Annotated in this window: 56 protein-coding genes, 1 tRNA gene and 1 pseudogene (1 of these 58 running past the window's edge); 17 read left to right on the forward strand and 41 right to left on the reverse strand. The window is 43.5% G+C overall.

Annotated features, from left to right (window positions below; all coding sequences use genetic code 11):
* Positions 1-173: 173 nt before the first annotated feature.
* Positions 174-1031, forward strand: a pseudogene (locus tag M2444_RS28245) (IS3 family transposase); the annotation flags it as partial.
* 155 nt (positions 1032-1186) lie between these two features.
* Here M2444_RS28245 and M2444_RS28250 read toward each other — a convergent pair.
* The 9 genes from M2444_RS28250 to M2444_RS28290 form a co-directional block, all read right to left on the reverse strand.
* Positions 1187-2095, reverse strand: coding sequence for a PHP domain-containing protein (locus M2444_RS28250; protein ID WP_373455808.1), 909 nt, complete (start codon positions 2093-2095; stop codon positions 1187-1189).
* A gap of 53 nt (positions 2096-2148) precedes the next feature.
* The gene (locus M2444_RS28255) at positions 2149-3048 is read right to left on the reverse strand and encodes a selenium metabolism-associated LysR family transcriptional regulator (RefSeq protein WP_280788659.1); all 900 of its coding nucleotides are present in this window, start codon (positions 3046-3048) and stop codon (positions 2149-2151) included.
* A 128-nt stretch (positions 3049-3176) separates the two neighbouring features.
* A complete protein-coding gene (locus tag M2444_RS28260) occupies positions 3177-3614 on the reverse strand; it encodes a hypothetical protein (RefSeq protein WP_094868656.1) in 438 nt (145 codons plus the stop codon).
* Positions 3615-3778: 164 nt separating this feature from the next.
* Complete coding sequence (locus M2444_RS28265; RefSeq protein WP_042126853.1) at positions 3779-4042, reverse strand: YlbG family protein; 264 nt, start codon at positions 4040-4042, stop codon at positions 3779-3781.
* A gap of 40 nt (positions 4043-4082) precedes the next feature.
* A complete protein-coding gene (locus M2444_RS28270) occupies positions 4083-4520 on the reverse strand; it encodes a YlbF/YmcA family competence regulator (RefSeq protein WP_280788660.1) in 438 nt (145 codons plus the stop codon).
* A 15-nt stretch (positions 4521-4535) separates the two neighbouring features.
* Positions 4536-6467 (reverse strand): helicase-associated domain-containing protein, encoded by a 1932-nt coding sequence (locus tag M2444_RS28275; RefSeq protein WP_280788661.1) that lies wholly within the window; start codon positions 6465-6467, stop codon positions 4536-4538.
* Positions 6464-8176 carry a DNA repair helicase XPB gene (locus M2444_RS28280; protein ID WP_280788662.1) on the reverse strand — a complete coding sequence of 571 codons (1713 nt, stop codon included), beginning with the start codon at positions 8174-8176 and terminating at the stop codon, positions 6464-6466. The genes M2444_RS28275 and M2444_RS28280 overlap by 4 nt, the downstream gene beginning before the upstream one ends.
* A 217-nt stretch (positions 8177-8393) precedes the next feature.
* Positions 8394-8825 carry a CBS domain-containing protein gene (locus M2444_RS28285; protein ID WP_094868525.1) on the reverse strand — a complete coding sequence of 144 codons (432 nt, stop codon included), beginning with the start codon at positions 8823-8825 and terminating at the stop codon, positions 8394-8396.
* A 62-nt stretch (positions 8826-8887) separates the two neighbouring features.
* Complete coding sequence (locus tag M2444_RS28290; protein ID WP_481857543.1) at positions 8888-10111, reverse strand: M20 family metallopeptidase; 1224 nt, start codon at positions 10109-10111, stop codon at positions 8888-8890.
* A 197-nt stretch (positions 10112-10308) separates the two neighbouring features.
* Between M2444_RS28290 and M2444_RS28295 the strand changes: the two genes are divergently transcribed.
* Positions 10309-10656 carry a YugN family protein gene (locus M2444_RS28295; RefSeq protein ID WP_094868523.1) on the forward strand — a complete coding sequence of 116 codons (348 nt, stop codon included), beginning with the start codon at positions 10309-10311 and terminating at the stop codon, positions 10654-10656.
* Positions 10653-11897: a putative lipid II flippase FtsW gene (ftsW, locus tag M2444_RS28300; protein WP_094868522.1), complete on the forward strand. Its 1245-nt coding sequence runs from the start codon at positions 10653-10655 to the stop codon at positions 11895-11897. Before M2444_RS28295 ends, ftsW begins: the two co-directional genes overlap by 4 nt.
* 88 nt (positions 11898-11985) lie before the next feature.
* Here the strand turns inward: ftsW and M2444_RS28305 are convergent, their stop codons facing one another.
* Complete coding sequence (locus M2444_RS28305; RefSeq protein WP_042126837.1) at positions 11986-12351, reverse strand: Asp23/Gls24 family envelope stress response protein; 366 nt, start codon at positions 12349-12351, stop codon at positions 11986-11988.
* 154 nt (positions 12352-12505) lie between these two features.
* Here M2444_RS28305 and cax point away from each other — a divergent pair, with 154 nt between their 5' ends.
* A complete protein-coding gene (gene cax / locus M2444_RS28310; RefSeq protein WP_094868521.1) occupies positions 12506-13576 on the forward strand; it encodes a calcium/proton exchanger in 1071 nt (356 codons plus the stop codon).
* Between the two features lie 95 nt (positions 13577-13671).
* On the opposite strand, the gene M2444_RS28315 is transcribed toward cax, so the two are convergent.
* From M2444_RS28315 to M2444_RS28335, 5 genes are all read right to left on the reverse strand, one after another.
* Positions 13672-13968 carry an Fpa/YlaN family protein gene (locus M2444_RS28315; RefSeq protein WP_042126833.1) on the reverse strand — a complete coding sequence of 99 codons (297 nt, stop codon included), beginning with the start codon at positions 13966-13968 and terminating at the stop codon, positions 13672-13674.
* A gap of 212 nt (positions 13969-14180) precedes the next feature.
* On the reverse strand, positions 14181-14426 hold the full coding sequence (locus M2444_RS28320; RefSeq protein ID WP_042126831.1) for an HPr family phosphocarrier protein: 246 nt from the start codon (positions 14424-14426) through the stop codon (positions 14181-14183).
* 106 nt (positions 14427-14532) lie between these two features.
* Entirely contained in the window at positions 14533-15648 is a 1116-nt protein-coding gene (locus tag M2444_RS28325; protein ID WP_094868520.1) for an aminopeptidase, read from the reverse strand.
* A gap of 95 nt (positions 15649-15743) precedes the next feature.
* On the reverse strand, positions 15744-16496 hold the full coding sequence (locus tag M2444_RS28330) for a hypothetical protein (protein WP_280788663.1): 753 nt from the start codon (positions 16494-16496) through the stop codon (positions 15744-15746).
* 251 nt (positions 16497-16747) lie between these two features.
* Positions 16748-18742 (reverse strand): sensor domain-containing diguanylate cyclase, encoded by a 1995-nt coding sequence (locus tag M2444_RS28335; protein WP_094868518.1) that lies wholly within the window; start codon positions 18740-18742, stop codon positions 16748-16750.
* Positions 18743-19141: 399 nt separating this feature from the next.
* Here M2444_RS28335 and rpsD point away from each other — a divergent pair, with 399 nt between their 5' ends.
* Together rpsD and M2444_RS28345 are read left to right on the forward strand one after the other, a co-directional pair.
* Positions 19142-19741 carry a 30S ribosomal protein S4 gene (gene rpsD, locus M2444_RS28340; protein WP_042126823.1) on the forward strand — a complete coding sequence of 200 codons (600 nt, stop codon included), beginning with the start codon at positions 19142-19144 and terminating at the stop codon, positions 19739-19741.
* A gap of 145 nt (positions 19742-19886) precedes the next feature.
* Entirely contained in the window at positions 19887-22799 is a 2913-nt protein-coding gene (locus M2444_RS28345) for a transglycosylase domain-containing protein (protein ID WP_280788664.1), read from the forward strand.
* Positions 22800-22882: 83 nt separating this feature from the next.
* On the opposite strand, the gene acsA is transcribed toward M2444_RS28345, so the two are convergent.
* Positions 22883-24607, reverse strand: a complete 1725-nt coding sequence (gene acsA, locus M2444_RS28350) for an acetate--CoA ligase (protein ID WP_280788665.1) — start codon at positions 24605-24607, stop codon at positions 22883-22885.
* Between the two features lie 160 nt (positions 24608-24767).
* On the opposite strand from acsA, the gene M2444_RS28355 reads away from it, so the two are divergent.
* Positions 24768-25400 carry a GNAT family N-acetyltransferase gene (locus M2444_RS28355; RefSeq protein ID WP_094875632.1) on the forward strand — a complete coding sequence of 211 codons (633 nt, stop codon included), beginning with the start codon at positions 24768-24770 and terminating at the stop codon, positions 25398-25400.
* 7 nt (positions 25401-25407) lie between these two features.
* On the opposite strand, the gene M2444_RS28360 is transcribed toward M2444_RS28355, so the two are convergent.
* The 3 genes from M2444_RS28360 to M2444_RS28370 all read right to left on the reverse strand — a co-directional run bounded on the left by M2444_RS28360 (position 25408) and on the right by M2444_RS28370 (position 27920).
* Complete coding sequence (locus M2444_RS28360) at positions 25408-26103, reverse strand: 5'-methylthioadenosine/adenosylhomocysteine nucleosidase (RefSeq protein ID WP_094868514.1); 696 nt, start codon at positions 26101-26103, stop codon at positions 25408-25410.
* 89 nt (positions 26104-26192) lie between these two features.
* Positions 26193-27203 carry a catabolite control protein A gene (gene ccpA, locus M2444_RS28365; RefSeq protein ID WP_036686140.1) on the reverse strand — a complete coding sequence of 337 codons (1011 nt, stop codon included), beginning with the start codon at positions 27201-27203 and terminating at the stop codon, positions 26193-26195.
* Between the two features lie 264 nt (positions 27204-27467).
* Positions 27468-27920: a hypothetical protein gene (locus tag M2444_RS28370; RefSeq protein ID WP_280788666.1), complete on the reverse strand. Its 453-nt coding sequence runs from the start codon at positions 27918-27920 to the stop codon at positions 27468-27470.
* Positions 27921-28126: 206 nt separating this feature from the next.
* Between M2444_RS28370 and M2444_RS28375 the strand changes: the two genes are divergently transcribed.
* Complete coding sequence (locus tag M2444_RS28375; protein WP_280788667.1) at positions 28127-28651, forward strand: type 1 glutamine amidotransferase domain-containing protein; 525 nt, start codon at positions 28127-28129, stop codon at positions 28649-28651.
* Positions 28652-28750: 99 nt separating this feature from the next.
* Here M2444_RS28375 and M2444_RS28380 read toward each other — a convergent pair whose 3' ends face one another.
* The 7 genes from M2444_RS28380 to aroA all read right to left on the reverse strand — a co-directional run bounded on the left by M2444_RS28380 (position 28751) and on the right by aroA (position 37647).
* The gene (locus M2444_RS28380) at positions 28751-30151 is read right to left on the reverse strand and encodes a DUF4179 domain-containing protein (RefSeq protein ID WP_280788668.1); all 1401 of its coding nucleotides are present in this window, start codon (positions 30149-30151) and stop codon (positions 28751-28753) included.
* Entirely contained in the window at positions 30144-30674 is a 531-nt protein-coding gene (locus tag M2444_RS28385) for a sigma-70 family RNA polymerase sigma factor (protein ID WP_094868511.1), read from the reverse strand. Before M2444_RS28385 ends, M2444_RS28380 begins: the two co-directional genes overlap by 8 nt.
* Before the next feature lie 181 nt (positions 30675-30855).
* Positions 30856-32625 carry a phosphoenolpyruvate--protein phosphotransferase gene (gene ptsP, locus M2444_RS28390; protein WP_280788669.1) on the reverse strand — a complete coding sequence of 590 codons (1770 nt, stop codon included), beginning with the start codon at positions 32623-32625 and terminating at the stop codon, positions 30856-30858.
* Entirely contained in the window at positions 32622-34508 is a 1887-nt protein-coding gene (locus tag M2444_RS28395) for a glucose PTS transporter subunit IIA (RefSeq protein WP_094868509.1), read from the reverse strand. Before M2444_RS28395 ends, ptsP begins: the two co-directional genes overlap by 4 nt.
* Before the next feature lie 520 nt (positions 34509-35028).
* Positions 35029-35697 carry a hypothetical protein gene (locus tag M2444_RS28400; RefSeq protein WP_094879014.1) on the reverse strand — a complete coding sequence of 223 codons (669 nt, stop codon included), beginning with the start codon at positions 35695-35697 and terminating at the stop codon, positions 35029-35031.
* Between the two features lie 153 nt (positions 35698-35850).
* Positions 35851-36279 (reverse strand): CoA-binding protein, encoded by a 429-nt coding sequence (locus M2444_RS28405; protein ID WP_094868507.1) that lies wholly within the window; start codon positions 36277-36279, stop codon positions 35851-35853.
* 75 nt (positions 36280-36354) lie between these two features.
* Entirely contained in the window at positions 36355-37647 is a 1293-nt protein-coding gene (gene aroA, locus M2444_RS28410) for a 3-phosphoshikimate 1-carboxyvinyltransferase (protein ID WP_280788670.1), read from the reverse strand.
* Between the two features lie 109 nt (positions 37648-37756).
* Between aroA and M2444_RS28415 the strand changes: the two genes are divergently transcribed.
* On the forward strand, positions 37757-38062 hold the full coding sequence (locus M2444_RS28415; protein WP_094868505.1) for a rhodanese-like domain-containing protein: 306 nt from the start codon (positions 37757-37759) through the stop codon (positions 38060-38062).
* Positions 38063-38066: 4 nt separating this feature from the next.
* Here M2444_RS28415 and M2444_RS28420 read toward each other — a convergent pair whose 3' ends face one another.
* The 4 genes from M2444_RS28420 to M2444_RS28435 all read right to left on the reverse strand — a co-directional run bounded on the left by M2444_RS28420 (position 38067) and on the right by M2444_RS28435 (position 42752).
* Complete coding sequence (locus M2444_RS28420; RefSeq protein WP_280788671.1) at positions 38067-38615, reverse strand: shikimate kinase; 549 nt, start codon at positions 38613-38615, stop codon at positions 38067-38069.
* Positions 38616-38883: 268 nt separating this feature from the next.
* Entirely contained in the window at positions 38884-40299 is a 1416-nt protein-coding gene (gene gndA / locus M2444_RS28425) for an NADP-dependent phosphogluconate dehydrogenase (RefSeq protein ID WP_094871406.1), read from the reverse strand.
* A 266-nt stretch (positions 40300-40565) separates the two neighbouring features.
* Positions 40566-41162 (reverse strand): hypothetical protein, encoded by a 597-nt coding sequence (locus tag M2444_RS28430; protein ID WP_042187304.1) that lies wholly within the window; start codon positions 41160-41162, stop codon positions 40566-40568.
* A 300-nt stretch (positions 41163-41462) separates the two neighbouring features.
* On the reverse strand, positions 41463-42752 hold the full coding sequence (locus tag M2444_RS28435; RefSeq protein WP_280788672.1) for an MFS transporter: 1290 nt from the start codon (positions 42750-42752) through the stop codon (positions 41463-41465).
* 96 nt (positions 42753-42848) lie between these two features.
* On the opposite strand from M2444_RS28435, the gene M2444_RS28440 reads away from it, so the two are divergent.
* Positions 42849-44324: an aminotransferase class I/II-fold pyridoxal phosphate-dependent enzyme gene (locus tag M2444_RS28440; RefSeq protein WP_094871400.1), complete on the forward strand. Its 1476-nt coding sequence runs from the start codon at positions 42849-42851 to the stop codon at positions 44322-44324.
* A gap of 130 nt (positions 44325-44454) precedes the next feature.
* Here the strand turns inward: M2444_RS28440 and M2444_RS28445 are convergent, their stop codons facing one another.
* A complete protein-coding gene (locus M2444_RS28445; RefSeq protein WP_042187300.1) occupies positions 44455-44766 on the reverse strand; it encodes a DUF1292 domain-containing protein in 312 nt (103 codons plus the stop codon).
* 80 nt (positions 44767-44846) lie between these two features.
* On the reverse strand, positions 44847-45401 hold the full coding sequence (locus M2444_RS28450; protein WP_042187298.1) for a copper amine oxidase: 555 nt from the start codon (positions 45399-45401) through the stop codon (positions 44847-44849).
* 164 nt (positions 45402-45565) lie between these two features.
* Here M2444_RS28450 and M2444_RS28455 point away from each other — a divergent pair, with 164 nt between their 5' ends.
* Entirely contained in the window at positions 45566-46303 is a 738-nt protein-coding gene (locus tag M2444_RS28455; protein WP_280788673.1) for an MBL fold metallo-hydrolase, read from the forward strand.
* 65 nt (positions 46304-46368) lie between these two features.
* Here M2444_RS28455 and M2444_RS28460 read toward each other — a convergent pair whose 3' ends face one another.
* From M2444_RS28460 to M2444_RS28475, 4 genes are all read right to left on the reverse strand, one after another.
* Positions 46369-46608 carry a DUF3892 domain-containing protein gene (locus M2444_RS28460; RefSeq protein ID WP_042187294.1) on the reverse strand — a complete coding sequence of 80 codons (240 nt, stop codon included), beginning with the start codon at positions 46606-46608 and terminating at the stop codon, positions 46369-46371.
* A gap of 85 nt (positions 46609-46693) precedes the next feature.
* Positions 46694-47137, reverse strand: coding sequence for a GNAT family N-acetyltransferase (locus tag M2444_RS28465; RefSeq protein WP_094871397.1), 444 nt, complete (start codon positions 47135-47137; stop codon positions 46694-46696).
* Between the two features lie 109 nt (positions 47138-47246).
* Entirely contained in the window at positions 47247-47459 is a 213-nt protein-coding gene (locus M2444_RS28470) for a hypothetical protein (protein ID WP_280788674.1), read from the reverse strand.
* Between the two features lie 104 nt (positions 47460-47563).
* A complete protein-coding gene (locus M2444_RS28475; protein WP_280788675.1) occupies positions 47564-48640 on the reverse strand; it encodes a site-2 protease family protein in 1077 nt (358 codons plus the stop codon).
* Positions 48641-48947: 307 nt separating this feature from the next.
* On the opposite strand from M2444_RS28475, the gene M2444_RS28480 reads away from it, so the two are divergent.
* On the forward strand, positions 48948-49250 hold the full coding sequence (locus tag M2444_RS28480) for a phosphatidylinositol kinase (RefSeq protein ID WP_094871392.1): 303 nt from the start codon (positions 48948-48950) through the stop codon (positions 49248-49250).
* Between the two features lie 133 nt (positions 49251-49383).
* Positions 49384-49455, forward strand: a tRNA-Val gene (locus M2444_RS28485).
* Between the two features lie 105 nt (positions 49456-49560).
* On the opposite strand, the gene M2444_RS28490 is transcribed toward M2444_RS28485, so the two are convergent.
* Entirely contained in the window at positions 49561-49707 is a 147-nt protein-coding gene (locus M2444_RS28490) for a hypothetical protein (protein WP_179283755.1), read from the reverse strand.
* A gap of 740 nt (positions 49708-50447) precedes the next feature.
* On the opposite strand from M2444_RS28490, the gene M2444_RS28495 reads away from it, so the two are divergent.
* Both M2444_RS28495 and M2444_RS28500 read left to right on the forward strand, forming a co-directional pair.
* Positions 50448-50903: a GNAT family N-acetyltransferase gene (locus M2444_RS28495; RefSeq protein WP_094878153.1), complete on the forward strand. Its 456-nt coding sequence runs from the start codon at positions 50448-50450 to the stop codon at positions 50901-50903.
* 318 nt (positions 50904-51221) lie between these two features.
* Positions 51222-51887 carry a type 1 glutamine amidotransferase family protein gene (locus tag M2444_RS28500; protein WP_280788676.1) on the forward strand — a complete coding sequence of 222 codons (666 nt, stop codon included), beginning with the start codon at positions 51222-51224 and terminating at the stop codon, positions 51885-51887.
* 270 nt (positions 51888-52157) lie between these two features.
* Here M2444_RS28500 and M2444_RS28505 read toward each other — a convergent pair whose 3' ends face one another.
* From M2444_RS28505 to M2444_RS28515, 3 genes are read right to left on the reverse strand one after another with little or no spacing between them, the layout of a single operon-like run.
* On the reverse strand, positions 52158-53165 hold the full coding sequence (locus tag M2444_RS28505) for a FecCD family ABC transporter permease (protein ID WP_094878155.1): 1008 nt from the start codon (positions 53163-53165) through the stop codon (positions 52158-52160).
* Positions 53162-54211: a FecCD family ABC transporter permease gene (locus M2444_RS28510; protein WP_094878156.1), complete on the reverse strand. Its 1050-nt coding sequence runs from the start codon at positions 54209-54211 to the stop codon at positions 53162-53164. Before M2444_RS28510 ends, M2444_RS28505 begins: the two co-directional genes overlap by 4 nt.
* The gene (locus M2444_RS28515) at positions 54198-56183 is read right to left on the reverse strand and encodes an AraC family transcriptional regulator (protein WP_094871380.1); all 1986 of its coding nucleotides are present in this window, start codon (positions 56181-56183) and stop codon (positions 54198-54200) included. The genes M2444_RS28510 and M2444_RS28515 overlap by 14 nt, the downstream gene beginning before the upstream one ends.
* A gap of 310 nt (positions 56184-56493) precedes the next feature.
* Between M2444_RS28515 and M2444_RS28520 the strand changes: the two genes are divergently transcribed.
* Positions 56494-56634 carry a hypothetical protein gene (locus M2444_RS28520; RefSeq protein WP_156113100.1) on the forward strand — a complete coding sequence of 47 codons (141 nt, stop codon included), beginning with the start codon at positions 56494-56496 and terminating at the stop codon, positions 56632-56634.
* A 93-nt stretch (positions 56635-56727) separates the two neighbouring features.
* Here the strand turns inward: M2444_RS28520 and M2444_RS28525 are convergent, their stop codons facing one another.
* Positions 56728-56967 (reverse strand): hypothetical protein, encoded by a 240-nt coding sequence (locus tag M2444_RS28525; RefSeq protein ID WP_094871378.1) that lies wholly within the window; start codon positions 56965-56967, stop codon positions 56728-56730.
* 442 nt (positions 56968-57409) lie between these two features.
* Between M2444_RS28525 and M2444_RS28530 the strand changes: the two genes are divergently transcribed.
* A protein-coding gene (locus tag M2444_RS28530) for a hypothetical protein (RefSeq protein ID WP_094871376.1) crosses the window boundary here: on the forward strand, positions 57410-57671 show its 5' portion. Its footprint extends 182 nt past the window's final position; only the first 262 of its 444 coding nucleotides appear in the window; the start codon lies at positions 57410-57412; its stop codon lies off the right edge, out of view.

A 57671-nucleotide genomic window follows, 5' to 3' on the forward strand; every position in this document is an offset into this window, starting at 1 on the left:
GACAATCGCGGTCGCAAAAAGCCTGCAGAAGAACTAGATGAGCATGAACGTCTTAAGCTACGGATTAAAGAGCTAGAAGCGCGAAATGAATACCTGGAAATGGAGAATGACTTCGCAAAAAAGTTGGCGGAGATCAAGCGACGAAATACACGCTAACCCTCGTTCGACAAGCAAACTTGTATCAAGCGATTCAAGAGCTGAACAAAGAAAAAGGTCATGCAATTACCAAATTGTGTGGGTTAGCTGGGGTTGCTCGATCTGCCTATTACAAGTGGTTAAAATGGAAACCCTCTAGCATAGAACTTGAAACTCGTGCGTTAGCGAAAGAAGTAAAGCTACGATATGACAAGCGAAAAGGGATTCTTGGCTATCGTCAAATGCGCACGCAATTAAACCGAAAGCTCAAAAAGCAGTACAACAAAAAGCGTTATTACCGAATTATGTGTGCGCTTGGGCTTAAAGCGGTCATTCGTAGAAAACGAGCAAGTTATGTGAAGGCTACGGAGATTCATGTAGCTGAAAATGTAATGAACCGTAACTTTGATGCCAATTCTCCTAATTCAAAGTGGTGTACAGATGTGACAGAACTGAAGTACGGGAATGGGCGCAAAGCCTATTTGAGCGCCATTATTGATGTATATGATAATTCCATTGTCTCATGGGTATTAAGCCCCTCCAACAATAATAAACTCGTGATGGATACGTTGAAGAGGGCTTACGCGAAGAACCCTGGCGTAAGCCCTCTTTTACAAAGCGACAGAGGCTTCCAGTATACGTCTCATGAGTACAACCGACTTCATGTAAAATACGGATTTAAGAAAAGCATGTCTCGTGTGAGCCGATGTTTGGACAACCAACCTATTGAGCGTTTTTGGGGTACCTACAAGTCAGAAAGCTATTATCTTACAAAGTATGACACCTATGAAGATATCCTCATAGAGATTAGCAAATATATTCATTACTACAATAATTACCGCTACACAGAACGCTTGGGTGGCTTGTCACCTAACGAATACCGACGAGCTGCATAACGAAGATACCTCAGCTCTGATGATGCGAGCTGAGGTATCTAAACTAACTAGTTTTTGTTTTTTACACTGTACACTTGACAGGGAGCACTTCATGGTATGGATGACAACCGGTTTTCTTTTTTCAGTGTATTATGTGCAACTGAATGAACTTAGTTTTAACGTAACATGCCAGCAACCTTCTTCAACTGCTCCAACACTTCAACAGATACCGTAACACTACCGATATCTCCGTGAAAAACAACCCCTTGGCGGGCACCGTGAAAATCCGAACCACCAGTTATAATCAGGTCATACTGTTCAGCCATTGTTAGGTAACGCTCTGAATCAGCGGGTTCGTGATCCGAATGATAGACCTCAATCCCTTTAAAAGTCCCCCGCTCCACAATTTCTCGTACCAGCTGATCCTCACCGTATAAGCCTGGATGTGCCAATACTGGAGACCCACCCGCCTCTATAATCCAATCACAGGCTTCCTCGGGCGTGATTCGTGGAGGCGACACGTAAGCTGCTGCACCTTCGGCTAAATACTTATTGAACGCATCTCTCATATCCGTAGCTGCTCCAAGACGAACAAGCTCATCAGCAATATGTGGTCGACCAATACTCTCATCAGGCTTCAGTTCCCGTCCAATCCCAGCGACAACTGCCTCAAGCGTAATTTCAATCCCAAGTCCACGTAATTTAGAGATGATCGCCTCATTCCTTAGTGCCCGGGTTTCTCTTAGCCCTTCCAAACGGGAAAGAAACAACTCATTTGCTGGATCTATGTAGTATCCAAGGACGTGAATATCTTTTCCTCCAGCACGAGTGCTGATCTCTACACCCGGTACAACAGTGATTCCGTACTTCTCTCCTGCTTCGAGAGCTTCCTTCACACCAGCCACAGTATCATGATCCGTAATGGCAACTGCGATTAGTCCCTTCTCTTTAGCGAGACGTACATTTTCCTCCGGTGGCTGCATGCCATCAGAGGCTTGAGTATGCGTGTGAAGATCACATCGTGAGGCGTCAATATTCTCCATTCTGTCGCCCTTCAGTTCATCCACTCTAGTTTCATTCTCCATTTCTATCACCTCTACCGCTAGTTTCTAAGTTTCCTGCCTCTGGTCATATAACTTTAGTTATCATTCGAATGCTCGCGCAGAAAAGTCAAGAACGTCACCGCAGAAATTGGCAGCAGTGTCGATTTTAGATGAATGGCGTAGAATTGTCTTTTAAATGAGGCATCCAAGATATTCACGATTTTCAGTAGTCCAAGCGCAACCTCATGTTTAACAGAAGAAGTCGAGATAATAGTAACCCCAAGACCCGCCTCCACTGCCGACTTCACAGCCCCCGTACTACCAAGCTCCATCACTATTTTCATTGATCCCGGATCAAGCCCCTTCGAGAACAGCTGTTCTTCCATCACACGCCGCGTTCCCGAGCCCTGCTCACGCAGGACGAAAGGATGCTGAAGCACATCCTCCAAAGTGACCTCTTGCTGCTCTGCAAGCGGATGATCATGGGGCACAATCAACTTCAATTCATCCCCCATCACCGGCTCAATCACCATATCAGGATGTGTTACCGACGCTTCAATTAAACCAAAATTCAACTGATGTTTTAGGATTTCCTCCATAATCTGCGAGGTATTCATAACTTTCATCATGATTGAAATGTTCGGATATTGCTTTCCAAAAGGACCTAAGAGCCGTGGGAGCACATACTCCCCAATGGTAAGGCTTGCCCCAAGCTGCAAGCGCCCTTCCAACATATGCGTAAACGCCGACATCGCTTGATCTGTCTCACGCATCAATTGAATACTGCGCAGCGCGTATGGCATTAACGTATGACCTGCTTCGGAGAGCACGATTTTTTTGGTAGAACGATTGAAGAGTTTGGTTCCAAAATAATCCTCCAGCGCCTGTACTTGCATGGTCACTGCCGGTTGAGTCATATGTAATGTCTGTGCCGCTGCCGAGAAGCTCCCTCGCTCTAAGACAGTATAAAAAATATGTAATTGATGAAAGTTCATGCTCTGCAACTCCTTGTGCTATCTATAAAAGAATCTTAAGGATTCTGTACGATATGAAGCTTATAAAAGCTTATTTTCAAAAAGGACATGCAGCCAACGCCGCATGCCTCCTGTCTGTTCTTTATACACTATTTGCGTTTACGCTTCTTCTTCGTTAGCTTAGTGCGGCGGGAATTGCGCAGCAGCGAAAAGTAAGTTTTTAAATCTCTCAACTGAGGTGTCGCAGAGATTCTCCCAAGAAACGAAACGATGATCATAGAATATAATGGCTGACCTGAAATATCTTTTTCACCTATCAATTCCGTGAACTCAGCAATTACTACAGAGTCATCGTCAATTAAATACGCGTTAAAATCACTGTCTGAAAAGGGCTTGAGCCGATTCTGCATCAGGCATTGCCACATCCATGCGGCGACCTCTTCGTCATTGCTTACACCTTTACTGATCCGGTCCAAATAACGACTCTTCGCATGATTTGTTATAACGATGTCAGCGACCCTGTAGTCGTTCAGCATGATGTGGAAGGGCTCGTAAGAGCTGGGCCAATCCGTCCCTTTGTTGCGCATCATCATCACACTCCACCATAAGGGTCTTTGTATGTACTTAATGTTGTCATCTTACCTCATTGCTGAAAGTTGTACAAGTTCCATACCACGGTAGAAACCGTGTTCGCTCCAGATCAGAGCATAAAAAAACAGGTGCTACTTAAGCACCTGTTCATCTCCAAGAATTACATACCGTAATTACGGGACTTGTCCGGCCCATTACTAGTATACTCTGTCTTAATTTCGTTACGATAGGATCTTTCGATCTTACGAACGTAGGAGAGTCTGCGGACATTCTTCATAACTTCCTCGGCACGTTCTGCATTTACATACATCACTGCATAATGCATTTTCCGAGAAACATAATGTAATGTTCCGTATTTCTCAAGGTTACGTGCCGCTTTAACGTCACTTACCCAAATGATGTATCCTGTCCGTTCCGCAAACATAAGCTAAACCGCCTTTCTCTCTCTAAATCCTAAGGGAAGCTTATCCGCAGGAGCATTTTCCCCCGCTACCGCACCCACCTTTAGGGGAAGGATCATTGCTTGGTACTTTAATGCTATCCGATACTGAAAAAGCAATCGCTTCCGACATAGAATGCAGAATGTCATCAAGAGTCTTCTCTGCCAGCTTAAAACGAGCAACCTCTTCAAACTTCTCCAATTCCGCTTCTACTGCCGAAACCTCATCCTTCGCTGAATGATAATTCGGATGAAAATGTCCGAATCGCTGTGTTTCATCAAACAGCTCCTTCTTGGCTTGAAGTTGTTTGACCATGGCCTGAATTTCCGGGTTCGAATCAACCCGTCCTTTCCAGTATAAGTAATCCGACACTTCAGCGGATTGATTAATCATATCGCCTAATTCATAGGCGTATGTCAGCACTTCAGTCATATCGACCGTATTTAATTCCGCTACGCTCATGAACTCAGCTCTTTTCTACGTTAATGTTCTACCGATTTCAGTAGACTTTTCTATCATACCATAATCACTCGCTTCAGCAGAAGAGGAATTTCTTCGTCTTTTGGGAATTACTAACTTCATTTCCTTCCAATCTTCAGGAGTCAGCTCTATTTCCTCAACCGTTTCACCATCGTTATACAGCAGATACCCTTCCACTTTCCAAGGATTACCTTTTATTCTGGAGGGAATGAAATCTAACATTTGGTCCTTTAAGGAAAACCGCACCTTAATTCCCCATTTCAGCCCTTGCTCCATTACTTTCTGAGCGGTTGAGCTATGATAATGGCGCCATTCCTTGCTCCAGATCTGGGGCACATTTTCTCCACCTAATAAGATATCTTCCTCCTGCTCAGGAGAAATTACAGGTAGGTTTAAAAAGGGATTCCCTCTGTCGAGTAGCCTAAGTTCAACATTTAGTACTGGAAGTGAATACAGCTCTGGCTCGGTTTCGGTTGCTTGATGAAATGAAGACCAATCAGTGTCCACCTCTTCCTCACGTTCTCCAATCATCCTGGAAGGGGCCAATCCTGCTAAGAACAGCTCCTTACGCATCTGCTCAACAGATTCCGGAGCTACAAGGAAATGAAGCGGTCCAATACGTTTAAGGCTACCTTGCAGTCGCGGATGGGCGGCAATAGCCGCTCCGTCCTCCTCCGTCTGGCAAGTCAACAGAATCACTTCAGAGAGTGATGTTCTGCCAATGCTCTTTCCCCATTGCGCTAAAGACAGCTCCACCACAGATGGCAGACCACCCAGTGCATGTTCTTTAATCCAAGCTATCGCTTCTTCTGGAGGCATCCCTCGTTCTGATGCATGCACTAGCATCTCACGAGTCAGCCGGAAGCTCCACATCGTATCTGTTTGCAGAAGTTCAGCGCATTCAGCTAAAACCCAGCGCACAGTATAGAGAACATCAGGTGGAATCAGGACTTCAAAATCGGGCTGTACAATAAACTGGTCATTCAAATGCTCTGACACAGAATCAGGGAAGGACTCGCTACTGTACAACAGCTTCGGTTTTGAAGCAGTCCAGCGAAAACACTGGATACCCTCAGGCGTGCTCCCCAGTTCACACCATCCAAAGCCTGTTAGACAACGAAGCCAGTTCAAGCTTGATTGTTCCAGCTCTTTTCGGGTAACTGTTCCAGTTAAATTCATTTCTGCCATCCAGTCCAGAAGCTCAGGCAACGCTGTCCATTTCTCTGATATAAAAGCATTGCTGGATATTAAATAGCGAAAATGCTGATCGGCAGGCCCAATGCTTCCAAAACGATGAATACCAATCCCATACAGGATGTCAGTCATTCTTGTCTCAGGAAGTTGCAACCAACGTCTCAGCATATCCTTGTCAAGTCTATAGCCGGTTTTCAGTCTGGTAATAAGCCCAAGACACAACATAATATCTACTACAAGAGCCGCTGACAGAGCATCCATTTCATTCGATGGAGCGCCCATAGAGAGCCCCGCTAAATGCTTTTCCTGAAAAGAAAGCTGAGACGCTAAACGATTTAAATTCTTTTTATGAATAATTCCCTTAGCGGTTAAAGGTAAGCCTTCACGAGCGGTGAACAGCAAAGCCCGAAACAGATCTACTGCCAGTCCAGCACCCGCCTCCATGGATAGATTCACTGAATAACCCTCAATAAACTTAGGTTGGTATGGGAAGAATTCTTGCTCTAGAGCTGATAGTTGTTCAACAGGAATCTGATACAGCTTCTCCCCCAATATTTTATGCCTCGCAGTTAACAGTCCGGCGCGCCGCAGTTCATTCATTGCAAGCTTTTGCTCTGCCCGGCAGAGCGACGCAGGACGCAAACGCTCTTCTTTTCCCTCGTCAAACGGCTGGGACGCGTGAGCAGCACATAATCGCTTTAAGACCTCTACGGCTTCCGCTGATAGCTGGTTCAATGGATCGTTAGCCCCTTTCCGTTCGGCACCATTTTAACGACATATTCATACCCCTGTTCTGTCAAAAACATCCGGCGGCGCATAGCGAAATCCTGCTCCCGGCTATCTTCAGATACCAGCGAATAGAAGTACGCCTTGTTCTCACCCGCCTTCGGACGCAAGATTCGTCCCAAACGCTGGGCCTCCTCCTGCCTGGATCCAAAAGCTCCTGAAACCTCAATAGCAATCGTCGCGTCTGGCAAATTCACCGCAAAATTCGCTACTTTAGAGACAACAAGCACCTGTATTATTCCCTCGTTAAAAGCTGCATACAACTCATCTCTTTCCCGCTGCTTCGTTTTACCCGTAATCAAAGGTGCACCGATCTTCTCTGCCAGTTCAATTAATTGGTCGAGATACTGTCCAATAACCAGAACCGATGATCCCTGATGAGCTTTTAGAAGCTCGACTATAACCTCAGCTTTTGCAGGATTGCATGAGGCCATACGAAATTTCTCTTTCGCTTCAGCATACAAATACTTCTGTCTCAGCTCAGAGCTCATCGGTACGATCATCTCGACACATTCTACCTCTGCAATCCAGCCCTGCTGCTCCAGCTCCTTCCAAGGCATGTCGTAACGCTTGGGCCCGATCAATGAGAATACGTCCCCTTCCTTCCCGTCTTCTCTAACCAGAGTTGCAGTGAGACCTAGTCTTCTAGTTGCCTGAATATCTGCTGTAGCCCGGAAGACTGGAGCTGGAAGCAGATGAACTTCGTCATAAATAATCAAACCCCAGTTGCGTTCATTGAACAGCTTCATATGGAGAAAAGGACCGCCTTTGGATTGACGGTGCGTTAATATCTGATAGGTAGCTATAGTAACAGGCCGCACTTCTCTTTTTTCACCGGAGTATTCACCAATAGACTCATCATCCAAATCGGTTCGCTCAAGCAGCTCGTCTACCCATTGTCTTACCGAAGTTGTATTTGAAGTTAAGATCAGTGTTTCGCATTGTAGACTTTCAAGAACGGCCAATCCCACTACCGTCTTACCTGCTCCACAAGGCAACACAACTACCCCGCTGCCCCCCTGCCCTTCTATGCCTTGAAACATCTGAACAGCCTCCTGCTGATATTCACGCAGTCCAAAAGCTTCACCTTTTGCTCCATCCTTTACGTGATCTTTAGAATCCTTCCAGGCCAAACTTAGAGCTTGTCCGACATGATAACCAGCATAATCCAGTACAGGATAGCCTAGTCTTATCAGTTCTTGCTTTAAAAGCCCTCTGTTCTCCGCACGGCATGAGCTTTCTAGTGAATTTATTCTCTGCAAACCTAACGCCTTTAGACCTGATTCATTAACTAATCCATTCAGAATTTCAGCTGTCTCAGCCTTAAGCGTAATGATCTCATTCGTAGTCTCCTGACCGTGAAGGGTAAGCTTCCCATACCTAGAGAGAAGAGCTGCGATCTCATCCTCCAGCCCGGCAGGAACACCCCAGCGCGCGAGTTGATGCAGACTTGAAATAATCGTTTCAGCTGTATAATTAAGCGCTGCTGCATTCCATAATGATAATGGAGTGATTCTATAGGTGTGATAAGCCGGGGGACTCTTTACGAGCTCTGCAAAGGTCCCTAGTTCTTTTCTTGCCTTCTCAAAACCAGGATGTGCACATTCCAGTAAAATCGTCCGATCCCTTCGCACAATGCAAGCCCCTGTTTCATTCATAACGTTCCCTCCCCAATCATTCGTTTTATTCAAGCTTGCGCTATGTAATCTGCTTACATTCATACAAGCAAAAGCGCATTCGACGCCCCAAAAGGACGGAAAGCGTTTATGCGAGAAATATAAGGATAATGTATTGTGCGAAATCTATATTTTCTGATATGTGAACAGGAAAAAGCTCATCCCCGCATAACGGTCATGAGCTTCCCTATTAAACTATTTAATGTAAATGCTGCTGCGAAATATCATGAAGTGCTTCGCCAGCCTCGTCCGCAAAAATGTTGCGCACAGCCAAATCACCGATGGATACTACACCCATCAGCTTCTGGCCACTAGTCACAGCCAATCTGCGAATTTGCCAGCTCGACATCCGTTCTGCAGCCTCATCTACAGATGTATTCTCAGAGACGGACTGAATTTCTCTACTCATTACCTTTTCCACAGCTGTTGATCCAGGGTGTTTAGCCGCGTAACCTCTAATTACTAGATCACGATCTGTAATTACACCGAGTAATGTCTTATCGTCTTCATTATCAATGACCGGTATAAATCCAGTGTCATGATCTCTCATTTTAACAGCGACTTCATATACATTATCCATTAGTGTGACTGTTACAGGCTCCTTCGTCATAACCTCTTTCACTGTCTTCAAGAACGAACCCTCCTAAACATAATCTCCATGTTATGGAATAGGTTCTCCTCTATGAAACGAAATTATACGATTGTCTTCTCTTGCAAACAGGAATTCGCCATAGCGATCAATAATTTCATCCCATGCAACATAGCATCCTCGTCAAAATCAAATTTGCTATGATGATGCGGGTAAGCTGCATTTTTATCCGGATTCCCAGCCCCTACGAACATAAAACAGCCAGGAATTTCTTTTACATAGTAGGCAAAATCCTCAGCTGGCATCAGCTTTTCCATCCGAATCACTTGAACAGCTTCTCCTAGTGCTCCTGGTGCCACCTCGGAAAAACGCTGGTATTCCCCCTCGTGATTTACGAGTGGCGGATATCCCATAACATAGTCTATCTTAGCTTCTGCACCGTATGCGCCAGCTATTGAAACTGTCATTTCTTCGATTCTGCTGCGGATCAGATAACGGGTCTCCTCGTCGAACGCCCGTACGGTTCCAGTAATGCGACAATGCTCAGCAATGACATTCTGGGCGAATCCCCCTTGAATGGTTCCTACACTAAGAACAGCGGGCTCCAGCGGGTTCACAGAGCGGCTTACGATGCTCTGAAGCTGAGTCACAAGCGCCGCCCCGGCCACAATACTGTCTATCGTACGATTCGGCATACCACCATGTCCGCCCCGGCCGATAATATCAATGAAAAATTCATCAGCAGATGCCATAAGAGGTCCTGGCGCACTGCCCACGGTTCCCATTGGAAGCGGAGTCCACAAATGCAAACCATACACCGCATCCGCGCCTTCCAGCATACCCTCGGCAATCATCCCCTGTGCACCACCCGGGCATACCTCCTCCGCTGGCTGAAAAAGAAAACGCAGCTCCCCTTCTAACTCTTCAAGGCGGCTGCTATAGTATGAGGCTACACCCAGCAGTATTGAAGTGTGTCCATCATGCCCACAGGCATGCATAACCCCTTCATTTTGCGAAACGTAGTCATTCTTATTCTCCTCTTTAATAGGTAGTGCATCCATATCCGCGCGAAGGACTACCGTTTTCCCCGGCTGACGTCCCCGCAATATACCTGTTACACCATACCCAGACGTGCTTCTCCTAACTTCAATGCCGAATTCTGCTAACTTGTCTGCTATAAATGCTGACGTTTCCTTTTCATGAAAAGACAACTCCGGATGACGGTGTAAATGGCGTCTCCATTCCACGATCTCCGGCATGAGAGAATCAACCGCTAAGCTCTTCATACGTTCTCCATCCCCTTCTTCATAAACCCGCATCAACAGCATGCGACAGCAGTCCTGGACACTTTGTTCCAGCCGTACACGGCTATAATTATTTTATTGTAGCAGAAACGCAAAAAACTGGGTATCGTTAGGAGGTGGCTACTCTTGCACAACGTTTAGAAACATACTATCATGAGGTAGAACATCAGCAAACGGATCATGAATTCATCATTATACTTCATAAGGGGGATGTGCGTGCTATGATTTTTGAGAACACGGGCCTCGTAGGATTGAAGAGTGATCTTCTCTATCTGGACGAGAGTGCGACAAAGGCTGGCTTCATTCGCTGGCAATGGGAATACTATCGTGCCACTTACGACTGCAAAATTGAAGACCCACAGGATGGCGGCGAATACTTTCTACGCATCAACACTCGCGCTGTCGAGGGGAAGCTGGAGAAAGCTGATGCCGTACTTGCAATTGAAGCCGTATACTTAGGGAAAGCAACATTCCCCCATGGCCTCGATTATGACTCCCCGGTACCTAAACCAGTATTGGACACTGCTGCTACTCGGATTCTCGAATTAAAGCAGCTGTTGGAGGCTTGAGTAACAGAAAGGGAAAGACGAAACAAAATGTCAGCCTGCCCAAAAGAGGAACACCCGATTTCCAACTACTTATCTTAACACTACTACTTGTGGGTTTCGGTCTAGTCATGGTCTTCAGTGCTAGCTCCAGTTTGACTTTAGCAAGCTCGAAGTTCAGTAATGACCCTCTATATTTCATGAAACGCCAAATGATCTGGATCGTACTTGGAATCGTTGTTATGTTTACAGCCATGAACATTCACTACAGTAAATTCAAGAAGTGGTATGTACCTATCTTTATCATCACCGTGATCCTTCTGCTATTTGTAGCCTTCTCCGAAAGAATCAATGGCGCCAAAAGCTGGTTAAGTATCGGAAAGCTAGGAATCCAACCTACCGAGCTCGCCAAAATATCGATTATCCTGTATCTCTCCGCACTGATTACCAAAAAAGGTGAAAGGTTTAGAGATTTCCGTACTGGATATATCCCTGTAATGGTTATCGTAGGTATAGTTGCCGGGCTTATTATGATGCAGCCAGATTTGGGGTCTTGCCTTATTCTCGTGGCTACCAGCGGACTTGTCATTTATGCAGGCGGTGCCAGTATGAAGCATATCCTAGGTTCTATCGCTCTCTTGGTGTTAGGTGTAGGAATAGTTATGGGGGCTAAAGCGGCGATTGATTCTCTTGCCCCTGCCTCCGAAAAAGTAGTCGCTAATCAAGACTATAAAAAAGGTCGAATTCAAGCTTTCATAGACCCCTATCAGGATCCTGAAGGTGAAGGGTATAATATTATTCAGTCTTTGACCGCTCTCGGACAAGGTGGAGTCAGTGGCTCTGGCTTTGGCAAAAGCATTCAAAAGCTGGATTATCTTAAATACCCGTATACGGACTTTATTTTTCCTGTGATTGGTGAGGAATTTGGATTTATAGGAACGGCATTATTTCTGATGATATACCTGTATTTTATCTGGCGAGGTATTCTAATCGCACTAAGGTGTAAGGATCCCTTTGGCACGCTTGTTGGCATTGGTATTATGGGGCTTATTGCTATTCAAGCCTTTGTCAATATTGGTGGTGTAACGAAGACCATTCCGCTTACCGGTGTAACTTTGCCATTTATCAGCTATGGCGGCTCTTCACTTCTTGTGAGTATGCTGTCCATGGGAATAATGCTGAGCATTTCAAGAGAAACCAATCTTCCGGCTAAAGAGGAAGTCACGAAATCTGTAACTACAGTTAGACAAGTTCGTTCCCGGTAAGATTCATAAATCCGGATATGACGGCATATATAAAAAAGCAGTCCAAGAAATTTCTTGGACTGCTTTTTTATGTACAAGCTCTTTAGCATTAAGCAATTTCATCGTTCTTAAAGGCTACGCCTTCAACTTTGACATTCACCTCAACAATATGAAGTCCAGTCATGCTCTCCACAGCCTCGCGTACGTTCTGCTGAAGCATCCGGCACACTTCATGTATCGGTGTTTCATAGAGAACTATAATACGCAGATCCACAGCTGCTTCTAGCTGCCCCACTTCAACGGTAACGCCCTTTTGAACGTTCTTACCACTTAGACGCTTCGCCCAGCCTTCTGATAGGCCACCTGACATGGCTGCAATTCCTGGAGTCTCCAAGGCAGCCAATCCGGCAATTTTCGAGACGACGTCATTTGAAATTCGAATATTTCCCATTTCCAATTGAAGTTGTTCTGCCATGCCATATCCCCCCTAAACTCATTATCAATTATTGTAATTCCTAAACAGGCTAAAAAGCAAATCAGTTTCTCGCTTTCTCGTTTACACTTAGGAATAATTTGGGTATATTGATTATGAATTGATCCTGAATACATAGATTGGAGTGTACTTTACATTGAAAAAATGGATTTCACCAGCTTTGCTGGCAATCACCTTTATCCTTAGTGCCATAGGCCATTATGCAGATTGGGACCACACGCTTCAGTTCGTTCTCTCTGCAGTAGCCGTTGTGTTCGTGGCTGGATTTCTGGGCCGCGCCACAGAAAGTGTAGCACATTATGCTGGACAGCGGTTAGGCGGCTTCCTAAACGCTACCTTCGGTAATGCCGCAGAACTAATCATTGCCTTTTTCCTAGTGAAGGAAGGACTGTTCGACATGGTGAAAGCCAGTCTTACCGGTTCCATTATTGGCAATCTGCTGCTTGTCCTAGGTTTAAGTATTTTCGCTGGTGGGATGAAGTTCAAAGTGCAGAACTTTAACGTAACCCTCGCTGGTATGAACGGTTCCCTTATGATCGTAGCGGTGATCGCTTTATTTGTACCGGCTATGTTCTTCAATACCCATTCCATTACTGAAAAAGATACAGACGTGCTCAGTTTAATCGTTGCCGGGCTGCTCATCGCCTCCTACATGGCCTGGTTAATCTTCTCTATGATTACGCACAAGAAACATCTAGAGGACGTTACAGAAGACGGTAAGGAAGAAATGGCTCATGAGCATGCGCCTAAGTGGTCCAGAAACCGATCCATCCTTTATCTGCTTCTTGCTACCGTAATGGTAGCCTTTGTGAGTGAGTGGCTGGTAGGGACGCTTGAGACACTAACTGAGCGCTTTGGATTTAGTGAACTGTTTGTAGGCGCCTTCCTCGTGGCAATCATCGGTAATGCCGCAGAACATAGTGCGGCCATTATGCTGGCTATGAAGAATAAAATCGGTGCAGCAGTAGAAATCGCCGTCGGGAGTAGTCTTCAAATTGCACTATTTGTAGCGCCTGTACTTATCTTCGCCAGTTATTTTATGGGTGACACTATGGACATTGTGTTTACAACGATCGAAATTGTCGCCATTGGCGTCGCTGTCTTTATTGCCAAATCAATCACTCAGGATGGTTCGACCAACTGGTATGAGGGTCTCTTGCTATTAACGGTTTATCTAATTCTCGGAGTCTCCTTTTATCTAGTATAAATAACTCCCCATTCATTCTATAATTCTCAAAAAAAAACGCACATGAGTGACGATCTGTCCTCATGTGCGTTTCTATGAATACTATAAATCAAAACTTATTCTTCTTTTGCTTTGTTATTCAATGCCTCATAGAGTACTGCTAAATTCCGCTCCAGCTTACTCAGCACCATTTTACCGGTAATCTCTGGCACCAAACCTGCTCTAACCGCAAAATCGACCTCTCTTGAGAAACCGTACATTTGGGTATCGAGCACTTCCTCATAGAGAGGGCAGTAGCGTGTTGCCAGATTTTCCATCTGCACTTCAATAAGTTGCTGAATTTTATCGGCATCTTCTTGTAGAAGATTGATCGCTTTAAGATTAAACTGTTCCTGTAATTCCGACGAAGTCATGCCTCTTCCCCCCCATGTCCAAAAGTTAAGCTGCTTTTACTATTTTACTTAATATTAGTCGAAATCGGATATCAATACAACAATTCTGTTTATACTAACCATTTATTTGAAAGAAGCAGCTATGTTGTTTATAAGGGATAGCATTAGTTCCTCATCTATTTCTAGAAAAAACGCCCCACCGTAAATCGGTAGGACGTCTTTACATACAACTATTACTCAGCTACAACTGTAAAGTTCAAACCGTGTTTAGCAAAAACTTCACTCATTGCCTTCTTAGCTTCTTCTGCATCTGTTCCGTGAACATGAAGCTCGTAGCTTTGGCTTGATACCAAAGTCGTGAACAAACCAAGGATACTCTTAACATCAATGTACTTGTTGTCCGCTTGAAGAACGATTGAAGAGTTGAACTGGCCTGCCGTTTGAGCAATATCAACGATTGCCGCATTGTTACTGGACATAGAAATCCCTCCGCAACTTGATTATGAAACATAAGTCATTTGTAACCATTTCTTATGATACCTTGAATCCGCTTACTTGTGCAAGGTGTTTTCTTACTTTTACAGCTTATTTCAAGTTTTCAGGATTCAGACCTTCCAGTTCTGGTAACACGAAGATTCCATCTTTACGGATTAATACATCGTCAAAATAAATCTCCCCGCCGCCATAGTCTGGACGTTGGATTAATACAAGATCCCAGTGAATGGAGGACCGGTTTCCGTTATCTGTAACATCATATGCTTGTCCTGGTGTAAAGTGCAGGCTGCCTGCAATTTTCTCATCAAACAGAATGTCATTCATTGGGTGCAAAATATAAGGGTTAAAGCCTATGGCAAATTCTCCAATGTGACGTGCGCCGTCATCTGAATTCAGGATTTCATTCAAGCGAGCGGAGTCATTGCTTGTTGCTTCAACAATTTTACCATTCTCGAATTTGAATTTGATATTTTCAAAAGTTACTCCGTTATAAACGGACGGTGCATTATAACTGATCATTCCATTTACAGAATCACGAACAGGAGCGCTGTAAACCTCGCCATCCGGAATATTCTTTTGTCCAGAGCATTTCTCTGCACCGATTCCTTTGATGGAGAACTTAAGATCTGTTCCAGGACCTGAAATATGTACCTTATCTGTTCTGCGCATGAGATCAGCCAATGCATCCTGAGCCTTGTCCATTTTGGCGTAATCCAAATTACACACTTCGAAATAAAAGTCCTCAAATGCTTCTGTACTAATATTTGCAAGCTGAGCCATACTCGCATTGGGATAACGTAATACTACCCACTTTGTATGCTTCACGCGTTGTTCACTATGCACTGGATGGGAATACAAAGAATTATACAATTTCATATTTTCTTCTGGAACATCGGACAGGTCATTTACATTCTCACCTGCACGGATGCCGATATAGCAATCCATTTGCTTCATCCGGTTCAAGTCAATGTCAGCCCATGTCTGAAGACTCTCACGTGTTGCATATTTAAGCATGCTGCGTAGGACGGTACGATCTGTCAACTGTACAAAAGCATGACCGCCAGCTTTACCGATTTCCTCAACAACAGCTTTGATTAAATCTCTTTCATTGCCAATCATTTCTACAAGCACGTTCTCACCTGGCTGAACATCTACGGAATAACCTACAAGATTTGCCGCCAGCTTTTGAATTCTGGGATCTTTCATTGTGTACTCTTCCTTCCTCTGTCTGAAAAATAAGCATGCTGTTCTATTGTAGCACGCCCTTTATGGAGCGCAAGACCTGCTAAACAATGTAAAGATTAACGGTAACCTGTGAAATCCACTTTAGATACATAAGTTTCATTTTCAGATTTATTCATCATTTCACCGGAATAGCTTACTTTTCGATTCAAGGTAAGCCTTCTGGGAAGATTATGCTTCTTATCAACCGTCAGGTGGTAGACCGTTTCTACATTAGCCTGTTTCAGCTTTTGCTGTAGCTCATTATTTTTCTTCTGCCACAGCTTCTCCAAAGCTTCCGTCACTGCCTGATCAGCCTCTGCGTTGTTCTCTGCGGATTCAGAAACTTTAGGACGAAGGTTCTGCATTTCTTTCTCCAATTCAGCAGACAGCTGCTTCCTAGCTTCTGAAGGCGTCAATTCGATTCGCAGCACACTTGTCCCTCTGCCAGCTCCTGCCTCTTCGGTTACACTCTTCTCCATGGACTCAAGTTCCTCGAGTTGCTTTAACGGATTTAGCGCAGGTAATGGATTTCCCTCCTCCGAGGAATTTTCAGTGGTCTGAAGTTCCCATCTGCCCTCTTTTTTCTCTAACTGACTGTAATAAGGTTTCATAGCATATGCGTTACTCTTTAAGTCTTTAACGCCACCAGCAGCTGTTTTTTGGATCGTGGATTTATCTGGAAGAAGGGTGTACAGCTTTACTTTTTTATGATCCTGCACTGTGCCTCCGTAGAACAATAAGGATTCAGGAACCGTTGTTCCCCCTCGTGTCAGCATATTCGCCCCTTCAAAAACAACCTCATCACTTCCAGCCATCCCTGCCAACGCCAAACTTAAATCTTCCTTCGCAGGTTTGTCTCTTATGACGCTACAGCCGCTACATAACAGGCAATACAGTGTCAGAACTATAGGGAGGAGTCCTCCCTTAAGTAATAATAGCTTTCTCACGGACCTCAGGCCTTTCTCGGAGTATTTTACTTAAGTACAACCCACGCGTATAGGGTTCTCCCTTCCTGCAAGCCTTATACCGCAATTAGAGCCATAATAACTGCGCATATAAAAAAGAACCCCTGAGACTTACCTCACGAGTTCTTAATATTGCTATCATTTTCTTTGGTATCAAAAACAACTTGGTTCCGACCGTTATTCTTAGCTTTATACAGCGCCATATCCGCTCGATAAAATAATGACTCAACACTTACTCGATCGTCCATCCAGCTCCATTCCGCTATTCCGCAGGATACCGTTACACTAGGTTCAGTTTCTTCCATAACGCGTTTGCGTATACGCTCAGCTACATAACCCGCCTGCTGCATTCCCATCAACGGTAAATAAACGGAGAGCTCCTCCCCACCCCATCTCGCGGCAATGTCCCCTTGACGGATGGAAGATTTCACAATTTCACTAACCTCTTTTAGAATCTTATCGCCTTTTTGATGACCATAGGTATCATTCACGATTTTGAACTGATCAATATCCACAACAATTAAACAGCCGCAGAAGTCCGTAGACTGTCTTTCTTTTATCTCTTCGTCCAAATAATGACGAGCATAGAGACCTGTTAGGCTATCTCTGTTCGCAAGACGTCTGACTTCAGCATGTAGCCTGGCGTTACCTACTGCTAGACCTATATGTCCCGCCATCGCCTGCAACAGCCTGTAGTTGTCATAGGAAAAATAATGTGAATCTCGATGTGCCAGCATAATCGCACCTCGCACTTCTCCCCCCACACTAAGAGGTGTAGCAATCAGCGACTGTGAACCGGTAGCATTCATTAGTCGGGAAGTTGTCTTAGGATTATCTATGTAGTCAGACATGATCAGTGATTCACCTGTGGAATACACCTTTCCACCTAAACCTGCCCCTACTTCTAATACTTCATTCTGCAATGAGGGATGGTTGCAGGCAATAACTTCTAGGCCACCCTTTTCCTCATTCATATGTAAGATACAGCAGTAATCTGCACCAAACATTTCAAGTAGCTCTTCAAACGCAAATTGAAAAATATCGCCTAATCGCAAGCTTTGATTCAAACGCTGGGTAAGCTCGTTACTCATACGAAGCTCACGGATCAGCTGATTGGAGCGCTCGTAAAGCTTGGCATTCTCAAAAGCAGTTCCAGCCGTATCGGCTACCATTGTGAGAAACCTTAAATCAACGTCAGGGAAGATTGGATTATCCATCACCATATGGAATACCCCATAAACCCCCTGCTTACCACCTAACGGAAGCCCTATTTCTACATTTCGGTGATCTTCATCACTAGTGTTCAGTGCAACACGTCCATCCTTGAACGCCCTGGCACAGACATCATCACTGGACATGTGGAAAGGTAAGGGTTTGACCTGCGGATTAGTGCTGCGATGATCTTGTGACATATACAGGTCGAGTCTGGCTCCAGGGTACATCGCAGAGATGCTATCAATAACTTCCGAAAGTACAGCATCAACATCAATATTGTCATGCATCCGCTGGACAATCTGAAATAACAATGAACGACGATTGCTTTCACGTTCTGCATGAATATGGGTACTTGCAAGATCAGCTACAAATATATGTTCAAACTTATGATAAAAACAGGTGCGGTAATGCAGCGACATAGCTTCTGCAGTATCTCTTCCACCCATTTCATATTGTTGCGTTGGCATAGAACAGCCCAAAAATGCAAAAATTTCATTATCGACGCGAGTGAATAGCGGTATAGTAAAAAAACTTAGATCCTTACCTTCTACGGTTAACGGAATGGCAGAGATTGATCCTGAAATTAAGCTGGAAGCCGCTGCCTGTTCCCAGTGCTGCCTCCATAGTTCTTGTTGACCCAAATTATTATTTAAATATTTACCTTCAAAATTCAGTACACACCATTCCCATGATCTGGAGAATGGGAGGACATCGAGCCCACCAAACCATTCATTGAAACTGTCTGCAATCAGATTTGCTAGATAAGGGAAGTCATGCGTTACTATTTCCGTTTCCCTAAGCCAGGCGGTGGGATCTTCGGAATCTCTACTAGCGTGTATGTTGTCCTGTAACAGCATACGGCTGTCTTTATGGACGTATGCTTTCTGCTCTGACATAACGAAGATCCCCTTTGCATCTTGATTAAGAAAACTATCTTCACTAGTAACAACTAATTAACTATATTTTACTCCCTTTCTTTGTGTATTGCATTATATTTTCATCATTTCCGGGACTTTTTTTTAGGACCAAAGAACTATCGACAAAGATTGACAAAAACTCTTTTAATAAGCGCTTGACTTTGTATACTGTATTCATATAATATTTATTGTTGAACAAGACTGTAACAAGTCTTACTTGGGCGTAACGTTGTGTCACCCTCACGCATTTCGTTACTGCCAGGGCAGCGGCTGAACTTCCCTGGCAGTGTGGAAGCCATTAATGCTAATCACGGATACGAAATGCGGCGCAAATAGGCCCTACCCTGAAATTTCAATTATAAAGGAGTCTACTATAACATGGCACGTTACACCGGACCTAAATTCAAACTCAGCCGCCGTCTGGGCATTTCCCTAAGCGGTACAGGAAAAGACTTGAAACGCCCTTTTCCACCAGGACAACACGGAGCTAACCAACGCAGAAAAGTAAGTAACTACGGAATGCAGCTTTTGGAAAAACAAAAACTGCGTCACATGTATGGTTTGGGAGAGAAGCAATTTAAAACTCTCTTCACTAAAGCACAAAAACTTCCAGGTCTTGCGGGCGAAAACTTCATGTTCTTGCTTGAAAGCCGCTTGGACAACCTAGTTTACCGTCTTGGATTTGCTAACTCCCGTGCAGGTGCACGTCAGTTGGTATCCCACGGACACGTAACTGTTAACGGCAAAAAAGTCGACATCGCTTCTTACCGTGTAAGCTTGGGCGACGTTATCGGTCTTCGCGAAAGAAGCCAAAGCATGGCTTCCATCAAAGAAGCTCTTGCTAACCGTTCCCACCTTCCAGCTTACCTGGAATATGCTGAAGGATCTTTCGAAGGTAAATACATTCGTTTGCCAGAACGTTCCGAGCTTTCCCAGGATATCGATGAGAAACAAATCGTCGAGTTCTACAACCGTTAATATCTCGCTTATAGCGAGTATGGCCAAAGCCCCCGGATTTATCCGGAGGCTTTTTGTTATTCTAATAGGTAATGAACACTCAGACTGCATTCAAAATCGCCAATTTGTGCTATAATAATTCCGTTAAAAGGAGGAATTATCGTCGATGGTTCAAGAGAACAAGAAAAAAAACGTAAAGAAGCCTTCACCCCGCAGATCTGGGCTTAGCAGGTTCGGTTCTGTAGTTAAGTGGATGTTTATTCTTGGCATAATAGGCATTCTGTTCGTCGGTGGTGCAGCAGCAGGATATGTCACTTCCATGGTGAAAGATGAACCTGTTCGCTCCGAGGAAATGATTCAACAGCAAGTCGGACAAAATGCAATTACCGGATTCGCATACTTCCGTGATGGCGCACCGATCGGCCAGCTTCGTACAGAAGAAGATCGAAGGCTCATTCAATACAACGATATCCCCCAAATAATTATTGATGCAGTTCTCGCTATAGAGGACAATAATTTCAATGAGCATAATGGCGTGGATTTCAAAGGCACCTTACGTGCCGTCAAACAAAAGATATTAAATGAATCTGTTCAGACCGGAGGCAGTACTCTTACTCAACAGCTCGCAAGACGTGTATTTCTCAATCTGGATCGAACAGAAGATCGCAAAGCAAAAGAAATTCTACTTTCACTTAGACTAGAGCGCTTCTTGACCAAGCAAGAGATTTTAACGGCTTATCTGAACAAGGTTCCGTTCGGTAATGGCTCGAATGGCTATAACGTATTTGGGATTAAAGCTGCATCCAAAGGTATATTCGGTCTGGATGATCTAGACAAGCTGAATATTGCCCAAGCGGCGTATTTGGCCGGCCTTCCACAGCTCCCTTCCGCTTATTCAGCATTCAATGGCGTTGGAGAATTTAACGCAAAGGCGTTCAACAGAGCTATGGATCGTCAACAGCTTGTACTTCGTCGTATGCTGGAGGAGAACAAGATCACTACCTCCCAATATGATGAAGCACTCAAATTCGATATTAAAAGCTCTCTCGCTCCTCACACTAAGAAAGCCTATGCTACATATCCATACCTGATGATGGAGACGGAGCGTAAAGCAGCTGAGATTATTTTGTCACTAAATGAAGAGAAAAACAGTACAACCGATACCACTAGCTCTAGTGATAATGCCATACTTCTTGAGGAAGCAAGACAACAGTTAATGACTGGCGGTTACCGAGTCTATACCACGATTGATAAGAAAGTATACAGTGCAATGCACAGTATTTCCGAAGATAGCAGTAATTTCACCAAGGACAGCAAAACAAAAGGTATTGAACAGACGGCTGGTATATTGATCGACAACAAGACCGGAGCCATTCTCGGTATGATTGAGGGCCGCGATTTTAATATCGAGCAAATGAACTATGCAACCCAAATGGTCCGGCAACCTGGCTCAACGATGAAGCCGATTTCAGCATACTTACCTGCCTTAGATGCAGGACTGATTCAACCTGCCGGGATCTTAGATGATGCTCCAATCATTTTGAAGGATGGCGGGAAAGGCTTCCATATTCCTAAAAATGCAAACAATCGCTATCAGGGTTTAGTTACGGCTCGCTATGCACTTAATAAATCCCTCAACCTACCGGCACTTAAACTATTTAACGAAAAGGTCGGAATAGAGGATGCTTGGGCCTTTACTAAAAAGCTAGGGATTACTACACTCACTGAAGATGATTACAGAGCGCAGACTGGGGTTATAGGTGGTCTTCGATACGGTACATCCGTTGAAGAATTAACCAATGCCTATTCCGCCATTGGCAATCAGGGAGCATTTAATGATGCTTATATGATCGAGAAGATTGTAGATTCGGAAGGAAAGATCGTTTATCAGCACAAGGTTAACCCTGAACAAGTATTCTCTGAGCAGACTGCTTATCTAATGACCGATATGCTACGTACAGTAATCACAGAAGGTACTGCAAGTACAGTAAGAAGAGATTATAAACACTTTAAAGACGTTCCGATTGTAGGTAAGACTGGCTCCACTCAGAACTACGGAGATGTCTGGTTCATGGGCTACACCCCTGATGTCACACTTGGCATGTGGGTTGGTTATAAGGAACAAATTAATACCCTTACAGGAGATACACAGAAACGACAAGCACAGACCTTATGGGCTAAAGTCCTGAATGCTGTTATTGATAAGCAGCCAGACTTGTTCGTTACAGACAAATTCGCACAACCTGAGGGAATTATCAAAAAGACAGTTTCCGCATACAGCGGTAAACTGCCAACGGCCCTAACTGACAAATTCACAACGGATCTTTTCAATGTGAAATATGTACCTAAAGAGAGCGACGACGGGATATCCAAAGCCAAATATATTACTTACAATGGCGTCAATTATATCCCGCTCGAAGGTACACCGGAGGATTTCCTAAAAGAAAAAATCGTAGTTAAACGTGATAAACCGATCCAGGAATTAGTTAAGGAGCTCTTGGCAGCTTTCCCTAAAATGAAGGAGCATAAATCGCTGGAGTATTATATGCCAGCGGATGCCAAAACAGATTTCCCTACTGAAGTCGATCCACGCGTGGACGATGGCTCTGCTCCTACTGCCCCTGGAAATGTCAGTGTCTCTTACAGCACTGGAAAAGCTGTGATCAGCTTCTCTCCAAGCGGCTCTCCAGATGTCGTCGGATACCGCTTATACCGTTCTTTAAACGGCGGGTCATTCCAGAAGCAAGCTGTACTTATGGCTGACGAGAGCAAGGTATTCTCGCCAGGAACGCCTGCAGGTGCCAATGCAACATTCTATGTCAGTGCTGTTGATGTCGCAGGTAATGAGACAGCTTCTGGCAGCGTTGCTGGAGGCACTACACCGACTCCGGAAGCAACACAAACTCCAGATCAACAACCGGAGACAACGCCTCCTACAGACTCTGAGAGTACACCAGGAGAGGATATTGAGATTCCAGGAACCATTCTACCTACGCCTACTTCAACGCCATCTGGCGAAGGTAGCAGTAACGGAAACAGTAATAGTGGTACAGCCGGCAATACGCCTGGAAACCATTAACCGGTAGTCAAGAGAATAACTTCACACAGCAAAACACCGTTCCCTTTAATTCATTAGGGAACGGTGTTTTTTTATGATCCATTCTAATCTTCTATCGTTGATAAATCACCAGTTGGGAGATGAAGCTCCCAAGCCTTTAATACGCGCCGCATGATTTTACCTGATCGTGTCTTAGGAAGTTTATCCTTAAATTCGATCTCTCTCGGTGCAGCATGCGCTGATAGTCCGGCTTTAACAAATGCCGCGATCTCCTCTTTGAGAGCAGCTGTAGGAGTATAGCCTTCTCTCAGTGAAATGAAAGCCTTAATAATTTCCCCACGCACCAGGTCTGGTTTACCAATTACACCCGCTTCCGCCACAGCTGGATGCTCTACCAATTTACTCTCCACTTCAAAAGGTCCTATACGCTCACCAGAAGAGTTGATAACGTCGTCAATCCGTCCTTGAAACCAGAAATATCCATCATCATCCATATAAGCAGAATCACCAGAAATGTACCAACCAGGAATGCGGAAATACTCCTCATACTTCGCCTTATTGTTCCAGATCGAATTCATCATGGATGGCCAAGGCGTCCGTATTGCAAGATTCCCCATTGAGAATGGTGGGAGAACATTGCCGCGATCATCTAAAATCGCTGCTTCAATGCCTGGCAACGGACGGCCCATAGAGCCTGGTTTGATATCCATTCCAGGATAGTTGCAGATCAGTTGCGCTCCCGTCTCTGTCATCCACCAAGTATCATGAATGCGCTGGTTGTAGAATTTATCTCCCCACCGCACCACTTCAGGATTTAATGGCTCTCCAACAGACAGGACATGGCGCAGGCTGCTCAAATCAATTCCCTGAATGGAACTCTCGCCTGCACCCATCAACATACGAAATGCTGTAGGTGCACTGTACCAAACACTAACCTTATTTCGTTCAATCGTCTTATACCAATCCTGAGGACTAAAACGTCCCCCTCTCACGACATTCGTTACCCCATTTAACCAGGGTGAAAATATTCCGTAAGATGTTCCTGTCACCCAGCCCGGATCAGCTGTACACCAGTAAATATCATCCGGACGTAGATCCAGCACCACTCTACCTGTATAATAATGTTGAATCATTGCTCTTTGCACATGATAAACACCTTTAGGTTTTCCTGTAGAACCAGATGTATAATGCATGATAAGGCCATCGTCCAGGTCAAGCCATTCCAATTCGAGCTCAGAAGATGCGTTATCCATCTCCTCAGTAAAACCTAAGTTACCTTGCTCGATATCAGTGGTGCCGCCTACTAGAAAAATATGACGCAAATTCGGAAGCTCATCTCGCTTCACACGATGAAGTAGCTCCGGTGTAGTAACCAAAGCAACCGCACCACTATCTTCCAGCCGGTCCTTAACTGCTGTCTCCATAAAGGCTTCGAACAGAGGACCCGCTATTGCCCCAATCTTCAGAATGCCTAGTAAACTAAAATATAGTTCCGGTTGACGAGGCATAAAAATAAATACCCGATCTCCCTTACCGATACCATATTTACGCAATACATTTCCGAACCGATTCGACCGTTCCAGCAGATCGGCAAATGTATAGGATTCATCCCGCACCGCATCACTGTAGAGCAGGGCCGTTGCCGCTCCCCGTCCTTCTTGAACGTGGCGATCCACTGCTTCATGTGCCATATTAACCTTTCCAGTGTCATACCATGAGAAGTTACGTTCAACATCCTCCCACTTAAAATTGGCTACTGCCTGGGTGTAATCAGACATATTGGAGCTCTGCACACGGCCAGGCAAAATTTCGCTATGGACTTGACCCATCACTCTTGCCTCCCTCACTCGTTTGATTTAAGCTTTAAGGGTAAGACTCTTTTCTTAGATAATGATGTCAATGCACTGAATGTGAATTTTTTATGTCTGAATTAGTATAACATAGCAAACGTTTACATTCCATATTTTATCATCCGGAAGGAGCACGGCTATGGAACATCGTAAAATCCCTGTTTCCCATACGCTTTCATATAAAGGCAGGACACTAACAATAAGTGGCCCCCGATCTCCAGAGGACCTTAAAGCCCTCCACATGCATCATGATCTTGATGCCTTCCGCAAGCCGATTGAACAGCATGAAGCTCTCATAGAGATTGCTAGCCTGCCAGAAGGACGAATAATTACAGCTGTAGAGGATGGCACTATAATAGGCTATGTAACCTTTCATTATCCGGATGAAATGGAGCTTTGGTCACAGGGTGGAATGATGGATCTAATTGAGCTTGGAGCTATTGAGGTGAGTAATGATTATAGGGGAGCCGGACTAGGCCGGCTGCTGATTTCCACTGCTTTTGAGCAAGAGCAATTAGAGAATTGCATCGTCTTTACAACAGAGTATTATTGGCACTGGGATTTAAAAGGAAGTGGACTTGATGTGTGGGCTTATCGTCAAATGATGGAGCGGCTAATGAAAACTGTAAATATGGTTTGGTATGCTACAGATGATCCCGAAATCTGTTCACATCCAGCAAACTGCCTAATGGTTCGTATTGGACAAGAGGTACCTATGTCCTCACAGGAGACTTTCGACAGAGTACGCTTTAGACAGCGCTTCATGTACTAAACGAGTATTAAAGATGCTGCAGCATATATTCTAATATAGAATGTGAGCGCCCCGAGGCTTCCACCGTGAACTCCTTAAAACTCACATTTGCTGACCCGTCAGACTTATCAGACATCGAACGAATTATAACAAAGGGAGTGGCGTTCATCACACACACTTGTGCAACCGCCGCCCCTTCCATCTCCACGCACGCTCCGTCCAATTCCTCTCTTAATTTGGCTACAATCTCCGCATTAGAAATGAATTGATCACCTGAAAGTACTTTGCCGATCAAGTACTTTTGGCCTAGCTCGTTACACGCCCTCTCAGCAAGGCGTACCAATGAAGAGTCTGCCTGAAAGACAGAATGATCCTGATAAGGGATTTCACCTTTTGAAAAGCCAAGTGCTGTAGCATCCATATCATGCTGAACACAAGTAGATGATATAACAATATCTCCAATATTCAACTCAGGGTGCACAGCACCAGCAACCCCAGTAAACAACACACGAGTCACACCAAAAGAATCAATTAGAATTTGTGTTGTAACTGCCGCATTCACTTTACCTACCCCAGATTTACACAGCACTATAGACTTTCCAAATATATTTCCTATGTAATAATGAATGCCTGCCTTGACCTTCGTCTCCTGATTTTCCATCCTTTCTAGTAGTAGCTTAATCTCTTCATCCATCGCACCAATTAATCCGATTATTTCAGGCAAAGATAACGCCTCCTCCGCTGATTTACTCTGTAAAAAACATAAAAAGCTCCAAAAGGAGCTTTTTACGGAAATACTGTTTAGTTCTTAAATTACTTATTCAGATGATTAACAGACAGGCGGAGAATCGTTTCATGAGGCAGGATAACCCGCGGATTCTCAACCGTCTCTTTCTTCATGAGTTTCGTCAAAAGTCTCATTGCTACCGCACCTAGGTCATACATAGGCTGGGCTACTGTCGTCAACAATGGACGAACCATCGAAGCCATACGGATGTTGTCCACACTAATAATGGAGAAGTCATCCGGTACTTTCAGACCTTCATCTTGAATACTGTGAATTGCACCAATAGCCATCTCGTCGGTTGCGGCAAAAATAGCGGTTGGCTTCTTCTTGAGTCCAAGGAAATACTTCATGGCTTCGACACCAGATTCATAGCGGTAGTTACCGATACGAACTAAATCCTCTTGGTATTCGATTCCAGCCTGTTCAAGGGCTTTCTTATAACCATGGAAACGCGCATATCCATTCGCAGGATCCTGCAGTGTACCACTGATCATTGCTATTTCACGGTGACCGTGACGAATCAATGTATTCACTGCATCAAAAGCAGCGGTTTCATGATCGATGTCAACGGAAGGATAAGTCCCCTTCTCATCCCGTGTAGCACATAGGACAATCGGAACTGCAGAAGTCTGGAAAGCTTGAATATGTTCATCAGTTACCGTACCACCCATGAAGAGCAGACCATCGACCTGTTTCTCCAAAAGGGTATTGATGACACGGATTTCCTTTTCTTTACGCTTATCCGCGTTACACAATATAATATTGTAATGATACATATTCGCGATATCTTCAATCCCGCGTGCAATTTCTGCAAAAATCGAGTTTGAAATATCAGGGATGACAACCCCAACGGTTGTCGTTTTCTTACTGGCAAGTCCTCTCGCCACGGCATTGGGACGATATCCCAAACGCTCAATCGCTTCAAAAACTTTCTTCCGGGTCTGCGGTTTCACGTTAGGGTTATTGTTCACAACCCGTGATACCGTAGCCATAGATACGCCTGCTTCTCGAGCTACATCGTAAATGGTTACCGTCAAATTACTCTCTCCATTGCGATAAATTTTATCGTTCGACTAATTAAAAATATGATACGACACTTTGTACAATTGTGCAATGATAACGCTTCATTTTCCTTTCAAAATTTCTTTCAAGGATGAAGACGTAACCCCTAATTACAATTTTTGACTAGTGTAGGTCTCCCTATTCACGAGCACAATAATGTAACTTCTATCTATCGTAACAAAAAGTGAGTGAAAAATCCAACATTCCGTGAAAGTTTTTCATTATTTTCACAGAATGTTTTAATAATTTGCGTTTTTAGTCGTTTGCAACGTTAATTGAGACAGCCTTCGACTAGTTTCTTCCATCCAATTCTGGTCTTCGAGCCCCTCAGCTAGTCGGTATAGATCAAGTAACATATCCACTCTAGCCTGAATTGTCTCTCGGATAGCCAACTCTAATTCTTGAAATCCGCCGACAATAACCTCTGTCAAAGATTCTTTTAGGACACTAGCTAATTCATTTCTTTGAGTAAACGAAAAATCTTGTCTTGGCAAATCCGCATTCAGTTCTTTCACTAGCTTTCCTAGATCTGCTTTAATAAACGACAAGGGCTCATAACTAGTACATTTCGGACAAGTATAGACAGGGACATTTGTAATCTTCACCTTCGTATTAAAAATCAATGAATGCATATGTAAGTTCATGAGGCCACCACAGCTGCACAACTTCTCCATTAAGTTATCTGTATACATCTTCTACACCTCTTGCAAGAAATGAATTAAGTACAAAGTATGACTTTTCAATTTCTATATTCGACCTCTCTCGATTAAAACCCTCCTTAATTGCATATAATGATTAAATTGGCAATTCATCTATAATTTACAACACTCCAGATGACTTCGTATTTTAAATTTGATAGAATATGAAGGATCATGTGATGCGAAAGGAGCTTTACAAAATGAGACTAGCTGGAAAAAAGGTCATAGCACTCGTAGACGATGAATTTGAAGATTTGGAGCTCTGGTATCCCGTGTACCGAGTAAGAGAAGAAGGCGCTGAGGTTCACTTGGCAGGTTTGGAAAAAGATAAAACATATATCGGCAAATATGGTGTGCCTGCAAAAGCAGAGTACTCCTGGGACGATCTTAATGCCGCAGATTATGACGGGATTTTAGTTCCTGGCGGCTGGGCCCCTGATAAAATCCGCAGATACAGTGCCGTACTACAGCTTGTGCAGGATTTCAATGCAGCTAAGAAACCTATTGGGCAAATCTGCCACGCAGGTTGGGTATTAATTTCTGCTAAAATTCTCGAAGGTGTAACCGTCACCTCTACACCTGGCATCCGTGATGACATGGAGAATGCCGGAGCGATATGGAAGGATGAAGCTGTGGTTACGGATGGACATATTATTTCTGCTCGCCGCCCGCCAGATCTGCCGCCTTATGGTAAAGCTTTTTGCGATGCGTTAGCTGGGGAATAAAATACGGTAGATTTATAGTCTAACAATTAAACAAGCCCTGTTTCTCACTAAACGTGAAGAACAGGGCTTTAGATTTAATTCGCTCGACATCCGAGTTACTCAATTCATTCGAATGGACGCTTTCTCCTTGATTACGTTTGGATAAGAATTAAACCAGAAAGTCAACGGTTGGGGTAACTTCTCCTTACCTACATTGAAGAAATAGGTTATTGTAGTTCCCTTACTACTTTCATTAAACTCTCTATACCCTGAGTAATCATTTTTGATAGTTTCCATCATATGCCCGCTTCCAGAGCTATCTTCAAAATAATCGCTCAATCCAAAACCTCTATCATTAAGCGAGTCCTCCTCTTCTTTAGGAATAAAGTAATCTAACACCAAAATTCCCTGCTCTTCGTTCTCCATTCGTTTGGAAATCGTCAGATTGTTATCGGGTACCTTCAGAATCTGCTGTGTTTCGGTATTAATCACAAGCTCCAGCTTAGATAGATCTAGAGCAGAAATCCCTTCAATTTCAAACTTAATCGGATCATCAGGTCTCATATTATCATTATGATAAATATTCGATCCACTTACCCACATTAACTCCTCTTGTTGCTCTCCTTTTCCGATGACAAGTTTAGGTGAAAGCATATTAAATATCCTCATTGTATTCTTTTGGTCATATCTTTCCCGCATATAAATACCCGTAGGTCCAATATAGATATTCTCCATGTTAATTTGCTGTCCGGCGATGGACAGATTATCCTTTAGATCAACTCTTTTTCCTTGAATATAAACCTTGTTGGTATCCATTGGAATCTGAATGTTTAAAGATTTAAGCTCACCGCTTGATAAAGCTGGATCATCAGGTGCCGGAAGCAACCTTAGAGAAATATTCAACGGGTCTTCCAACTCATCCTGATATTCATCCCATACGATTTGCTCGTACATACGAGTTGTCCCAGGAGATCCAACCTCTTGTGCGTTAATAGTGCTAAACCCGCTGTATCCTGTGCGATAAATATTACTTTCAGGAGTCTTTTTCAAGGATAGTCCAAACAGTTGCATTTTCCGATCTGTATTGTTTTCAATTGTATACAGAACCGCAATTCCTCTTCGATCGGCCATAATTCCGTTAACCGTCCACTTTATTCCGTCCACCTCAGCTGAAGAAATATTTACTTCCTTCATTATTCCCGCATCAAGTGCTGATGTTATAGTCAGATTATTAGCGATAATGGGTCTAAATACCTCAAGCTTCCCCCAGCTTTTTGGTGGTAACTGCGCACGAACAGGATTGGCCATCTGATGTACCCATGGGACAATAATCAATAAGGCAATAGTTAAGACCGCCAACGCAACAACAGCGTATCTTTTTCTAAAAGACCACCTTTTACGGTTACCTTGTAACATCCCCTTACGGATCGCCATGTCCAGTTTAACTTCCGGGATTTCCTCAGCCTCAATATTGATTTTCTGAAAATAATCGTTCAGCAGCTGTTCTTCCGACTCAGCCATAAAATAGCTCCCCCTTCCGTTTCATTTTGTCACGCAGTTGTTTTAGTCCCTTGTTCAGCCAAGTCTTCACGGTACCCTCCGGTTTATCGAGAACCTCTGCTATTTCTGAAAGAGTCATATCCTTGTAATATTTGAGTATAAGCACCTGCCGATACTTCGGCTTAACCCCATCCAGCGCTTGTTCCATATCCAACCTGCGGTCACTCTTCATCTCCATAACCCCTACATCACTTCGAGCAACTTCTGCGACAGCCTTCCTATTTCTGCGCTTCAACTCATCATTACAGCAATTGATCAGAATACGAGTTAACCAAGGAGCAAACTTCTCGGAGTCCTTTAAGCTTTTACGTTTAATCCATGCGCGGCAGGTTGCCTCCTGCAAAACTTCTAAAGAATCCGCTTCGTTTCGCAAATAGCTGTAAGCAATGCTGTATAGCTTTTTTTTCTGTTCAGCTACCAGCTCGTAGAATGTATCTTCTTCCGTAGCAACTATTTCCATTTCGTCTTTAATAATGTGTTCCATGCTTGTTTTGTCCTCCCCCCTTGCTTTCACGCATAAACCATTCCTGTACAACATGCTCTATGTATAGACTGCGCCGAAGCGCAAACGGTTTTGTTTTTTTATAACAATCTAGTACAAAAGAAAAAGGCTCGGCAAGAATGCCGAACCTTGATGTGGACTTGATGATGTAGCGCTTGATAACCTATGAAGAAGCTTTCTCCTTTGTTTCCACGCTTGATCCAAGTGTAATACCGCTTTTTTGAGCATAAGCACTTAGGATTTCTTCCGTCTCCGAGCTTGTACGATGATGGAAGCAAGCTTTGGCAACCCTTGTAGCGTCTATAGCCAGTGTATTCAGGGTACGGTGTTTAACCTTAAGCAGTGCCTGCGGCGACATGCTAAGATCACTAATCCCTAGCTCCAGCCAAAGTGGCAAAGAACGTTCATCTGCTGCCATTTCACCACATACACTTATATCTATTTTTGCATTACGCGCTGCTTCTACAGTCATACGGATCATTCGCAGAACCGCTGGATGATATGGATGATACATATGCGCAATTTGTTCATTCATACGGTCTACGGCTAGTACATATTGCACCAAATCGTTCGTACCAATACTGAAAAAATCTACTTCCTCAGCCAGTAAATCCGCAATCATAACCGCAGCTGGAACTTCAATCATAATACCGACTGGAATATTCCGATTAAAAGGTATGCCCCTAAGCTCCAGTTCAGCCTTCACTTCTTCCAATACAGCTTTTGCCGCTTGTACTTCTTCTACGGAAGATATCATAGGGAACATTAGCTTTACATTCCCATGTGCACTCGCCCGCAAAATGGCGGTTAGCTGAGTTTTGAACATATCTTGTCGATTCAAGCTGATTCGAATGGCACGATAGCCAAGGAACGGATTCTGCTCTTCTGGCAGCTGGAAGTAATCCAGATGCTTGTCCCCGCCTATATCCAGCGAACGGATCACAACCATATTGCTGCCTACCTTCTCGACAACCTGTTTATACACTTCGAATTGTTCATCCTCCGTCGGAAAAGAACTGCGATCCATATAAAGAAACTCTGTACGGAATAGACCTACACCCTCAGCTCCATACTTGAGCGCTAAATTCAGTTCTTTGACGGAGCTGATATTACCGGCCAATCGCAGGTTAACGCCATCTTTAGTGACGGCATCGACTGTAGCAAGCAATTCCAGTTGTTCTTTCTTTTTATGCTGCTTATTTCGAAGAGACACATATTCATTGATCGTTACCTCATCAGGATGAATTTGCACAGATCCGGTGTCTCCGTCTATCACGAGCATGTCTCCGGTCTGAATTGGGTTAGACAAATTATTCTCCAAGCCTGCTACGAGCGGAATACCCAGCGCACGAGCCATAATGGAGGAATGTGAGGTTTTACCGCCCATCATAGTAACAATACCTAGAACATAAGTTGGGTTCAAGTGAGCTAACTGGGAAGGAGACAACTCCTTCGCGACGAGAATATATGGCTGTGTATCCGATGGCAGCGTGACTTCAGGAGCACCTAAAAGATGCTTTAACAGACGGTTACCGACATCCTTGATATCAACCGCCCGCTCCTTCATGTATTCATCATCCAGCAGATCAAACATCGCTACAAAATGATCAATCGCTTCCTTAACAGCCACTTCCGCCGCCTTATACTGGCGTTCAATAATCCCCCGGATTTCGCTCATAAACACCGGATCATCCAAAATCGCCAGATGAGCATCAAAAATGCTGGATTCCTCTGGACCGACTACTTCTCTGAATTCTTTTTTGATGAATTCAATCTCGTCCTTAGAGGTACGGATACCTTCGTATAAACGCTCAAACTCCTTAGCTAGATCCACTGGGTTCACTTGTGTGTCTGGTAAGCTCCACTCCCAGTTCGGTAAGACAAAGGCCTTCCCGATAGCTACACCTGCTGCTGCGCCTATGCCTTGTATCATCCTTCTATCCCTCCAACGTTACTTTCATGTAAGACTACGGACATTACTGAAGATTGCCCCTTTTTAACATTTTTAAATGGAGCATAGCTCCATGATTTTACTCGATCAGGATTCGTAATCACCATTGGTGTAGCCAGTGAAGCTGCATGCTCACGCAAATAAGCGAGGTCGAATTTAACAAGCAATTGACCTGGTTCCACACTGTCGCCTTCTTTTACAACCGCCTCAAATGGCCCTTTAAGCTGCGAAGTGTCGATCCCTATATGCATAAGTACCTCCAGCCCTTCCGGTGTAGCAATACCAACGGCATGCATTGTAGGGTAGACGTGCATAACTTTCCCGAATACAGGTGATGTAAGCTCCCCTTTTTCCGGCAAAAATGCAACTCCATCACCCACTAGCTTCGCTGCAAAGATGTGATCCGGTACTTCCTCAATGGGCATCATTCTACCCTGCATCGGAGAACTGAACAACACCTGCGGCAAATCACGAAGCATTAGCTTATTAATCTCCTCGCGGATAAGCTCTGAATACGTACCAAATACTACCTGAACATTCCCGCCACCGAGCTTGATAATCCCAGCAGAGCCAAGACCTTTTAGCGCCCCCGTATCTATATATCGATCATTATGGACGGTTAGCCTCAAACGAGTGATACAGGATTGTACTTGTACGATATTCTCCTTGCCACCAAGCGCCTCCAAGATCAGTGGTGCCTGATATGGGATATTGCCTGCCCAATCACCAAGTTCGGAACCTTCTTCACGCCCTGGTGTCGGGATCTGAAAACGGCGAATCGCCCAGCGGAATAAATTATAATATACAATTCCATAACCAATACCGATCGGAATCAAAAGCCAAGCCCTCTGCGACAGATGCATATTCAAAAAGAAGTCAATCGCTCCTGCCGAATAAGAGAACCCGTGATGAATTCCCAGCATATAGGTCAGTACCATAGCAAGACCAGACATTACAGTATGTATCGCGAATAAATACGGAGAAGCAAACAAAAACGCGAATTCAATCTGCTCTGAAACCCCGGTCAGAAAACAAACCAAAGCCGCTCGCATGAAAGTCTTTTTAATTTTAGGCTTCAAGTCCTCGCGCGCTTCCTGAATAATTGCAAAAGCAATGGCTGGCAGTGCGAACATCATAATCGGAAACAAACCCGCCATAAAAATGCCCGCCGTAGGATCGCCTGCAAAAAAACGTGGCAAATCCCCCTGAACGACAGTGCTACCATCAGGAGTTGTAAAGTTTCCAAACTGAAACCAAAACACATTGTTGAGAATATGGTGAAGACCGAAGGCTGTTAGTACTCTATATAGCACTCCATAAATAAAAACGCCAAATCCGCCTGTCTGCAAAATTCCTTGAAAAAGATCATCCAATCCTCTTTGCAGCAGTGGAGAGATCCCTAACATCACCCATGCAAAGCCAGCCGAAAACAATCCCATGAACAGCAAAACAAAACGCGACCCTCCAAAGAACTGTATCGCCTCTGGAAGCTTGATATTTTTGAACCGGTTTTGAGCGATACCGGCAACTATACCCAGCAAAATTCCGATAAGTGTTGCAGGTTGTACAAGCCCGTCTCCCATATGGGTAACAATCCGGTCGTAAGTGAACATTCCAGCCAATGCGGCAAGACCCGCCGTTCCAGCTTGATTGGATAATCCCCATGCTACACCCACAGCGAATAAATAAGGCATAAAATAAAAGATTCCCTGCCCAGCGTATGTAGCCACTTCGGATACCGAAGAAAGTCCCCATGCAGACCAAGGTAAGCTGCCCAAACTAAGCAAAATGGCTGCCGCCGGCAGTACCATGGTAGGAAGCATTATGGCTCTGCCCAATTGCTGCAATGATCCGAGCCAATTCAAGGCTACCCTCTCCTTTCTTTCTATATTGAATGGTAAGCGCTGCGGGGGTTTTTGTCAAAATAAACTGAAGGAAAAGTTCAGGGTATATTTAAAACAAATACACACTCACTCCTCAATAAAATCACCTAGAAACACCATTCTCTGGGCTCGGGATTCCAAAGCACTAAAGCAAACAATGCTAAAGTTGGTTAAAACCGATAAAAAGTTGCTCTAAATGAATGTGCGTCTCTAATAATGCTTCAAGTGTATAAGTTATATTTATTGAATGAAGTTTTGTATGCTGACTGAGTCTCTTTCTTTTGCTGCCGATGATTATAAAAGAAATTAATTGTACTTTGTGCAACTATTTATATCCTAGAAGCACTGAAATCCATATAAGTGTACTTTGTGCAATTATTTTTAATAATTTCGCCCTTATTCTTACCTTTGGTGTGTAATAAGTGTACAAAGTACAACTAAACCACAATAGAATAGAGGTATTTCCGATATAGTTGTATATAGTGCAATTAATCTACCTCTCCTACCATATTTGATCTGGCCGCATAGCTTTCACCTCGTATTGTCGAACCCGTTCTCCCGTAATTACAGGCTTTATTAGTCCCTTCTCACTCAACGAGTGCAACAATCTGCGCGCCGTTCGAAAGTTAATGCTGAAATGGGTGGTCACATCCTTTGGACGGATCGCCCTACCCAGTCGCCAAGCCAACCGCAGAACCTCCTTCTCCTCAGACAAAATATCCACGCCTGCAGATTTGCGCGCTAAATGAGGTGCCAGCACCAATTGCAAAAGCATCCGGCACACCTCGGGGCGGTGTTGAAGATCATCAACAGAAAAATGAACCATCTTCCACCCCATTCCGGTCAGAAAAGTGTCCCGATTAGCTGCATAGTTGAATCTCTCTCGGTCCATGTCCTTCACATGGCTTTGAAACCCATCGCACTCAATTCCGAGACTACCGCCGCTCTGCGGAAGAAAAGCGAAATCCAGAAATTGAGATTTACGGTTCCAGTCGTACACTTCGTATTCTGGATGCAAATCATCAAGGCTCTCAAACAATGGCCACCATACATTCTGCAAGAACAACTTCTCCGCATAATTATGACCTCTAACCAGCCTCCCCTTTCTTTCTCCTGATCTTTCCTTCAAGTGCTTGTTAATGAACAAACCATGAGCTTCTTCAAATTCCATAATAGTATCCTCCCCGTAAAAATAAAAAAACGCCCTTCACCGCAAATCATGCGGATAAAGGACGTTCTTCGTCTAACTTCAGTATATCAAGTTTAAATGGTGATTTGCATTAGAAATTGTACAGCCTGTACAGCCGTCGTAATCAAACAACGCTTATTTACGCCCATGCATCGTGATTGCTTCCTCGACCTTGATACAGCGGTCCATAATTGCCGTCATACCGTGCTCAGCAGCGATTTCAGCGGCTTCCTGGCTAATGATACCCTGCTGGAGCCAGAGCACACGTGCGCCGATGTCAGCGGCCTCCTGTGCTACCTTTGCGCAGTATTCGCTTCGACGGAACACATTGACAATGTCCACCGGCTCTGGAATTTCCGCCAACGTATGATAGCACTTTTCTCCCAATATTTCACCATCAACCAATGGGTTTACAGGGATAATCCGATATCCCCGACTTTGCATAGCACCCGCGACCATATAGGAGGTACGGTCTGTTTTGTCAGACAGGCCAACAACTGCAATATTACCTGCAGAAGCAAGGATATCTCCGATCTGTTCCCGACTTGGATTCTCAAAGCTCATACATAGTGCCCCTTTCCATAGTTACACTTTATGATCCTTATATAACTGAAGCTAAATTCACTAGCTCCCTTACTTCTATTGTACCCACTCCACATTCGCACCAAGCGCACGCAGATGATCAAAGTATTGTGGATACGACTTAGCGACATGGTGAGCATCCTTGATCAAAAGTGGTTTTCGCGCTCGTAAACCTACTACGGACAACGCCATAATTACACGGTGGTCGTAATGCGCGTTAATGGTCACACCACCTTCAACGCCTTCAGGCATGCCGTGAACGATAATTTCATCGCGGCGTTCCTCAACATTGGCTCCAGCACGAGTCAATTCTGCCAAGTAATCAGTTATACGGTCACATTCCTTATACCGAAGGTTCTCAACATTATAGAATCGTGAAGTGCCTTCAGCAAATACTGCAGCAGCTACCATAGCCAGCACTGCATCGGTGGCAGCATCTCCGTCGAATTCAACAGCTTTTAGAACGCCGTTCCCTTGTACGTGAACTGTTCCCTCTTTATGAGTAAGTGGTACTTCCATCATTCGCAACACATCAACAATGGCTCTTTCTCCCTGCTTACTCTGTTCCACAAGTCGATGTACCTTAACATCTGATTTGGTAACAGCAGCAGCCGCAAGAATAGCCGCAGAGCCAGGATAGTCACCTTGAACAGTATATGTCTTTGCCGCATAGGCTTGACGACCTGGTACTTTAAAGGTCATATAATCATCCGCCGCATGAACCACAATTCCAGCCTGCTCCAATACTTCTAGCGTCTGACCTACGACAACCTTTGATTTCAAATCATCAAGGACAATAATTTCACTATCTTCTTCAAGCAATGGTGTCAAGAATAGTAGAGCGCTTAGGAACTGGGAGCTGACAGCACCTGAAACTGTAATTCTCCCCCCAACAGGTTTGCCACCGCGGATCGTGATCGGCAGCTTACCTTCATTATGCTCTACCTTCACACCAAGCTGTTCTAGAGACACGATCAGATCGTCATGTGGACGTTTGCCCAAAGAGTCAGGATACGTATTTACGAATGTGACCTCAGGGCTTAAAGCAGCTACAGCCATTAGAAAACGTAATACGGCTCCAGCATTCCCCACATTAAGTTCCTTAACATCCTTAGGTTTACGTCCAAAGCCCTGAATCACAATCTTCTCATCATCTTCTGTGAGTACAGCTCCCAAATCTGCAATACAACGACGGATGGCATCGCTATCTTCACTATGTGCCGGATGATAGATCGTACTTACGCCTTCTGACAATGCAGCAACCAGCAAATAACGAGTGGTATAGTTTTTGGAAGAGAGGGCCCCAAATTCTCCTTGCAGGGATGGCGTTGGCCTAACAATAACGTCCATAATATAAACTCTCCTTAGTAGATATAGTTGTATATAGTGCTTGTTTGACAGGGTATTCTATGCTTGTGTTATCATTAAACCATTCTTCTGATGAAAAGAGGTCACAACCATGCATAATGTTCCACAAATCACACCGCAAGAATTGCGGCAGTGTCTAGAGACAGGGGAAGACCTTGTACTCATCGACGTTCGTGAAGACGAAGAGGTTGCCTTCGGGATGATTCCCGGTGCACAGCATATCCCCATGGGAGAAATTCCACACCGCACTGAGGATATTCCAAGTGATGCCAAAGTGATCTTCATCTGCCGTTCCGGCGCTCGAAGCCAGCGTGTCTGCGAATATTTACAGCAGTTTGGCATTCATGCTACAAATTTAAACGGCGGTATGATTGAATGGAATGAAACACTCTCTTAAAAGCTCAGCCGCGGTAATGCATTAAAATATGTTGCGACACTTCTGCCGCTGTCAGTCCCGTTGTATCGACCGTGTAATGCGCGAACAGGTAAGCTTCATGGCGGTCTTCCATGATACGTCTAACCCGTTCTTCTGCATTGCCGGCGAGCAGCGGACGATTCTGATCTCCGCTAACGCGGGCAATAATCTCTTCTTCTGTTGCCGTTAGCGCAACCACATGCCCTTTACTCAGCATTAAATCTGTATTCCCCGGCGCCAATACCGCGCCACCACCCGTAGATATTAATTTATTCTCAGATTCTAGCATACGCTTTAGTACTGCTGTTTCCACGCTTCGAAAGTAATGCTCTCCATCTTCCGTGAAAATTTCTGCAATGCTTCGGCCTTCAGTTTCAACAATGACATGATCCAAATCAACCAGCTCATAGCCCAGTTCCTCGGCCAAAATAGCACCTACCGTTGACTTTCCCGTTGCCATCATCCCTACTAAAATAATGTTCTTATTTCTTTGCTCTTCGTTCAACTTTTTAAATTCTTCAGTATCCCCAGCCATGTCTATCCTCCAACCGCGATATTTGTCATATCATAACACAGGGTCAAAACATTAGACAATCTGCTTCACATAGTAAATACACATCAAAATTTCAACAAAAAAGGCCCGAAAGCCTCCCCATTTCTGGTGAAGCAATTCGGGCCACTTTTCTAACCTATAAGAAAGTATAAGTTTCACGTTATACATTATCCTTATATTTCTCGCATAAACACTTACCCGTCTTTTAGGGACGCGGAAGGCGTTTTTGCTTATTACGTAACGAACTAAATTATTCAGCTGACATCCAGTTGTGGTGGAAGACGCCTTCTTTGTCTACACGTTTGAATGTGTGTGCGCCGAAGTAATCGCGTTGTGCTTGAAGCAGGTTCGCAGGCAGTCTTTCAGTACGATAGCTATCATAGTAAGCCAATGCGCTGGAGAATCCAGGTACTGGAACACCCATCGTTACAGCTGAAGCGATAACTTTACGCCATGCGGACTGGTAATTGTCCATAACATCCTTGAAGAAAGGATCAAGCAACAGGTTCTTAAGATCTGCATTGTTCTCGTAAGCATCCGTGATGTTTTGTAGGAAACGGGAACGGATAATGCAACCGCCGCGCCAAATTTTAGCCAACTCACCATATTTCAGATCCCAGCCGTATTCGTCAGAAGCTACGCGAAGTTGAGCAAAGCCTTGAGCATAGGATACGATTTTACTTGCGAACAATGCTTTACGCACGTTCTCGATGAATTCAGCTTTGTCACCATCAAATGGTGTAGCTTCTGGTCCGTTAAGCACTTTGCTTGCTTCTACGCGCTCATCCTTCATTGCGGACAGGAAGCGTGAGAATACGGATTCGGTAATCATGGACAAAGGTACACCAAGATCCAGTGAGCTTTGGCTTGTCCATTTACCAGTTCCCTTTTGTCCAGCGGAATCAAGGATCACGTCAACCATTGGTTTACCAGTTTCTTCATCATACTGAGCAAAAATGTCTGTAGTAATTTCGATCAGATAGCTGTCGAGCTCACCGCTATTCCACTCTTTGAAAATGTTGTGAAGTTCTTTTGCATCCAGACCCAGAACGTCTTTCAACAACTGGTAAGCTTCACAGATTAATTGCATATCACCATATTCGATACCGTTGTGCACCATTTTAACATAGTGTCCCGCACCGTCTGGTCCGATATATGTACAGCAAGGCTCACCGTCAACTTTAGCTGAGATTGCCGTTAGGATTGGTTCTACTAGCTTATATGCGCTTTCTTGACCGCCAGGCATAATGGAAGGACCTTTTAGTGCTCCTTCTTCTCCGCCAGAAACGCCAGTTCCGACAAAGCGGAAACCTTTTTCTTCCAGATATTTACTGCGACGAACCGTATCAGGGAAATAAGCATTTCCTCCGTCGATGATAATGTCGCCTTGATCAAGATGCGGCAACAGTTGCTCGATGGTAGCATCAGTAGCTTTACCAGCTTGAACCATGATCAGAATTTTGCGCGGTGCTTCAAGCGAAGCTACAAATTCCTCTACAGAAAATGTGCCTACGAGGTTCTTACCTTCCGCTTCAGCTAGAAGATCATGTGTCTTCTCCGGTGAGCGGTTAAACACGGATACGGAAAAACCTTTGCTTTCGATATTTAGAGCCAAATTCTTGCCCATTACCGCCAAGCCAATAACGCCGATTTGTTGTTTTGCCATCTGGTCCTCCACCCTTTGCACCCTATATTTTTGGGAAATCCATTTCTCGCAGTATAAGAATACCACCCTTTATCAGAGACAGCAAAGCCTGCCCTGCGAATAAAGATCAAATTCATCAACAAAACCATTGCCAATATGAAAATGATCACAATGACTATTTTAACGTTTTTAGTGCCAGAAGTGAACCCCTGTCTGCAAGTTCTCAAACAAATCTAAGGCACCCCGAAATTCGGGGTGCCCCTAAACAGCTTATTTCAGCACCTTGTTTACCATTCTAACATATACAATTCCTTCGTCAAAAAGGTAAGCTGAGCTCGGCATTTCTCCGCACGAATCATATCCTCTGCCTTAAGTGCATCATTTAATCGATCCAGCTGCTCATCCACTTCAATCCTACGCTGGCGAATTCGTTCCTCTCCTTCAACAGAATAATAGAGCTTGGTCAGCTCCTCATCTGTGAGCATAGGACCCTTCTGGTATAAGACTCGCTGCTGATAACCCGAGATTTCGACAAGACGGATCACTTCGCCGAACAAAATATTTTCAATAATAATCTGACGGTCCCGGAAGCGCTTTACTATGGCATGGCCCCGCATGTCCCCAATTAACTTCTCCATCCATTCTGACAAGCGAGCATCACGAATCATATAGTCTCCCACGAGTTTATAGCCATCTTTGATCCTTTGAAACCGTAATTTCACCAGTTTACGACCCGTACGGACCGAAATTACAAAGACCTGTTCGTTCTCGCTCCAATATAGGGAATAACCTTTTTGAATCAAATCCTTGATCAGGTCCTGGATATGCTGTCTGTCGAAACGTAACTCCAGGTTACAATACTCCACCTCGTCGTTTTTGTTCACGGCACTCCCCCCTAACTGCTTCACATCTGCAAAGCCAACACAATTGTTCAATTCCCGAGTATTTATGGCTGCCGGACCTCTTCAAGTAGTAGTTACTAATGCGTTCGTCTTAGTCTTATTTTATACTTCAGTTTATGTAGCGGTAACTTGGTTTATTGACTATTTTTACCCGCAACAGACTTTCTCCAAACGCTGATTGAATTTTTTATTTCTTTTAGTCCTTTTTGAGCCGAATCCTTCCTAAAAAAAAGCCGCTGACAATCTAATTCTCAGATTGTCAGCGGCTTTTCACATCTAAGGTCAACTAGGTTTAAATTTCAGCTTCGTTCTGTGTACAATTAGTAAATGCAACCCAAAGAGCATCAACATTACAATTGCACTCATCAGAAACGGTACACCGTGACCTACATGGTCCCATAGTCTACCTGATATCACCGGCCCTGCCACCATCCCTGAGCCTTGCAAGGTCAAGAATAGCCCCCACACAGTCCCTCGTTCCCCCTTAGGCACTTGCTTAGCCAGAAAGGCATTCCATGCCGGGAGAATAAGCGCGTAGCTTATACCGACCAATGCCACCGCGATAAAAGCAAGCGGGAGCCAGCGCACCTGTGAGAACAGGGCAAGGGAAAAGGCGGCGAGCAAAAAGCCAATGTTCAGAAACACAGTTGTTCCGATTCGGTCCACCAGCTTGCCTGCTGGAATTAGAGCAAGCACCGTAATTCCCCCACCTGCAATCAGAAGTAGACTAAACTGATTTGGACTAACATGAAGCTCCGTACGTGCAAACAAGGTAACTACAGGCGTCATCAAACCAATGGCAAAAGCCTGAAGAAATAAGGCTGGATATAGTAGACGACTGACTTTAAGCGTCGTTCTGACCTGATATAGTGTTCTTTTTATACTTTCTAATGGACTGATTTTTTTACGCTCAATAGCTCCGCCGAGCCCCTGCATGTCCCTTACAACTGCATGAGTTCCACTTGTCGAGATTCTCTTAGGTAGAAATAGGGCAACCACAACTACAACAGCAGCACACCCTAGCAGGACCAAAAAGGCTACACGATAGCTTTGTCCCCCCTGATCCATCAAAAAATTCACTACGATCGGACCGATTCCCGTTCCTGCGAGCGATGCCATCTCTACAGCACCCATAGCTGCACCACTGCTGCCGCTTTTAGTAGATCCCGCCAATTCCGTTATTCCGGTCATCACACAAGGCCAAAGCGGGGATGTCCCGATCCCAAGAATAAGACAGGCAATCGAAAGCGTAACTGCTGTTTTGGCATATATTATCATACCAACAGCTACTAGGATCAACAACAAGGCACTTGTCATGGTCCAGCGAAATCCTATGCGCTCCATAACCCAGCCAGAAGGACTGCGGAATAGATTATCCCCCAAATACTGGAGCGCAAAGGCAAAGCCTACTACCGTAACAGATAGACCCAAAATATTCTCCATATATACGGGTAACAGAGCGACAAGTAGCGACCCTTTAACAAACTCAACTAAAAAAATAATTACCCACATCTCCATGATAAATGGCGACGTCAAACTGATATGTGTACGTTGTGCAGCTTTTGTGGACATTCTATCACATCCAAATCCTAGTATTCTGTAGATTGTTTTGTTATACTGATGCTTGCCTTAAATTTTAATATTCGCGAAAGGTTGTGACAGCATTAAATGAATCAACACCGTACTCCCCTCTTCACAGCTTTAAAAAAGCATGCCGCCGGCAATCCCGTTCAATTTCATATTCCGGGGCATAAGAAGGGGCTAGGAACCGATGCCGAATTCCGTGAGTTTATCGGCGATAACGCTCTATCCATCGATCTAATCAACATCGCACCGCTTGATGATCTACATCAGCCAACTGGAGTAATTCAGGAAGCTCAGAAGCTGGCTGCGAAGGCTTTCGGCGCCGACTATACGTATTTTAGCGTACAGGGCACGAGCAATGCCATCATGACGATGATCCTCTCTGTCTGCTCACCGGGTGATAAAATAATTGTGCCGCGTAACATTCATAAATCTGTGATGTCGGCCATTATCTTCTCCGGAGCCAAGCCTGTGTTTGTCTCGCCTGTTCAGGATGAGAATCTCGGGATAGATCACGGCATAACGACCAGTTCGCTGGAACGAGCGTTAAGGCGTCATCCAGACGCCAAAGGAGTTCTAGTAATCAATCCCACGTACTTCGGTGTATGCGCCGACCTGCGTTCGATTGTCGACCTGGCTCACCGTTACGGTGTACCCGTATTGGTGGACGAGGCACATGGAGTACTGATTCATTTTCATGAGGATCTGCCGGTATCGGCCATGCAGGCCGGAGCGGACATAGCTGCCACTAGTGTGCATAAACTTGGCGGCTCCATGACGCAAAGCTCGGTACTGAATCTTAATGCTAAGACGGGTCTGATTAACCCGCAACGGGTACAGACCATTATGAGCATGCTGACTACAACATCTACCTCATATATTTTATTAGCGTCTTTGGATACATCAAGACGTAATCTCGCGCTGAACGGTCATGAAATGGCGGAAAGAACCATCAGACTGTCCAACTACGCACGCGAAACGATCAATAAGATCGAAGGCCTGTACAGCTTTGGAAAAGAGATCCTTGGGACAGAAGCAACATTTGATCATGACCCAACCAAGCTCAACATTCATGTGCGCCATTTAGGGATCACAGGATACGAAACCGAAAACTGGCTGCGCGAGAAATACAACATCGAAGTAGAACTAAGTGACATGTATAATATTCTTTGCCTTATTACCCCAGGTGATACCCAAGAATCAGTAGATAAATTATTAGCTGCACTTCGGGTGTTGTCCGCCATTCATTATAGCAAGGGTGAAATCTACGAACTTAAGGTTCAGGTTCCAGAAATTCCACAGCTTGCTTTGATTCCAAGGGACGCTTTTTATGCGGATACGCAGTTAGTTCCATTCCGTGAATCTGCTGGCTACATTATTGCAGAGTTTATATATGTATACCCGCCTGGAATACCTATTCTTCTCCCTGGCGAAGTTATCACTCAGGATAACATCGATTATATTATCGACCATGTGGAGATTGGACTTCCGGTTAAGGGTCCTGAAGACCGCAGCATCACTAACATAAAAGTGATTGTAGAAGCCGATCCTATTTCCTAAGACCCATCATTTCCCTAAAAAAAATCATTTATTTATACAAAAACCCGATACCATAATAAGTATCGGGTTTCTGTATATAAACATCAACTGTCATATACACAATAGAACAGCTTAATTTAGTCGCTAAAATCTATTCTTGCTGAGCAAGCAGATTGTTGTAAGCTTCTTCAACAGCTTTCCATTCTTCTTCATCTTCGATATTGTACAATACCATTTCTTCGTCTTCTTCTTCCATACGAAGAATAATGCCATCCGCTTCAGGATTTTCCTTTTCTAACAGCAGCGCGTATAGTTTCTCACCGATGTCGAAAGTTTCAACCAATACCATTTCAACATCTTCGCCCTGCTCGTTCGTCAAGGTCAGCACAAACTCCTCGTGCTCATGGTCGTGATCATGCCCGCAACCGCATGCTTCACCATGCTCATGTTTGTGATCGCTCATTGTAATACCTCACTTTGAATTGTATTATCCTACATCTGGTATACTACCACGTTAGTTTAGTTCAGGTCAATTTAGAACCCTTAATTAAGAGCTGTAATTACCTTTTCTGACACAAGAACGTAATCCGCATTTTTGGAAGCTTTCATATAGAAGCCTACCCGATATTTGCCGGTTTCTTTAAAATCATAAGTAAACTCCGAGGTCGGAAACCAGAAATTATCCTTCTGCGAGCCTTCAAGCTCCTGCGACTGAATATCCTTAACATTACCAGAAGGGTCCGTTATGGCTACTTTCACAGCTGAAACCTCTTCTGTTAAGCTATCTACTTGGGTTAATATCTTAATCTTAAGCTTGCCTACGTTTACGTTACCAAAGACCGTATTATCTTTAAAAAGAACAATATGAACATTAGGCTTAAGAATCGTCACTTTTCCAGATCCGTCCCAATTCACTACCCCGCCCGCTTCTCTAGCGGGAATATATGTTTTTCCATCAATCAAATAACCGCCGTCTACAATTTCCGTCCCGTTGTTCCATACCCTGATTTTCTTACTCACAGAATCGGCGAACAATAAGGAGCCACCCATCAAGGAAAAAGCAAACACACATAAAGTGACTTTTTTCCATCTATTCATTTGAAACCCTCCAAATAATTCATGCTATTAATGTATACTTACTTTGTCTCAGCAAGTTGCGCTAATTGTAGGTAAATATTTCATTCATCTCCCTTAAAATGATATTATGTACTTGTTCAAAGTTGATATATTAGCTAACAGCGATTTCAGGAGGGTACTTTCTTATGAGTCTGAGCCTACAAATGCTAGGAACTGGCAATGCTTTTGCAAAAAACTATTTTAACAATAATGGCCTGCTACTAGCTGATGATTATACCCTACTGATTGATTGCGGGATTACAGCTCCGCTTGCCATGCATGCCATCGGGAAATCCTTCCGTGACGTAAACGCTACTCTAATTACGCATATTCATGCGGACCATGTTGGAGGTCTGGAAGAGCTAGCACTTACGCTAAAGCACGTATACGGGAAAACTATGAGATTACATTTACCTGAGACGCTTGTTGAGCCACTTTGGACCAACACCTTAAAGGGTGGATTATATCAAAAAGATGCAGTAGCCTCCCTGACCGATATCTTCGAGGTTACACCTATGAAACCCGGAATTACGTACAAGCTCGCTCCTTCTCTTTCGCTCGAAATCATACATACGCCGCATATTCCTGGCAAAGATAGCTATTCCCTTCTAATAAATAACGAGATTTTCTATAGCGCGGATATGACTTTTCAGCCGGAGCTACTTATAAGCCTTGTCCGTGAGCGCGGCGTCCGAATGATTCTGCATGACTGTCAGCTTGGCGGATCAGGGGTTGTTCACACCACGCTGGAGGAGTTAATGTCTTTACCTGAAGATGTTCGGCATATCATCAAGCTCATGCATTACAGCGATGAACAACCTCAATTCGTCGGGCTTACTGGAGGGATGGAGTTTATTGAGCAGCATGTAATTTATAAACTCTGATTATGATTAAAAAAAAGACCGTACATTGACGTCCGATGACGTATGTACGGTCTTTATCTTTAGAACTATGAGAAACTCGGAAGATTGTCCAAATTGTTGGTTGGGTCCCCATCCGCGTCGCCGCGAATATAAGTTCCTCCGTCTTTACCTTTAAAAGCATTCACTCCGGCAATATTTCCGGCTTGTACTTCTTGAAGCGCTTGGTCATACGCCAGGACACGTCCTGTAGAGGTCTGGAAACTGGTTAAATCTCCGTCTCCATTTTTCTGTACAGCTACGAAACTTTCGCGTTCGTTATTTGGCACTTCAGCTCGCCCCTTGCACTTGGATTTGCCATCATATGGCACATCCTAGCTTGCTTCATAGAACGGTAAATTATGTGCACTATTTTTAAAGAGTTTTCTGCATCCGTACATGTAAAATACCTGCGTCATAAAAAGGTTCCGTAGAAATCACTTCATATCCCAGCTTCTTGTAGAAATTCTCAGCTTGGCACTGTGCATCAAGAATCGAAGCATCCAGTCCAAGTTCCCGAGCAAGCTCTTCCATCGCAAGCAACAGAACACGTCCGTATCCTTTGACTCGATAATCTTTCAGTACGGCGATACGCTGCATTTTGGCTGTACCTGCTTTGTAATAAATCAATCTTCCCGTAGCCACAGGTACACCTTCATCTATAATTAGAATATGGTGCACATTCGGACCGATAACATCGTATTCATCAATTTCTTCCTCAGCCGGTACCATTTGTTCCTCTACAAATACTTTGGTACGAATATCCAGCCCCATCTGAAGCTGTTCCTCTGTAGTTACCCGTAAGATTTCTGCCGCCATGTTAGTCCCAAACTCCTCTCTCTCTATGTATCCAACGATAGTTGTCTATTATATAAAAATTCGACTAGAAAGAAAAGCCTGAGCATGAGAAATCGTCTTCTACGCTGCACTAATCTGCAGAATATACTTCTTCAGGAATCGAACGATTGTATGTGTCTTGCATCACTGGTGACAATGGAGGATACTGACCTTTCGGCTTTCCATCCAGGTTAGTCATTTCTTTGATTTCCATGACTTTTGTTGGCTTCGCCTCGGAACATCCTCCCAAAACTATCAGTAACAGCAGACAAACACCGACTCCCCATTTCATAAATTTAGACATGGTTTTACTCCTTTCACCGCTCAACTGCAGTTATTCTCTTTACAGCTTTGACGTTTCAGGAGTTTTATAAACCATTGAATCACTTCATTGCCCGATTCTAACCCTTATAGATTCACATTTCCAACGGCATGGACCATGTACATCATTCCTGCCAGAAAGCCAGCTAATACAAAATAAGCGATGCCGTATTTCCAGCGTGAGCTAGCCGGCACATCGTAATACTTATCGTTCTCGTATATCGAATAGCTGATATCACAATTCATCTTTAGATGAAGCCTATTCTCTAAGGTCACAGGCTCTAGCTGCGAGATACGTACCTTTTCAATGATGCATTGCTGCGGAAGCGTAGCTCTACCAATGTAGTTCAGTTGATCCCATCTCACCCCTACATACTGCTGTCTTTCCAAATCACTGTAAGTAGTAAAAGGTAAATCTCTTCTATGCTCTGGTCCTGGAATCATGTAGCCTGCATCTCTAAGTGGCTCTACTGGAATTAAGAAACTCTTCGTTACAGAATAAAGGCGATTGTTAGTGCGTCTCTTGACATATTTGTTATACAGATCGTATGCAAATAATGCCCAAATAATAAAGAACAAGATCGAACGCATATAGATGATGATGGCTAAACCACCCACGAGCCCCACAAGCCACAGCCAGCGCGTCACCGCGGTTGCAATACGGCCACCGTCAAGCGGATGAATCGGCAGCAGATTGATCAGATTAAGTAAAAAACCTATGTAAGCCAAGGAATAGAGAAGTGGACTATCCATGTAATAAGCCGCCCCAAAAACGGCTGTAGCCCCAATGGTTCCTAAGATCGGACCTCCAAAAGCAATATAAGCTTCTGTCTGGGCATCCAACGGCTGTTTCTTCATTGTAATTAAAGCTCCCAAAAACGGTATAAATAGCGGAGCGCTGACTGGAAGCCCGATCCGTTTCGCTGCTATTACATGTCCTAATTCATGGACTAGCAAGAGCAGGACAAAGCCCACGGCAAACCCCCACGGGTAAATCAAAGCATAAGCCCCTATTGAAATCATCATTGATATTAACGGCCCGGCAATTTTACCTATTTTCAGAAGAGACAAAATCGCCTTTCCTTTAAACAGGAGCATCGCCGCCCCGCCTCCCAACCATTTCCATGGCGTGGAAGAATTCTTTTTCTGCTCATTTTGCGGCAAGATCTCAAGCCCCTTTATCTTTCAATTTTTATCTAACTTCTGTACATTACCATCCATTTTATCATAAGCGCTGCAGGAGTATTTCCATAAAAAAGCACTTGGCTAAGTATACGACGCAACTTTAAAGATGGAATGGGACAAGTATGGCCAACGCGCCCGGTTCAAAATTAGGGGGTGAGGAAGATGCTTGCACTTCAAAGTTTTTCCTCCTCGATTTTAATGATCACCTTCTAGGCAAACGCCGTGAACATTGTAGGCTAAGGGCCATAGACTGTTATCAGGATTTAAACAATTGAGGAGGTTCTCCATGGAATCAAATACAAATTTTCATCAACAGGTCTGTTGGAATTGTATGAACAAATACGTTGGTGTTACAATGACTGACGGTCAATCATTTGACGGCTTTATTGCTCATGTAGATCAAAATTATGTTACCCTTGCGGTTCCAAGCAATGAAATGGTTGAACACATGAACGGAATGCCTACAAAAGAATCGGCGTACAGACAATTTGGCTTCCGCCCAGGTTTTTACCCAAGACGTCGCTTCTATCCACGACGCATTCCTTTTTACGGCATAAGCGATTTGTTTTTACTTCCGTTCTTTATCTGAGATAGTGCAAAGGGGATGTTAGAGTCATCCTCTTTTTTTATTTTTTTAAAGACTATGTAAACTATCCTCCCTATAGATTGTAAAAAAAGAATTGCCATCCTACTCTATCGTATGGTATTATGAAATTCGTCGCAGGACGGTAGCTCAGCGGGAGAGCACTATCTTGACAGGGTAGGGGTCATGGGTTCGAACCCCATCCGTCCTATAGAAAAAAGCCTTGAATTTCAAGGCTTTTTGTTTTTATTCACTTATATTCTATTAAAAACCCCTGTGATACGAATTTGATACGAATCGCGATTTACTTTTCGTATCAGTTCATCTGATCCTCTGGGAAAATATCGCTTCTACCCTCCAACCAATCTCCAAATTCCGCTTTAATGATATATAATTCCCTTCCTGCTTTTGCAGCATAAAAAGGTGTATCTCTTAAGAATTCGTACAGCTTGGCTTGACTCATTTTCATTATCTTTAAGTGTTCGGGCGGAGTGTCATAGGTAAGCTGTCCCAATTAAGATTTTGTTTCTCGGTTATTTCTTGCAAATATCCTTGCCCTCCTTATTGAGTTCTTTTTCTTATACGAGTTTCAGCTCTAAAGCCAACTTGTAAAATGCTCTCCACCTAAATTTTAGTATAAGTAGGTGCGTTTAGTAACCGCATCGCACATCTCCATATCCTTTTGTCAGTCCCTTTGTGTCATTGGGCTTCCTCCCCCTCAAACCAGGTGAAATTGTCTCCGATCTGTTCCCAAACTCAATCTATATAAACCTCTTGGATGTCTTTTTCTGTAGCTTCATCGTTAAACTCTTGAACTTCCGTGTATCTACTCTGTTCGCCCCAACCTCTGTTGTTTACGAAAGTTATTTTCCTCATTTCTTATATCCTTCTTGTGGAAGAGGAGGACTATTCCCCTCTCTGTCCCTGTATCTTCGGTAACTTACTTCAAATAGATCAAGTTGCATATCAATCAACATCCTCTTTTCTTTGCTCCTTCACGATCTGTGTCTTACTGGTTCATATCTTCGTGCAGTGCAACAATTAATATGACTTTCGATGAAGATGCTTCTTTATGCTAACTGGCAGTATAGTTTAACTTAAAATAAACTTTCCGTTCCCCGCAGTTAACTTAAGATGTAATCTGAAAGCACCTTTTTTGAAAGTGATACTCATCAAGAAACGTATTTATAAAGGAGTGGCTTAATGCAAGTTATTAAATCTATAATAGAGTGTCCAGAGCGTTATATAGAGTTTGCTGAATATGTTAAAGAAAAATGGCCAAATGTAAAGAAGGTAGTCCTCCCTAAAATTGACGAAAGTTTATCGGCTAAAGATGGTTTGCCATTTACATTTCTGCTATTGAAAAACGACAAAATAATTGGATTTTATCAATTGATTGTGCAGGAGTATATAATTCGTAAAGATTTATCGCCATGGATTGCACCTTTGTTCATTGACGAGAATGAGCGAGGGCAAGGTTTAGGTTCAGTATTGTTGGAGCATGCCAGAAAAATGGTGGGGCAATTAGGATATACGAAGGTTTATATAACGACCGACCATATTCGTTATTATGAGAAATATGGATTTAGAGAAGTCGGTTTAGATAATTTCGAATGGGGACGACCCACCAAAATTTATGAGCACGACACTATAAAGTAATTTATCGCAACATGGTTTGTTTTGGACTTAACTAACGAGGAACGTTAGTTAAGTCCTGTCACTTCTGGTGCGCTACATGCGTCTGCTTTGTCATAACCTTTATGTGAGAAGGGATACGCCTACTCCCTTAATGATCTGTACCTTCGTACTGTGCATCATCTAGCGGGCAGGATAACGTGGAAACATAATTCTCATACTTAAATTGCATGTTATAGTAATCTAGTGTTCGATTTAGAACTGTTCTCTTTCTAGCGTGTATAATATGTTTTCTCGTTAAGAATGGATGAATGTTAATAATACATATGGAGGGAATTAAGTTTGAGTACTCACTACTATTTCAGTTGGTTTAATAATTTTTTTCCAGAGAAGCTGGTCCATTATTTGCAAGAGGATATACAAGACAGAAAATCGCTTGTTATGATTAGCGCTGATCCGTCTGGTTATACAGGTGAGCAAATTAACTTTGGTGATGTTTCTGAATGGACATGGTTGAATCAGGCTAATATTATTTTTGAAGAATATCATTTCATTGATTACCGCATGCAGAAGGAAGATGCCCGGCGATTAATTCAAAACGCTTCTGTCATTTTTTTATGCGGTGGGTATCCTGTTTTGCAGAACGATTTTTTGGCGGATTATGAATTATCGGATGTTATTAAGAACAGCAATGCCGTTATAATGGGTGCCAGCGCCGGTGCGTTAAACATGGCTGCAAAATGGTTAAGCTTGAATAACCCTGATGAAGCTGAAACAAGTACTATTTATGATGGTATTGGCTTTGATTATTTTGCCTATGAATCTCATTCTCAACGTGACTACGCCACGTTTGTTCAAGGCTATCTGTTCCCCTTATCTGAAGAGATTGATGTTTACGCGGCAGAACAGGAGAGCGCTATACGTGTAAAGGACGGCAAAATAGAAATAATGGGTCCTTTATATTTAATTTCCCGCTCAAAGATTCAGAAATTGGTTGAGACGCTCTAATTAGGATTGTCGGGCAGAAATGATGAATTTTTTAGACCGCCTTCAATGGCGGTCTTTCTATTTCCGGCAGATGCTAGTTGCTCATTTTATTGAACTAACGGGACAAGATAGTTCAATTAACCACTCAGTCGTAATTCTACTTGGTACACCAAGCATCAGGGTTGCATGATAGCTGAAGATAAGTCCAAGAAGAGGAATTTAGAAACATCGTAAGAGTTCGCGGAAAAACCCAAATGAAGTCTTTTTTATACATTGGAAAGAACTCCGATATTATTTTGAACGCATCAATAGATATAGGAAGTAAGGCACACTCAGCATTGTTACAATAATCCCTGCTGGAATATCCGACTTAAAGCTGACCGTCCGAGCAATCGTATCCGCTACAAGCAGCAATAGCGCACCAATAAGTGCTGAAGCTGGCAGAAGTACTTTGTAGTCGTGACCTACCAGCTTGCGAGCCACATGCGGACTAATCAATCCAATAAAGAAGATCGAGCCCCCGAGCGCTACACAACCAGAAGCAATGCCTACAGCCGCAATCGCCAGACGCAAAAATTTCTTCTTTACAGCGACTCCTAAGCCTATCGAAATTTCATTTCCTAACACCAAGACGTTCAATGTCCTGAAATTGGAAATAATATATGCGAATAGCAGCAATACCCAAGGTGCTAATAAGCTGATATAAGACCACTTGTCCCCCCATAAATATCCTGCTTGCCAACGCTGCGCAAAATCATACTTCTGGTCATCCAGCTTTAAAGTCAGGAATAACGACAGAGCACTTAACCCCATATTAATCGCAACACCAGTCAAGACAAGTCGTGTAGAAGAAATCAAACGACGTTTTCTATAGGCTAGAACATATATCAGAGCTGCTGCCAGCAAACCACCCAAGAATGCCATAGCTGGTAGTAATAATGTTATAGCGGTGCCTTGAATACCTACTGTTGAGATAATCAGCAACACCATAAGACCTGAACCTGAGCTAATACCAAGCATGCCGGGATCAGCCAAATCATTGCGCAGCAAAGCCTGCATAACAGCACCTGCCAGTGCCATCCCAAATCCAACAAGTATCGCTAATACGATCCGAGGAAGACGAAACTTATAAACAACGAGATTATGCTCTTCTGGACCTTGTCCAAGCAATACTTGAAATACTTCAAGTGGATTAAGAGACACCTTTCCCATATTAAGACTAAGAATAGCTCCTGCAATGAGCAGTATTATGAGAGATAGAATCCATATTGTAGCCTTATGCGATTTAACAACATTCATTTGAAGGCTCTCCTCTCTTTGCTCGCAATTAACAAGAAGAAAGGAACACCAATCATTGCAAAAATAATGCCGAGTGCTGTCTCTGCCGGACGATTAATCAGCCTTCCTGCGATATCCGCTACAACCATAAGTGCGCCGCCGTAAATGGCTGATGCCGGAATAATATAACGATAATCTACACCTACAAAAAAACGCATGATATGCGGTATAATCAACCCTACAAAGCCGATTGGCCCAACAAGTGCAACAGCTACACCCGCTAGTAAAAGGACCGCAAGCGTAGCTATCATCTTAACGAGAACGATCCGTTGCCCGAATCCTTTCGCGATCTCTTCCCCCAAGTTTAAAACAGTGATAGAGCGTGCAATGAATAATGATAAAGCCAGCCCACCTAAGAACCAAGGAATAACTAGCTTAATTTCCATCCATGTTGCTCCAGCCACACTTCCCGAGGTCCAATAAGCAAGGGCACGACCAATTCCATAGTTTAATGAGATAAATGATCCCACAGCTCCAAATAGCATTGTAATGGATATTCCAGCTAACACCAATCGTTGAGGTGTCATTCCTGAACGATTCATTGAAGCAGCAAGATACGTTAATCCTGCACCAAGTCCTGCGCCAATAAAGCTAACTAGCAAGGTTGTCGTCTGCAATTGCCCTGGAAGGAAAACTAATGTAACGGCCATTGCAAGAGCAGCTCCAGCATTTACTCCCATTAATCCCGAATCGGCTAAGGGATTTCGCGTATAGCCTTGCATAACTGCTCCTGCTACCGCGAGACACATGCCCGCAATAATATCAGCCGCCGTACGTGGAATACGAAGGGCATGGATAATCTGATGCTCGGTCAGTTCAGGATCAAAATTAAAAATCGCTGCCCATGCCATCTTCAGGCTCATGGAAGCAGAGCCAAAAGAGATAGAAGCCGCTACTGAAAGTAGCAGCAGCAATATCCCTAGGAGTAAAAACAGACCGAAATACGATTTCCCTCTTAAATTAGGAATAACAGCTGTTCTATCATCTAGCTTTCTATTTTTTTTCATACGCTGATACTAGCTTCTCAACTACAAAATCTAGCTGCTTATCAAGAGAGTAGATATCTGAATAATATGAAAAATCAAACCCAATTTCGATCAATCTACCTTCTTTGATTGCTGGAATGCTGTTCCAAATGGGGTTGTCCGACAAATCATCAGCCCCATCCCATACAGAACGGAACACGAAGTCTCCTATATACTCAGGTAACACTTCTAAGGAAACAAACCCTCCAGTAGCCTTCTCCCTGCCATCAATCTTCTTCTGAAGAATCTCTGGTGCTTTTAGTCCTAAGTATTCGTAAATAATCTGAGAACCTCTTCCGTAAAGCTTGCTATCGATTACCGCCATCTCTTTTTTGCCGCCCTCGATAATGGTTACTGTCTTATCTAAAATTCCAAGTTCATCAAGCTTCTGCTTACTTTTCTCCAACTTCTCGTGGAAATTATCTAATAAAGCTTGTGCCTCCTGCTCCTTGCCAAATACCTCACCAATCTTCATTATACGTTCGTCTGTCGCCATTTTTTCATAAGGAATTGGAATGGTCGGTGCAATATCCTTAAGGATTTCGTAAGTTTCTTCAGAAGCAGCTATGATCAAGTCCGGCTTTACTGCCATAATAGCCTCTGGATTAGGTTCATACCATGAACCAAGATCTTCAATACCCCCCAGCTCTTCTGCAAAGGCCGCTCCTTCAAAGACACTCGAAGTACCTACTGGCTTAATGCCGAGGGCAACAAGATCCCCTTGAAGGTATAACACGACAACTCTCTCTGGATTAGCTGGAACGACAATATCTCCCTTTACCGTAGAGATAGTTCTTGTCTGAGCCTCTTTATTGTTATTGTCAGTTGCAATTGAATTATTAGCTGATGATGATGTAACTTCAGAAGCTTTGGATCCCTTAGAATTCGTGGCATTAGAACCAACGTTTGCAGATCCGCATGCACTTAAAAGCAAGGTAAAGCTAAGCAGCATCGCTACAATAAAACTTGATGTCTTTGTTATTCGCATAGGTGAAGACCCTCCGGTTATTTTATTATGATAACAGTAGTGATAATGATTATCATATTCAACAACATTATATCGGGAGGATATGTTCTCGCCAATGGAGAATCTGGCGGTGGTAAATGGACGATTCTCCGATAAGCTCACCTGCCTGCTTTCCTTGCGGAATCGGATGGGAGATTGACCATTGTATTTACTAAACATACGACTGAAATAATACACATCGCTATATCCAACTTCTTCTGCAATATCGCGAAGTGGAGCATCGGTACATCGTAATAGCTCTTCTGCATGTTCAAGCCGGTATCGTATCAAATATTCGATCAAGCTGAACCCCGTCTCTCCTTTAAAACGCGTTGATAAATGACGAGGGCTATAATTAAATTGCTCCGCTATAGATTCTAGTGATAAATTGTGACGATAATGCACCTCAATATAACGGACAACCTGCCCAATAACATCCGGTTGCCTGAGGTTAATTCCATCCTTTGTAAACTGCTTTAATAATTCATGTATAAACTGATAGAACAAGCCTTTAACTTGAATTCTTTCCAATAAGCTTCCTTGTGCCCAGAGTTGTTCCATTGCCATTAGTTGATAGTGCAGTGGCAATGGCTCCAAAGACTCGAAGCCATACTGCATCCGAAATGGGTTGCTTCGTTCCAAAAGTCTTGCTAAATCCTTTCTTCCTGGTAAGGAGGCTCTATAGAATAATAAATAGTATTCAAAAATCTTCCCTGCCTCTATGCTTAGTCTCATACCCTTGCCACCATGCACAATAAAATGACGGTCTGCTTCGTAATCTATACCGTTGAGATTCAAGCTGGCCGCACCCCGCACACAGTAGATAAATCCACATGCAGGTAATATATAGCCTTGCAGCTTGTCCCCAGGCTCCATCACAGCATGTCGAATATCCAGCACTTTAACGGCTGCATAATTCCATGCGGCAATATGATCTTCCAACTTCATCTTGCATTCACTCCGATCCGTTACACAATCTATTTAAATTAATTACATCTTAAACATTGATAATGATTATCAATTAGTATTAGGCAGCTCTTCTATTTTGTCAATCGCTGTTTAGTGATTTCTTTTATAAATGTATTTGAACTAAACAGGAACAATCTCTCAATATTGCATCCCCTATAATTTAGCATTAATATAAAATAATGAGACTTACTGAAAATAGTTAATGAGTATCGTATTGAGGACTATTGCATTTTCGCAAACTCACTAAGGAGTAGGAGTGTTTTTTATATGTTATAGGGGGAAACGAATATTGGGACCAATGACTGAAGCTGATGCTCTACGTGAATGGTTTACTCTTTCCGGTACAGTGAAAGACATTTATATTATCGAGGTTGATGAGAACAATAAAGTAAGGCGCCAGATAGGACCCACAAAGAAGAAAAAGAAATAAGCTTAGCCTGCAGCAACCTACTATAACTTGATTGAAAAAGAAATAAAACGTAAAAAAGCCCCACCGACCTTTATAGGTTGATGGGGTATTTTATTAAAAAGGAAATTGAGTAAGCGAGAATATTAAGAGTACTATCCCAACAATCGAAGACAGAGCAGCCATTTTATCTTTAGTTTTAAAATAGGTAGCTCCGCCATTAAAAATCAGAGCTCCGCACATCCCCATCATTGTCCAAGACATAATCACTTGATCCTGATCACGGAAAAAAAATATTGCCAGAATGATTGTTGCTGCACTAAATAGAATACCGAACAGCCTTAGTGCTTTCAGCAAAAAATCCCCTCCCGAAATATTATGGGCTAATGAATTTGCAGCTTACTCGATATTACAAGAAAAAATGTAGCCAATGGGCCACAAAGCAAAGAAATTAAAAACCAGTTTAAACCACTTCTATTTTTACCTTGCGCTAACCCGGCATTTATTAATGCTAACGTGCCCCAACCCACAAAATACCCGTTATCCATCACGCACACGACCTTTCAACATCATTTTATAGGAATACGAATATCCAATATAATGGTTTCATCATACATAGATTACCATTCCTATAATAGAATCAGCTGATTATACAGACAAAGATGGTGGAAAAGATAAAATCGTCCTAATTCAAGGTGAAAAGTCGTCCTCCAGTAGTGAACTTATAATTTTTATTAAGGATGATAAAATTGGTTGGGGATATTCGTCTAATGACAAGAATAAAGAACCCTTTAACGAAATGAGAAAATTCTTCAAAGAGCCTGTAAATAACACATCTGATTCAGGTACAACTGAACAGTCTCCTGAAGCGACACTTAAAGAAATTAGTAATTTTGTCATTTCAGATATTTGGAATGTTGGATTTGTTGATATCAGTTGGTATGCAAGTTCAGGAACTAGCTCTACAGGTGAAGCCATAGATATAGATTTTACAATTGAACAATTAGGAAAAGCGATGAGTACAAAATTAGAATACGATAATTACATCAACAACCTGGATG

It is taken from the genome of Paenibacillus sp. PastF-3 (genome assembly GCF_029893135.1).
Classification (GTDB): Bacteria; Bacillota; Bacilli; order Paenibacillales; family Paenibacillaceae; genus Paenibacillus_AQ; species Paenibacillus_AQ nitricinens.

Coding starts and splice junctions, on each gene's coding strand:
- M2444_RS28515 (WP_094871380.1), bottom strand. CDS start 56,183: ATGAAGTTGGAAGATCATATTGCCGCATGGAATTATGCAGCCGTTAAA.
- acsA (WP_280788665.1), bottom strand. CDS start 24,607: ATGGGTCAAGTCCATAGCGAAATTTTGCCTGGCCGTGTGCAGAGCTCC.
- M2444_RS28510 (WP_094878156.1), bottom strand. CDS start 54,211: ATGAAAAAAAATAGAAAGCTAGATGATAGAACAGCTGTTATTCCTAAT.
- M2444_RS28335 (WP_094868518.1), bottom strand. CDS start 18,742: ATGTCAGAGCAGAAAGCATACGTCCATAAAGACAGCCGTATGCTGTTA.
- M2444_RS28250 (WP_373455808.1), bottom strand. CDS start 2,095: ATGGAGAATGAAACTAGAGTGGATGAACTGAAGGGCGACAGAATGGAG.
- M2444_RS28455 (WP_280788673.1), top strand. CDS start 45,566: ATGAGTCTGAGCCTACAAATGCTAGGAACTGGCAATGCTTTTGCAAAA.
- M2444_RS28415 (WP_094868505.1), top strand. CDS start 37,757: ATGCATAATGTTCCACAAATCACACCGCAAGAATTGCGGCAGTGTCTA.
- M2444_RS28505 (WP_094878155.1), bottom strand. CDS start 53,165: ATGAATGTTGTTAAATCGCATAAGGCTACAATATGGATTCTATCTCTC.
- M2444_RS28470 (WP_280788674.1), bottom strand. CDS start 47,459: ATGTCTAAATTTATGAAATGGGGAGTCGGTGTTTGTCTGCTGTTACTG.
- M2444_RS28385 (WP_094868511.1), bottom strand. CDS start 30,674: ATGGAACACATTATTAAAGACGAAATGGAAATAGTTGCTACGGAAGAA.
- M2444_RS28370 (WP_280788666.1), bottom strand. CDS start 27,920: ATGTATACAGATAACTTAATGGAGAAGTTGTGCAGCTGTGGTGGCCTC.
- M2444_RS28255 (WP_280788659.1), bottom strand. CDS start 3,048: ATGAACTTTCATCAATTACATATTTTTTATACTGTCTTAGAGCGAGGG.
- M2444_RS28465 (WP_094871397.1), bottom strand. CDS start 47,137: ATGGCGGCAGAAATCTTACGGGTAACTACAGAGGAACAGCTTCAGATG.
- M2444_RS28270 (WP_280788660.1), bottom strand. CDS start 4,520: ATGAGCGTAGCGGAATTAAATACGGTCGATATGACTGAAGTGCTGACA.
- M2444_RS28295 (WP_094868523.1), top strand. CDS start 10,309: ATGATTTTTGAGAACACGGGCCTCGTAGGATTGAAGAGTGATCTTCTC.
- M2444_RS28435 (WP_280788672.1), bottom strand. CDS start 42,752: ATGTCCACAAAAGCTGCACAACGTACACATATCAGTTTGACGTCGCCA.
- M2444_RS28400 (WP_094879014.1), bottom strand. CDS start 35,697: ATGGAATTTGAAGAAGCTCATGGTTTGTTCATTAACAAGCACTTGAAG.
- M2444_RS28480 (WP_094871392.1), top strand. CDS start 48,948: ATGGAATCAAATACAAATTTTCATCAACAGGTCTGTTGGAATTGTATG.
- M2444_RS28315 (WP_042126833.1), bottom strand. CDS start 13,968: ATGACTTCGTCGGAATTACAGGAACAGTTTAATCTTAAAGCGATCAAT.
- M2444_RS28445 (WP_042187300.1), bottom strand. CDS start 44,766: ATGAGCGATCACAAACATGAGCATGGTGAAGCATGCGGTTGCGGGCAT.
- M2444_RS28260 (WP_094868656.1), bottom strand. CDS start 3,614: ATGCGCAACAAAGGGACGGATTGGCCCAGCTCTTACGAGCCCTTCCAC.
- M2444_RS28305 (WP_042126837.1), bottom strand. CDS start 12,351: ATGGCAGAACAACTTCAATTGGAAATGGGAAATATTCGAATTTCAAAT.
- aroA (WP_280788670.1), bottom strand. CDS start 37,647: ATGGACGTTATTGTTAGGCCAACGCCATCCCTGCAAGGAGAATTTGGG.
- M2444_RS28345 (WP_280788664.1), top strand. CDS start 19,887: ATGGTTCAAGAGAACAAGAAAAAAAACGTAAAGAAGCCTTCACCCCGC.
- M2444_RS28265 (WP_042126853.1), bottom strand. CDS start 4,042: ATGTTTGCGGAACGGACAGGATACATCATTTGGGTAAGTGACGTTAAA.
- gndA (WP_094871406.1), bottom strand. CDS start 40,299: ATGGCAAAACAACAAATCGGCGTTATTGGCTTGGCGGTAATGGGCAAG.
- M2444_RS28495 (WP_094878153.1), top strand. CDS start 50,448: ATGCAAGTTATTAAATCTATAATAGAGTGTCCAGAGCGTTATATAGAG.
- M2444_RS28380 (WP_280788668.1), bottom strand. CDS start 30,151: ATGGCTGAGTCGGAAGAACAGCTGCTGAACGATTATTTTCAGAAAATC.
- M2444_RS28420 (WP_280788671.1), bottom strand. CDS start 38,615: ATGGCTGGGGATACTGAAGAATTTAAAAAGTTGAACGAAGAGCAAAGA.
- M2444_RS28280 (WP_280788662.1), bottom strand. CDS start 8,176: ATGAATGAAACAGGGGCTTGCATTGTGCGAAGGGATCGGACGATTTTA.
- M2444_RS28375 (WP_280788667.1), top strand. CDS start 28,127: ATGAGACTAGCTGGAAAAAAGGTCATAGCACTCGTAGACGATGAATTT.
- M2444_RS28325 (WP_094868520.1), bottom strand. CDS start 15,648: ATGAAAGATCCCAGAATTCAAAAGCTGGCGGCAAATCTTGTAGGTTAT.
- M2444_RS28320 (WP_042126831.1), bottom strand. CDS start 14,426: ATGTCCAGTAACAATGCGGCAATCGTTGATATTGCTCAAACGGCAGGC.
- M2444_RS28440 (WP_094871400.1), top strand. CDS start 42,849: ATGAATCAACACCGTACTCCCCTCTTCACAGCTTTAAAAAAGCATGCC.
- M2444_RS28355 (WP_094875632.1), top strand. CDS start 24,768: ATGGAACATCGTAAAATCCCTGTTTCCCATACGCTTTCATATAAAGGC.
- M2444_RS28290 (WP_481857543.1), bottom strand. CDS start 10,111: ATGCTGTTGATGCGGGTTTATGAAGAAGGGGATGGAGAACGTATGAAG.
- rpsD (WP_042126823.1), top strand. CDS start 19,142: ATGGCACGTTACACCGGACCTAAATTCAAACTCAGCCGCCGTCTGGGC.
- M2444_RS28450 (WP_042187298.1), bottom strand. CDS start 45,401: ATGAATAGATGGAAAAAAGTCACTTTATGTGTGTTTGCTTTTTCCTTG.
- M2444_RS28405 (WP_094868507.1), bottom strand. CDS start 36,279: ATGAGCTTTGAGAATCCAAGTCGGGAACAGATCGGAGATATCCTTGCT.
- ptsP (WP_280788669.1), bottom strand. CDS start 32,625: ATGATACAAGGCATAGGCGCAGCAGCAGGTGTAGCTATCGGGAAGGCC.
- M2444_RS28490 (WP_179283755.1), bottom strand. CDS start 49,707: ATGAGTCAAGCCAAGCTGTACGAATTCTTAAGAGATACACCTTTTTAT.